We start from the raw sequence: 55,432 nt of genomic DNA, 5'->3' as shown, positions 1-55,432 counted from the left end.
GCTCGGCGCGGGCGGCAAGATGGGCCCGAGCCTGGTCCGGCTGGCCCGCCGCGCCCTGGACGCCGCGGGCCGTGGCTCGGCCCGCGTGTACGCCGTGTCCCGCTGGTCGGACGGCCGGGCGGCGCGGGCGCTGGCGGACGAGGGCGCCGACGTGGTCGCCCACGACCTGATGGGCGGCGACGACCTGGCCGGGCTGCCCGACGCGGCGAACGTCGTGTTCATGGTCGGCGCCAAGTTCGGCACGTCGGCGGCGCCGTACCAGGCGTGGGCGGTCAACGCGGCGCTGCCTGCGGCCGTCGCCCGGCGCTACCGGGGCTCCTCGATCGCGGCGTTCTCCACCGGCAACGTGTACCCGCTGGTGGACGTGGCCCGCGGCGGCAGCGCGGAGGAGGACCGGCCGGACCCGGTGGGCGAGTACGCGATGAGCTGCCTCGGCCGGGAGCGCGTCTTCGAGCACGCCGCCGCCGCGTACGGGACCAGGGTCGCGATCCTGCGCCTGAACTACGCGGTCGACCTGCGCTACGGCGTGCTGGCCGACCTCGCGGCCACGGTGTCGGCCGGCGAGCCGGTCGACCTCACCACCGGCCACGTCAACGTCGTGTGGCAGGGGTACGCGAACGAGGTCGCGCTGCGGTCGTTGCGGCACGCGCGTGCCCCGGAGGCGTTCACGCTGAACCTGACCGGGCCGGAGACCGCCTCGGTGCGGCGCACGGCGGCCCGGCTGGCCGCCGCGATGGGGACCGAGGCGTCCTTCACCGGCGCCGAGAGCGGCACCGCGCTGCTCAGCGACGCCTCCCGCTGCCACGGCCTGTTCGGCTACCCGGACGTGCCGCTGGACACCCTGATCGCGTGGCAGGCCGGCTGGCTGTCGCGCGGGCTGCCCCTGTCGGGCAAGCCGACCAAGTTCGCGGTACGCGACGGGAGGTTCTGAGATGTCGATCGGCCTGCTGCGGGAGGGGACGGTCATCCCCGCCCACCCGCTGGCGCTGACCGGCGGGCGCACCCTCGACGAACGCCGCCAGCGCGCGCTCACCCGCTACTACCTCGCCTCGGGGGCGGGTGGCGTGGCCGTCGCGGTGCACACCACGCAGTTCGAGATCCGCGAGGCGGGGCTGCTGCGGCCGGTGCTGGAGATCGCCGCCGAGGTCGTGGCGAAGGAGGCGGACCGGCCGTTCGTCATGGTCGCGGGGGCGTGCGGCGACACCGCCCAGGCCGTGGCGGAGGCGGAGCTGGCGGCCTCGCTCGGCTACCACGCCGTGCTGCTGTCGCCCAAGGTGCCCGGCGCGGGCGAGCCTGAGCTGCTGGCGCGGGCCAGGGCGGTGGGCGAGGTTCTGCCGGTGATCGGCTTCTACCTCCAGGAGGCGGTGGGCGGGCAGCGGCTGAGCCCGTCGTACTGGAGGTCGCTGAGCGAGCAGGAGTCGGTCGTGGCGATCAAGATGGCGCCCTTCGACCGGTACCGCACGGTCGACGTGGTCCGCGCGGTGGCCGCCTCGGGACGCGGTGACGACATCGCGCTCTACACCGGCAACGACGACAACATCCTGGCCGACCTGCTCGCCCCCGTCGCGGGCCGCCGTATGGTGGGCGGGCTGCTCGGCCAGTGGGCGGTGTGGACGCGGGCCGCGGTGCTGATGTTCGAGGAGGTCCGCCGGGCGTGGGCCGGGGACGACGAGGTCCTGCGTTCCCTGCTGGCCCGCGCGGCCGACCTCACGGACGCCAACGGCGCGGTGTTCGACGTGGCGGGCGGCTTCCACGGCTGCATCGCCGGGGTGCACGAGGTGCTGCGCGGCCAGGGGCTGCTGGCCGGGACGTGGTGCCTCGACCCGCGTGAGGGGTTGTCGCCGGGGCAGGCCGGGGAGATCGCGCGGGTGCGCGCGGACTATCCGTGGCTGGTGGACGACGAGTTCGTCGCCGCGCACCTGGACGACTGGCTGCGCTGACCACTGCGGAGCCCTGGCTCAACTGACCGCCGCCGGGCCGGGGCCGGGAGAAAGTCACTCCCGGCCCCGGCCCGGCGCTTGTGGCGCTTCCCGCCGCGTGGGTCAGACCGTCCAGTGGGCCGTCGCCAGGGCGTGGACGGCGTCCTCGTCCACCTCGACGCCGAGGCCGGGGCCGGTGGGCACCAGGGCCGTCCCGTCCGAGACCTCCACCGTCCGGCCGCCGACGTACGCCGAGTGCACGAACTGGCGGCCGTTGAGATCGACCGGGGTGTCCACGCCGAAGGCCGCGAACAGGTGCAGCGAGGCGGCGAACCCCAGGTCGGTGTCCGTCAGCCCCGACCCCATGACGCGCAGCCCGGCGTCCTCGGCGAGCTGGCACAACCGGCGTGACAACGTCAGGCCGCCCGACCGCTGCACCTTCGCGATGGCGATGTCGACGGCGTCGAGCTTGACGAACGTGGCCAGGTCGGAGGGGTGGCGCAGGCTCTCGTCCAGCGCGACCGGCAGCGGGCTGTGGTCGCGCAGGCGGCGCAGCCCGGTGACGTCGTTGGCGGGCAGCGGCTGCTCGAACGCCGTCACGTCCAGGTCGGCGAGCCGGCGTGCCATGCGCAGCGCGCCGTCCACGGTGTAGGCCTGGTTCGCGTCCACCCACAGGGGCGCGTCCGGGGCCGCCTCCCTGACCGCCGCGACGACGGACACGTCCGTCGCCTCGTCGTGCAGGCCCACCTTGACCTTGTACGCGCCGTACCCCTGCGCCCGGCCCTCCTCGACCGCCTGGCGTACCTCGCCGGGCGTCTGACCGGCCACGATCCAGCCGAGCGTGATCCGGTCGAGGCGGCGCTGGCCCCACAACACGCCGACGGACACCCCGAGCGCCCGGCCGAGCACGTCGTGCAGCGCGATGTCGAGCGCGGACTTGGCGATGGGCGACCCGATCGTCAGCCCGCGGTTGATCACCTTCTCGTACGCGGCGCAGGCGCCGTCCAGGTCCCAGGCGGGGCGGCCGAGCAGGGCGGGGGCCAGGTAGCCGGCGATCGTGGTCGAGATCGACTCGACGGTCTCGTACGTCCAGGCGGGTGTCGGCGTCGCCTCGCCCCAACCGGTCACCCCGCCAGCCGTCACCTTGACGAGAACCCGTTCGGCGGGCTTTCCCGCAGTGGTGACGTTTCCGCCGGAAATACTGAACGAGCGGATCGACGGCAATTCCACGACGAATATCTCAATCCGCTCCACGACCAGCGATTCCATCATTCTCCAAAGGGCAGGAATTCATGCTTCCACCGGCATTTCAGCGTCCCGAATCTAGCATGCCGAAAATGATTCACGAATCAATGGCAGGAATTCATGTGGCAAATGCCGCGACCCTTTCGCCCCGGGCCGTGGCCGCATCCGGACGTTGACCGGCCGCCCGCCCCGGCGCAGGCTACGGAGGTCCCCAACTTCCGTTCACGACGAGGTGATCGTGATGGCCGGAACCCGTCCCGCACTGCCGGACGCGACCAGCGCCAGCTTCCTGGCCGAAGCATTGAACGAGGCCAACGCCTACCGGGCCAAGCACCACGCGCCCCCCATGGAGATGGACGCCAAGCTCGTCGAGTACGCCAAGGAGCGCGCCTCCTCGCGCTCGGAGTACGCGAAGCTGTCGGCCGGCCACGACGGCCTGCGCGACACCACGGGCGAGAACATCTTCTGGGGCACGAGCACCGGCGCCACGCCGAAGGCCGCCGGTGACGCCGTCAGCGCCTGGTACAACGAGATCGCCGACTACAACTGGACGACGCCGCCGGGCGACTTCGCCAAGACCGGCCACTTCAGCCAGCTCGTCTGGAAGGACACCACGAAGGTCGGCGCGGCGCGGGTGGCCGGCCAGGGCGCCGACGGATTCGAGACCTACATCGTGTTCGTCTTCGAAACCCCCGGCAACTACGAGGGCGAGTACACCACGAACGTCCTGCCCGCCTGAGGACGCGCTCCCGTGACCGGACGGGCCGGTCCTCCCGGCCCGCCCGGCTCACCCGGTCCCGAACGGCTCAACCAGTCCCGAACGGCTCGACGCCGTGTGAGGCGACGTGGTCCTCGTCGAAGATGTCGCCCGCCGAGATCACGATGCGCGGGTCGGGCACGCCGACGACGTCGTGGTCCTTGTCGTCGTAGTCGAAGAGGCTGAGCACGTGGCGCATGGCCTCCAGCCGGGCGCGCTTCTTGTCGTTGCTCTTGATGACCGTCCACGGCGCGCACTCGGTGTCGGTGTGCAGGAACATGTCCTCCTTGGCCTCGGTGTACTCGTCCCACTTGCGCAGGGAGGCCAGGTCCATCGGGGACAACTTCCACTGCCGCACCGGGTCCACCTGGCGGATGATGAAGCGGGTGCGCTGCTCGGCCCGCGAGACCGAGAACCAGAGCTTGACCAGGTGCAGCCCCGACTGCACCAGCAGGTTCTCCAGGCGCGGCACCTGCTCCATGAACTCCAGGTACTCGCCCTCGTCGCAGAAGCCCATGACCCGCTCCACCCCGGCCCGGTTGTACCAGGAGCGGTCGAACAGCACGATCTCCCCGTTGGCCGGCAGGTGGGCGATGTAGCGCTGGAAGTACCACTGGCCGCGTTCGCGCTCGCTCGGCTTCTCCAGCGCGACGACGGTCGCCCCGCGCGGGTTGAGGTGCTCCATGAAGCGCTTGATCGTGCCGCCCTTGCCGGCCGCGTCGCGCCCCTCGAACAGCACCACCAGCCGGCGGCCGTTGCTCTTGATCCAGTACTGCAGCTTGAGCAGCTCGATCTGCAGCAGCCGCTTGTCCCGCTCGTACACCTCCCTGGACAGGCGTTCGTCGTACGGGTAGTGCTGGCGCCAGGTGTCCACCGGCCGGCCGTCGGCGCGCAGCAACACCGGATCGTCGTCGTCGGAGTCGTCCACCCACAACCCGGGAGTGGTGTCGAGCAGTTCGCTCTGCTCGGCCGCCGCCAACGGGCCGACGACGACCTTCTGCTCGTGCTCCGGACCGGTCATGCGGCCCGCGGCGGGATGTTCGCGTTCATGGCATCCTCTCTTCACCGGACGCGGCCCCGCTAATCGTGCCGGCGCCCGTGACTCCGGGAATTCTCCCGGAAGCGGCGGCCCGTTCAGCTGGTGGGTCCCAGGCGGAGGCGCACCTGGGTCAGCAGGTCGTGCGGCAGGGGGGCGTAGCCGTACAGGGCCAGGTAGGACTGGCCGGCGTCGCTGGCGGTGTAGTCGAGGAAGGTCCGTACCAGCGGGTCCGGCCGGCCGGCGCAGATGATCTCGTACGTGACCTGGACGATCGGGTACGCGCCCGGGACCTTCCGCCGATGGTCGAACGCCAGCACCAGGTCGCCGTCGCGGCCCACGACCCGGGCGCCCTGCACGGCCTTGCTGGCGCTCTCCGGCGAGAGCTCGACGAACTCCCCGGCGGCGTTGCGCACGGCCGCGGTCCGCAGGCGGGCACTGCTGGCGAAGCCGTACTCGACGTACCCGATCGAGTCGCCGGTGTGCTGGAGGACCTGGGTCATGCCGCTGGAGCTCGTCACGCCCCGGCCCGCTCCGGGCCACGTCCTGGACGGCGGGTACGGCCAGCCGCCGGTGGCCCGCAGGAAGTCGGTGAGGTTCTGGGTGGTGCCGGACTCGCCGGAGCGGTGGAAGACGTGGACGTGGGTGCCGGGCAGGCGGCGGGCGTGGTTGTCGGCGGCGATCTCGCTGGCGTTCCACTTGGTGACGCGTCCGGTGAAGATGCCGGTCAGGGTCGCGGGCGACAGCCGCAGGCCGGGCACGGAGGACAGGTTGTAGGCCACCGCGACGGGCGCGACGACCATCGGCAGGTGCTCGGCGCGCCCGCCGCAGCGCCGGTCGGCCCGCGCCTGCTCCTCCGGGGTCATCGGCACGTCCGAGCCGGCGAACGCGCTGCGTCCGGCGATGAAGTCCTCGATGCCGGCGTTGGAGCCGTTGGGCTCGTAGGTCACCCGCAGTTCGGGGTGGACGCGGCTGAACTCGCTGATCCAGGCGTCCATCGCCCCCTTCTGCGCGGTCGAGCCCGAACCGCGCAGCCACGCGACGACCGGCTCGGGCGCGGGCTCCTCCTCGCTGCTCATGCTCAGGACCACGGCCCCGGCCACGGCGGCGGCTCCGGCGACCAGAACGAGCACGACGACCAGGACCGACTTGGCCGTCCTTGTCAGCCTTGCCATTCCACAAGGCTAGGAACCGGTCGCATCCGGACAGCCCATCTGCCGATCAAGCCCCCGGACATAAACGGTTACCTTGTTGCCAAGCCCCCATGCGAAAGCACCGGCGGCCCGGCGGCGCCCGCGTTCGTGGCAGGTGGGCCGCGCGAATCGAACGGACACCCCAACACACACGTGCACGAGGTGCTCTCCCGGATCCTCACCACCCGCAACTGAGGTACGGAGGGCTCAGGGCCGCACGTCGTCGGCCGCCTCGGCCAGGATCCGGGCCAGCTCGGCCGGCCGGGTGAACATGGGCCAGTGGCCCGAGTCGATGTCGACCAGGTCGAGCCGCTTGACCCGGGCCAGCTCGGGCACGTCCCCGCCGTCGATCCACTCCCGCGCCTGGCCGGGGGTGAACTCGGGGCACACGACGACGGCCGGCACGCCGAACCGCCGCTCGTCCGTCAGCCGTACGACGCCTTTGGCCACCCCCTCGGGGACGGGGATCGCGGCGGCGGCGAACCTCCGCCTGGCCTCCTCGTCGAGGTCGGCGGAGTCCGGCCCCTCGAACGGCCCCCACCCCGGGAAGGGCACCGCGCCGTCCACGACCTCGAAGAAGTCGCCGTACGCGGCGCCGTCGTCGGCGGGGAAACCGCCGATGAAGGTGACCTTGGCGACCCGTTCCGGGCGTGCGTCGGCGGCCAGCCAGGCCAGGGTGCAGGCCGCGGAATGCCCGGCGACCAGGGTTTTGCCGGGCGCCGCGTCCACGGCGGCGAGCACGGCGGCCACCTGGTCGGCGAGCGTGGCGGAGGTGGCGCCGTCCCCCTGGCCGGGGAGGGCGATCGGCACGGGACGGTGACCGAGCGCCTCGATCGCGGGCGCCACCTCGTCCCAGGCGGAGGCGTCGAGCCAGAGGCCGCCGATGAGCAGGATGTCCATGGTCAGTCTTCCTTCTTCAGTACGTTCAGATCGCGTTCGGCGTAGAGCCGGTGCTCCCATTCCTCGTGCAGGACGATGTGCAGGCACTCCTTGAGCGGGAATCCGGCGAGCCGCGGCCAGCCCGGTTCGGTGCGGGTGACCTCGGAGGCGAGCTCCCCGGCGGTGAGCGAGGCGACGACCTGGCCGACCATCGCCCGGCGGTCGCGGCGGACCGCGAGCACCTCCTCCAGCGAGGGCCGGGCCTCACGGTCCCACGGGACGCCGTCCCAGCCGGGCGCCTCGTCCCACGGCAGGTCGAGCGGGTGCCACGGCGAGGGTTCGCCGAGGACGGCCCGGCCGACCCAGGCGGCGGAGGCGAAGTTGAGGTGCCGCAGGGTCTGGATGAAGGACCACGACGTTCCGCAGCTCGCCGCCGATCTCCACGTCGGTCAGCTCGGCGCCGCGCACCCGCAGGCCGGACAGGTCGGCCGCGCGCACCCGGGCGTCGCGCAGGCGCACACGTTCGAAGGTGGCGCCCGTGAGGTCCAGATCTCGGAACTCGGTCATGGCAGGCCAGGTTAGAGCCCATTCCGGACGTTCTACTTCCGGATTGTGCCGTGGCCGTTCTAATGTGGCCCGGGTGCCCGCCGAACTCAGCCCCACCGCCCGCGCCCTGCGCGCCATGGAGGTCCTGCGGCAGCGTCCGGGGGTGACGGCCGGGGAACTGGCCGCGTCCCTGGGCGTGACGGAACGCGCCGCCCGCCGCTACGTCGGGATCCTGCGGGAGGCCGGCATCCCCGTCGAGTCGGCCAGGGGCCCGTACGGCGGTTACCGGCTCGGCCGCGGCACGCGGCTGCCGCCGGTCGCCTTCACCGCGCCCGAGGCGCTCGGCCTGGTCATGGCCGTGCTCGACGGCCAGCCGGCCGCCGCCGACAGCGACGACCTGGTGGGTACGGCCCTGGCCAAGGTCATCCGGGCCCTGCCGGAGGGCGTCGGACGCCAGGCCGCCGCGCTGCGCGAACACGCCTCGGCCGCCCCCGACCGGTACGCGGCCCGTCCCGACATCGCCATCACCAGCGCGCTGGTCGCCGCGTCGGCGGCCCGGCGGCGCGTGATGATCGCCTACCGGAGCGAGTCGGGCCGGGAGTGGGAGGCCGAGGTCGACCCCTGGGCGGTCGTCGTCCGGCACGGGCGCTGGTACCTGTTGTGCCACTCCCACCGCGCGGACGCGATCCGCACCTACCGGGTCGACCGCGTCCGCGCCGTCCGGCAGAGCACGCACACGTTCTGCCCGCCCGACGGCCTCGACCCGGTCGCGGCGCTGGAGGAGAACCTGGGCACCGGCTGGGAGTACGCCACCCGCGTGGTCTTCGACGCGCCCCTGGCCGAGGTGGCGCCCTGGGTCCGCCCGCCCATGGGACGGCTCGAACCGTACGGAGAGGGCTGCGTGCTGGTCGGCAGCACGAGCAACCCGGCGATGTACGCCCAGGAGTGGCTGCCGGTCGTGCCGTTCGCCTTCCGCGTCGAGGGCGGGCCCGAGCTGCGCGCCGCGGTCGCCCACCTCGCCACCCGCCTCACCGCCGCCCTGACGGACCAGCCGCGGGACCCGGGGTGAACGTGATCGTCAGGTCTGGAGGAGGGTGGCCGCGAGGATCCCGGCGAGCCATTGCTCGTACTCGGCCTCGGTCCACCCGCAGACCTCGGTCAGCTTCTCGAAGTTCTCCGTCGAGGTGAGCACATAGATCTGCGCGGCCGCGCCGGCCGGGGGGAGGCCCGGCCGCAGGACGCCGAGCGCGTGCAGGTGGTGGGCCGGCCCGTGGCTGCCCTTCAGCCGCTCGTGCTCGATGTCGGCCAGGACCTCCTGGAGCCGCGTGTCGGCCGGGGAGGCGGCGGCGGCCGCGCGCAGGACGCGGTGCACGGGCTGGACGCGCCGCAGGATCCCGGTGGCCATGGCGGCGTATCGGGCCAGCTTGCGTGCGGGATCGGGTTCGTCGATGATCGCCTGGACCTCGGGGCGGTCGCTCTGCGGCAGGGGCCGGGCGTCGCCGGCCAGCGTGATGTCGTAGACGAGCTTGGCCAGGGCGGGCTTGCCGCCGGGGGCGGACGTGTACAGCGTCTGGGGCGCCACGCCGGCCGCGCGGGCGACCTCGGCCATGGTCGTGTCGGCGTAGCCCTTCCTGATCATCAGCTCCCGCGCCGCGCCCGCGATCCTCTGCCGCGTGGCCTCGGCCTGCTCCTGCCGTAGAGCGCTGGAGTAGGGGCGGCGCTTCTTCTGCTCGGTCATCGCGTCCCATGATTCCAGAAGCATATTGACTAGAGGCATATCTAATGAAAAAGTCCGCTTCTAGTCGATTCTCTCTCGTGGAAGGGAGGAGCGGTGTCCTTGCTGCTGGCCGCGTCCAGGATGGTCGCGTCGCTGCTGGTCGGCCTGTACGCGGGCGGCGTCGTCTTCGTGGTGCTCGCCCCGTCCGTGGCTCGCCTGCCGGGTCCCGCGTACGTCCGCTACTGGCAGGCGCTCAACGTCGACTACGGACGTGCCATGCCGCCGCTGCTGCTGGCCGGCGTCGCGGCGCTGATCGTCGTGACCGCCCTGTCGTGGCGCCGCGGATGGGTCGTCCTCGGCGTCAGCACGGCCGCCCTGATCATGGTCATCCTCACCGTGGTCCTCACCCTGACCGGCCTGGAGCCCCTCAACCGGGTGGCGGACGCCTGGGATCCCGACCTGCTGCCCGCCGACTGGCACGAGAGCCGCCGGCGGTGGCTGAACCTGCACCTCGTCCGGACCGCGCTCGCGCTCGCGGCGTTCGCCTGCCTGATCGCCGTCCAGACCTTCGACCGCGACTGACCACCACTTCATCGATCGAGACGGACACCGTCCCGGACCGGACGGAAGCGCCGCCGGGGGCAGGTGGTCAGGCGGCGACCCGCCGCCGGCCGCGTACGCCGAGGATCACGGCGGCCAGTACGGACGCCGCGGCCGAGGCCAGCAGGATCGCGCCCTTGGCCTGGGTCAGGTGCGTCTGGCCGGTGTAGGAGAGTTCGGCGATCAGCAGCGACACCGTGAACCCGATCCCGCCCAGGACACCGACACCGGCGATGTCGGTCCAGGCCAGCCGTGGGTTGAGATGGGCGCTGGTGAGGCGCGCGGTGAGCCAGGCGGCGCCGACGATGCCCACGGGCTTGCCGGCGAGCAGTCCGGCCAGCACCCCCCAGGTCACCGTCCCGGACCAGAAGCCGCCCGCCCCCGACAGCGGGATCCCGGCCGACAGCAGCGCGAACACCGGCAACACGATCCCGGCGCAGAACGGCCGCAGCGCGTGCTCGGCGCGCTGGGAGGGCGGCTCGGGCTCGCCGTCCCGCGGCCGGGTGCGCATGAGCAGGCCCATCGCCACGCCCGCGATCGTCGCGTGCACCCCGCAGGCGTGCGCCAGGGCCCAGATGGTCACGGCGAGCGGCCCGTACAGCAGCCAGGCGGGCAGCGCGCGGCGCACGGCGGTGACCGCGCGTCCCCGCCCGTGTTGCAGGTACGCCCACACGGCCAGCCCGGCGGCGGCCCCGGCCAGGGCGGCGAGGTTCAGTCCGGAGGTGTAGCCGACGGCGATCACGACGACCGCGCACACGTCGTCCACGGTCGCCAGCGTCAGCAGGAACGTCCGCAGCGGCGCGGGCAGGCGACGGCCCACGACGGCCAGGACCGCGAGCGCGAAGGCGATGTCGGTGGCCATCGGCACGCCCCAGCCGGCGGCCGCCTCGCCGGACGCGGCGACGTTCACCGCCAGGAACACCAGCGCGGGCACCACGACGCCGCCGATCGCGGCCACGACGGGCAACGCGGCGCGGCGCGGGTCGCGCAGCTCGCCGTGCACGAGCTCCTGCTTGAGCTCGTTGCCGACGATGAAGAAGAACACCGCCAGCAGCCCGTCGGCGGCCCACGCCTGCGCGCTCAGACGCAGGCCCATCCCCTCCGGGCCGAACGACCACGTACGCAGGGCCTCGTAGGAGGCGACGAAGGGCGAGTTGGCCCAGATCAGGGCGGTCAGGGCGGCGCCGATGAGCAGCACGCCACCGACCGCGTCCAAGCGCAGGGCGGCAACGGTCCGCGACAGGACAGACATACGAAAAGAAACTCCAGAACGGTACGAAGAGGTCGGGCCACCGGCTTGCCCCGGCCATCACGCACCTGCCCCGCACCACTTCGCTCGGCTGTGCGGGGCTGCTGGGTGGCCGCGGAGGGCTGTGGGGTGGCTGCGCTTGGCGAGGCGCGTCAGCGGTCCCGCGGCGGGCATACGGCCGCGATCGTGCCCCACGTGCTGACGTAACCGTTCGTACCGACCGGGCGGAACTCCAGCGGGCGCAGCGGGCGGGCGTGCCGCTCGCGCACGAGACGAAGGCAGGAACGGATCTCGCGCACCCTCGCCTCCCCGGTCGTCCCATCACGTCCTCCCACCACCCTACAAGCCCCCGAACTCCCCCAAATCCGACCAAGCCCCCAGTTCCAGCCATCCGATCCAGCGGGGCACCCGGCCGCCCGGGCTCCGGGCTCCGGGCTCCCGCGAAGACGCCGCATCCGCGTCTCACCCAAAAGGCGTCTCATCAAGAAAGCGGCCCACCCCAGGGCTTCTGTGCCCCGGGGTGAGCCGCTTCCGGCGTGCTTTCTCAGTCGTCCTCGTGCTCGCTGCCGCCGTGGTCGTCGTCGTGGCCGTCGTCGTCGCCGGCCTGGCCGCCCTTCTGGTCGTCCTTACGGTCGCCCGCCTGGTTCTCCGCCTTGTCGTCCGAGCGGTCCTCGGCCTTGTCGTCCGAGCGGTTCTCCGCCTTGTCGTCTGTGTGGTCCTCGGCCTTGTCGTCGTCCTGGTCGTCTGCCTCGTCGGTGAGGACCGTGCCCTTGGTGGCGTCGACGGTGATCTCGCGCTCGCCGCCGTCGGCGGTCGTGACGTCGATCTCCCAGACCTGGCCGGCGTCCTCGTCCTCCAGTTCCACGGACGTGACCTTGCCGCCCGGCACCTTCTCCAGCGCCGTCTTCTCCGCCTGCTCCCGGGGGATCGCCGGGGCCGGGGCGGAGGCCGGGGTGGCGGGGGTGGTGGGGGCGGCGGGGGTGGTCGTGGCGAGGGCCGTGCCGGCGCCTGCGGCGAGTACGGCGGCCGCGGCCAGTCCAGCGATGATCATAGGCTTGCGCATTCGGGAACCCTCCGGTGCGTTCGGGTGTCGTCCTGACGCCTCCCAGGCTGGCCCACGACTCGATAGCGATGAGCTGCGAGAACCCTAACGTGCGGTTAAGGTCCGAGCCGATGGATGATCGTCGGCGGCGCCGCCCTGCATAGTGCCCGGTCACTTCTCCACGAGGCCGGTCGCGACGGCGATCCGGCCCAGGATCTGGCGCAGGGCCGCCGCCTCGGTGGGATCGATGGCGCTCAGCAGTTCCTCGTCGTTCTACCGGGCCAGTGAGAGAGTCTGGTGTCGCAGGTCCAGGCCGGTCGAGGTCAGTTCGATGAGCTGACGCCGGCGGTCCGCGGTCGTGTCCGATGAGTTGGTCCAGTTGCCGCGGTTCGGCTGCTGGAGTATTCGTGCAGCTCAAGCAGATCGCCCTGGAAACCTAAGGCCCGAGCCGCCGGTTCCGGGGGCTCACGAACGCCACGCCCTGCGGAAGCTCTCCCGTGCGCGGTGCAGGCGTGACTTGACGGTGCCCGACGGCACCCGCAGCAACCGCGCCACCGCCTCCTCCGGCAGCCCCTCCAGATCGCGCAGGACCAGCACCGCGCGGTGCTCGGGCGACAGGCGTCCGAGCACGTCCCGGATGTCGACGGCGTGCTCGACGTCGTACGGCGACGGCAGGTCGGCGAGCTCCGCCGGACGGGCACGGCCGGCCCGCCTGGCCACCCTGACCGCCTCCCGTACGGCGATCGCCCGCGCCCACCCGTGCAACGCCTCGGGATCGCGCAACTCCCGCAGGTGCCGGAAGATCGCGATCAGCGACTCCTGGACGGCGTCGGCCCCGGCGTCCAGCGCGATGGGCCCGCAGATCTTCCCCAGGTACGGCGTCAGCTCCCCGAGCAGCTCGTTCAGCGCCATCGTGTCCCCACGCTGCGCCGCCCGTACCAGCGCGGCCGTCATGACGTGCGCTCGGCGAACCTGGCCGCCAGCCTGGCCAGCGCCTTCTCCCCGGCCGTACGCACCCCCCAGGGCACCAGCGCCGCCCGTCCCGGGACACGCACTCCCCCGGTCTGCGCGACCAGCGTGCCCCCCGGTACGGCGGTCGCGGCCAGCCCCACGAGCAGGAACCGGCTCTGCATCCAGCACCAGCCCGGCCGCAGGTCGACGTCGAACCTGGCACGCATGCCGTACCGGCTGCGGGCCCTGGCCACCAGGCGCCCGTCCGTACCGGCCGGTTCGAGGGTCAGGCGACGCATGTCGGGCTCGAAGGTCCCGAACTCTCCCTCCAGATCGCCCGCCACGGCCCAGACGGCGGCGAAGGGGGCGGGGATGACACGTTCGGCGACGTACGCCCCGGGGATGGCGGCGGCGAGCACGCGCAGCCTCCGTACGGGGTCCAATTCGGCAACAGGCCAGCTCATGTCCATCCAGAGGCGGTCGGAACGCGAAAGGTTCCATGGAACCATCTCGGGATCCGCCGCCTCTTGCAGGGCATGAACACCTCACGTCTCGGCGCCCTGACCGGCGCGATCCTGCTCACCGACGCCGCCGCGCACCTGTACTGGCTCACCGGCCGCACCTGGCCCGCCTCCGGGACACGCACGCTGTCGCTGGCCGTGCTGAACTTCGAGGTACCGTTCACCTTCCGTGTCCTCGCGCCGCTCGTCCTGCTGCTGAGCGTGGCGGCGGGGGCGGTGATCGCGTGTTCCCGGGGCCGGGGCGGCCGGCTCGCGCTGCTGGTCACGGGGGCCGTGGCGGCGGGCACGTCCGTACGCGCGGCAGCCGGTCTGGTGTGGGTCCTCGGCGTGGGGGCCGACACCGGCACCCCGTTCTACTGGCTCAACCTGTTCCTCTACACGCCGCTCTGCGCGATCATGACCGTCTCGACCTGGATCGTCCTGGTACGGGGGTTCGCCCGCGCCAAAACGGTCCAGCCCGCATGACGGCGTCCGGCGGGCTCACTCGTAGCGGGCCCGGCGGGCTCACTCGTAGCGGGCCCGGCGGGCGATCAGCTCGAACCCGAGGCCGCGGAAGAGGGCGGCCGAGGCCGGGTTGTTGACGTTGACGTCCAGGAAGACCTGCGTCGCGCCGGCGGCGGGCGTACGGCCGAGCGCGGCGACGGCCAGCGCCCGCGCCAGGCCGCGCCGCCGCCAGGCGGGTACGGCGCCCACCTGCACCAGGAACTCCTCCACGCACGTCACGAAGCCGACGGCCGTCTCCCCGTCCCGCGCCACCAGCGAGCAACCGGGCTGGAACTCGTCGTCGACCAGCCAGTCGATCCACTCCTCCCGCGACCACCCGGGAAAGCCGGGACGGTCGGCGAAGGACGCAGAGTACGCCTGGTAGAATGCCTCTTCGGTGTCCGGCGACCATTCCTCGACCGTCACCTCCGGCGGCAGCGGTACGGCCGGGAGCGGCGCGGTCAGGTCGCGGCGGAAGACGTCCTCGGCGAACGTCTGGCGGTAGCCGCGTGCGAGGAAGAGCTCGTGCGCCTGCGGGGTCACCGACTCGACCTCCACGCGGACGCTCCCCGCCGTGCCCGTCGTGTCCGCCGTCAGCCGGTCGAGCAGGCCGGAGCCCAGCCCCCGCCCTCGGTGGTCGGGCGCGACCAGGCCGGTCGCCGCCGACGCCGCGCCCACGGGCCGCACCGCTCCGCAGGCCACCAGCCGGCCCTCCGAGAACGCGCCCACCGCCGGACCGGCGGTGTACCTGCGTCCGAGGAAGGACTCCGACGTGGTCGCCGGGAGCCCGCCGTCGTACGCCGCGCACCGGCGGGCCAGAGCGGCGATCGCCGGCAGATCCGCGGCGGACAGCGCGGCCCATTCGATGGTCACCATGATCTCCTTCGCGTACAGGTGACCGAGTATGGCACCGCGTTTCAGGGGGCCGTCGAATGGTTTTCCCGGGGTGTCAGGCGTTCCGCGGGGTGCAGTCGAGGATGACGTTGCCGAGCGGGGTGTCGTGCACGCCGGCCACGTCGAGCCCGGCGCCGGTGGCGATGGCGGCGTAGTCGCCGACGGTGCGCTCGCGGCCGCCGCTGAGCACGAGCATGCGCAGGTTCATCTCGGCGAACATGGCCGGGTCGTCGCCGGAGCCGCCACGCGACTCGATCATGACGACCCGTCCGCGCGGCCCGGCGGCGTCGGCGCAGCGCCGCAGGATGCGCTCGGCGTCCTTGTCACCCCAGTCGTGGATCACCCGCCTGAGCACATAGACGTCGCCGCCCGCGGGCAGCGGCTCGAAGAAGCTCTGCCCGGCGAACTCGCACCGCCCGTCCAGCCCGCGTCCGGCCAGGAAGCCGCGGCCCCGCTCCAGCGTGTCGGGCAGGTCGACGAGCGTGGCCCGCATCCCGGGACGGGCACTCAGCACCTCGGCGATCAGCGCGCCGGTGCCGCCTCCGACGTCGACCACGTGGCCCACGCCGGACCAGTCGTACCCCTCGACGACGTCGCTGAGGTCCTCGGCGCCGCCGGCCATCAGGCCGTCGAACGACTCGCCCAGCTTGCGGTGCTCGGCCAGATGGCTCCAGATGGGGACGCCGAAGACCGCCTCCCACGCCGGGCCCCCGGTGCGTACGGTGTGCAGCAGGCCGGTGAACGCGACGTCCATCTGCCCGCCGAAGCCCTCGAGGTCGAGCCGTTCGCGCATCATGGACGGGTGGCCGGAGGCCAGCTGCTCGGCGGGCCCGTTGACCGCGAACACGCCGGGCCCGGGTTCGGTGTAGACGCCGTGGCAGACCAGGTGGCGCAGCACGCGGCCCAGCGCGTCGGCGTCGGAGCCGGTACGGCGGGCCAGCTCCTCGACGGGCAGCGCGTCACCTGCCAGCAGATCGGTCAGGCGCAGGGTGGCCGCCACGCGCACGGCCATCGGGGTGACCATGTCGGTCACGGGGGCGAGCACCGCCCATGCCGCCTCCCACGCCGTCGGACGAGCGCTTTCTTCGCCGGTGCCTGTCACGGCCGCAGCCCCCTCTTCCCACGGGATCAAGGCTTGCCCGCCCGCAAGCTACCACGCGGAGGGCCGCCGCAGGAGCCCTCCGGGCAAGCCCTTCCCGGGATCGCGGCCGGACCGGCTTCTCAGCCCAGGAGCCCGTCGAGCAGGCCCCTGATCCCGAGCGCGTCCAGAACCGAGCGCCGCTCCTGCGGAGCGATCGCCGACATGGGCTGGTACGAGGACATCGGCATGTCGGCGGACAGAGGCACACCGGCCGACCCTGTGCCGTTGAAAGACGCGGTGCCGTTCAAGGACGTGGTGCCGTACGGGGACGTGGTGTCGTACAGAGACATGGTCCCGTCGGCCGCGCAGACCACCGACGGCCTGCCGATCAGCATGTCCAGGGTCCTCCTGACGCCGATCGCGTCGAGCAGCGACATCCGCGACGCGCTGACGTCGCCCGCCGTCCCGTCGGCGGAGGCCCCAGCGGTGGCGGCCGCGGTGCCGTCGGCGGTGCACATCGCGGGCCGGTTCACCAGCGCTTCGAGGACCGCCGCGGCACCCGCGGCATCCAGCAGGGACGCCGGCTCCGCCCCGGTCGGCTCCGCCCCGGTCGGCTCCGCCCCGGCCTCCGAGGTGTCCTCGGCCTGGCCGCATCCCAGGGCAGTGATGACGAGCGGTTCGAGAACCTGCTCGGCGTCCGTGCCGGCCGCCGTGTCAGCCGCCGTGCCGGTGTCCGTTCCGGTGTCCGTGCCGGCCGCCGTACCTGCCGCCGTGCCGGGGGCGTCATCGTCGAGCAGGAAATCGTCGAGCAGGAAGTCGTCGAGCAGGCCGGGGAACTCGGCGGCCGCGGCGAACGACGTCTCCGCCGTGAGGAACGGCTGGCCGGTGGCCTCCGTCGCACCGAATGCGTCCGTCGGACCGGTTTCCTCCGCCGGGCGGACGAGTCCCTGAAGGAGCGCCCGTACGATCGGGGTGTCGAGCAGCGTGATCGACTGCCCTCCGGCGACCTGGACCCTGGCGGCGACGCACGGCGCGGCGCTCCGGTCGCCCTCCTCGGCCGTCGCCGGGCCGGCCGCCGCCAGCAGGCCCATGGTGGCCAGACCGGCGACGGCGATCGTTCTTCTGCACATGGGTGCCTCCCTGTGGCATTACGTGATCATCCGCAGCGATCATTACCCATAGCAGTGGATCAACTACTCTATGATTGTTTCCAGTCCTCTTTACCCAAGACAACCGGCCTGCTCCGACGTGCGGCGATTCAGCCCGTGATCATCCCGGCCACGAGGTTGATGGCGGTGGCGAGGATGCCGGTGCCGAAGACGTACGACAGGAGGGTGTGCCGCAGGACCACCGCGCGGATCGCCGAGCTCGAAACGGACGTGTCCGACACCTGGTACGTCATGCCGAGGTTGTAACTGAAGTAGAAGAAGTCCCGGTACGCGGGCGGCTGCTCGGAGTTGAAGTCGATGCCGCCGGCCCCCGCGTAGTAGGCGTAGGCGTAGCGGGTCGCGTACATGAGGTGGAGGGCGGCCCAGGCCATGAACACGCCGCAGAGCGCGGTGGCGGCGGCGACGTGGCCGGTGTCGGGCCCGCCGCGCAGGAGCAGCAGCACGATGGCGACCAGCCCGCACGACGCGACCCCGACGACCACCAGTTCCTCGGCGACGGGCCGGAAGTCCTCGCGCCGGACGTTGCGGTGGGTGGCGTCGGCGTCCATCGGCCACATCACCGCCCAGCCCGCCACGACGAACACCAGCTCGGTCACGGCGATGGCGGTCAGCGCGCCCAGCGGGGCGTCGGCCGGCAGCCCGACGGCCACGCCGGCCGCGATCCCGACGGCCACCGCGCCCGCGAGGCGGGGTACGGCGTCGAGCGGCAACCAGATGCTCATGCACTTGGATGGTAGCCGCGTCTCCGCAGTTCAAACCGGATGAAACGGGCCGAGCGCGGGCTCGCGGCACCCGCATGCTCTACCGTCTGCTGGGTGACCGTCGAGCGAAAGGACCCCCTCAGCCCATGAACACCCCTTACGTCCCCGGCCCGGCGGGCGGCCGGTCGTGAGCGCCGAGGAGCTGACCGAGCGGGTGCACGCCCTGCTGGCGGCCCCCAGGCCGTGGTCCGTCACCCAGATCGGCGACCCCGTGCTGCGCCGGACGGCCGAGCCGTACGACGGCCAGCTCTCCGACGGCCTCCTGCGCGAGCTGCTCGACGCGATGTTCAGGCACCTGCCGGGCGTCGGCGTGGGCCTCGCCGCGCCGCAGGTCGGCATCCCGCTGGCGCTCGCGGTCATCGAGGATCCCGCCGAACTGCCGCCCGGCCTCGCCGCCGAGCGCGAACGTGTGCCGCAACCGCCGCTGGAGCTCGTCAACCCGGTCGTCACGCCGGTCGGCACCGGCTACCGCGCCTTCCACGAGGGCTGCCTCAGCGTGGAGGGGCTGACCGCGGTCGTCTCCCGCCACGCCCGGGTACGGTTGTCGGCCCTCGACGGCGGCGGGCGCGCGTACGAGACGGAGTTGTCCGGCTGGCCGGCGCGGATCGCCCAGCACGAGACCGACCACCTGAACGGCACCCTCTACCTCGACCGCGCCGATCCCCGCTCGCTGTCGACCACCGCCAACCACGAACGCTTCTGGACCCCCGCGGCCGGCTGACCGCTACACGCTGCGCAGGACCGAGACCACGATGCCCAGCACCACGGCCTCGTCGCCGTCGATGACGTCGTAGCGGGGGTTGCGCGGTTCGAGCAGGACGTGCCCGCCGCGCCGGCGGAACACCTTGACCGTGGCCTCGCCGTCGATCATCGCGGCGACGATCTGGCCTGAGTGGGCCTCGGGCTGCTGGCGCACCACGACGATGTCTCCGTCGCAGATCGCCGCGTCGACCATCGAGTCGCCGCGCACCCGCAGTCCGAAGACGGTGCCGCGGCCGGTGAGGTCGCGGGGCAGGGTCAGGGTGTCGTCGAGGTGCTCGTCGGCCAGGATGGGCGCGCCCGCGGCGATGTCGCCGACCACGGGGACGCTCACCATGTCTCCCCCGGACCCGGACGACAGGGGCCGCAGGAACAGACGTACGTCGATCGGGCGGGTCGCCGCCCGGCCGCGGCTGAGGAAACCCTTCTCCTCCAGGCTTCTCAGGTGCCGGGAGACCGACGAGGGCGAGCGCAGCCCGACCGCCTGGCCGATCTCGCGCGCGCTCGGCGCGTAGCCGTGTCCGACCACCCAGTCGCGGATCGCGGCCAGGATCCGCTGCTGGCGCTGAGGCAGGGCCGAGACGTTCAGGTGCTCGAACACGTCATGGTCGTCGTAGGTGGTCACAGGGAAATGCTAGAGGTCACCCGCCCGGCGCGGTGGCGACCACCGGCGGAACGGGCGATCCCGGCCGCGAGGGCACCGGCCGCCGCCTGCGGGGGGGAAGCGGAGGGAGGGGAAATCGCGTTGCCGCGGCGACGCCCGGCGTGCCAGGGTCGGGGCTTCCTGGCGGCGGCGACTGTGGTGGTGGGAATGAGGCGTGCGGGGCTGGTGCTCGCGCTCGGGTCCTCGTCGTGTTTCGCGTTCTCGGGGCCGATGGCCAAGTACCTCATCGCGGCGGGGCTGACGCCGATCGAGGCCGTGTGGGCGCGGATGGCGGCGGCGGGGTTGCTGCTGCTGGCCGTGCTGGCCGCCGTCAGGCCGGGGGCGTTGCGGGTCCCGCGGTCCAGGTGGCCGTTCGTGGCGCTGTACGCGGTCATGGCGGTGGCCGGGGTGCAGTCGCTGTACTTCGCCGCGATCACCCGCCTGCCGGTGGGGATCGCGCTGCTGCTGGTGTACCTGGCGCCGGTGATGGTGGCGGCGTGGGTGCGGCTCGTACGCGGGATCCGGCTCCCCCGGGCCGCCTACGCCGGGGCGGTCCTCGCGGTGGCCGGGCTCGGGGTCGTCGCCGAGGTGTGGCACGACCTGCGGCTGGACGGGCTGGGCCTGGGCCTGGGATTGCTGGCCGGAGCCTGCTCCGCCGGCTATTTCCTGATGAACGATAGCTTCGGGGACGAGGTGCACCCGCTCGGGCTCATCGCCTGGGGGATGGCGGGCGCGGCCGTGGCGCTGATCCCGTTCGCGCGTCCGTGGGACCTGCGGTGGGAGGCGTTCACGGTGTCCGTCACGCCCGCCGCCGGCGCCCGGACGCTGCCCGTACTGGCCGCCTTCCTGTGGATGGTGGTGATCGCGAGCGTGGTGGCGTACGTGCTGGGGGTGAACGCCGTACGGCGGCTGTCGGCGGCGGTGGGGGCGACCGTGGCGTCGCTGGAGGTCGTCGGCGGGGCGGTGGCGGCCTGGGGGCTGGTCGGAGAGGGGATGGGCGGGTTCCAGGTCGCGGGCGGCGCGGTCATGTTGTCCGGCGCGCTGCTCGCCCAGACCGCGACCCGGCGGCGTCCGTCCCGGCAGGGCGGCGACAAAGAGGTGATCTCTCCGGCAAGGTAGTGCTATCGCTACCATAAGTAGTTGATTCACTACAGTGGGTATTTACAAGGAGAAGGCAACGAGTCTCCCATCCCGTCCAGAGAAAGGAGTGGAGCCTTGCGTGTCCTGATCCAGCTCCGCCCCGCCCGCGAAACCGTCGAAGCCGTCCTCGACCCCGGCGTCACCGCCACGGTCGCCGACGTGGCAGGTGACCTGCCGGGAATCGTCCTGGACCAGGCGTTCTCCCCCCTGGCCCTGGCGCGCGCGATGCCCAGCTCGCCCTCTGGCGGCCTGCTGTCGGCGCTGAGCCGGCCGCGCGGCTTCTCCCTGTCGGCCGAGCACGCCAGCGTGCTGGTGCGCGGCGAGCCCGGCGACGACGACCTGGCGTCCAGGCTGGCGCTGCTGTCGTCGTCCGTACGCGAGATCGTCGGCGTGTTCGCCGACCCGGTCATCCGCCCGCACCTCACCTGCGCCGACACCGGCCCCGTCGGCGACTGGCACGACGTCGAACGGCTGCTGCGCGTCAACGACCTGCGCGCGGCCGGCTACGACGGCCACGGCGTCACCCTGGCCGTCGTGGACGGCGGCGTCAACGCCGACCACGTGAGCGGCAAGCTCGGCCGCCAGGTCACCCTGGACGCCGCGCGCAGCTGGGCCCCGCCGGGCGTCACCCCGACCCCCGGCGCCTACCCGGTCGAGCACGGCAGCCTGTGCGCGTTCAACACCCAGCTCGCCGCGCCGCGCTCGACGCTGTTCGACATCGCCGTCCTGCGGAGCAGGAAGGGCTCGGTCGAGGGCATGCTGTCCGACGCCGTGGCCGCCTACTCCGGCGCACCCGTTCAACGTCATGATCTCCAACCTGGAGCACGCCGGGGCCGACATCGTGTTCGCGGCGGGCAACTGCGGCCGTGACTGCCCGGCGGCGGACTGCGGGTTCACCGACATCGTCGGCGGCAAGGGCCATCCCAAGGTGGTCACGGTGGCCGGGGTCGACACCCACGGCGAGCGTGTCGGCTACTCCTCGCAGGGCCCGGCCCGGCTCGGCGACCACAAGCCCGACCTGGCCGCGTACACCCACTACACCGGCTCGGAGATCAGCGGGCCCGGCACGCCCGACACCGGCACCTCCACCTCCTGCCCGGTCGTCGCCGGCGTCATCGCCGCCCTGCGCACCCGCCACACCTCGGCCAAGCTGTCCCCCGCGCAGCTCCGCACGCTGCTCGACCGCACCGCCGAGGACCGCAGCACGGTCGGCTTCGACCATGACTACGGCTACGGCATCGTCAACCCGCCCGCCGTCCTGGCCGCGCTCCGCTCGCACCGCGTCCAGGCCGCCTGAAGGCGCGGCGGCGCCGCGTGCCCGCGCGCGACACGGGTACGCGGCGCCGCCGCCCGCCGGGGAGAGGGCCCTGCGCGGGCCGGCGGGTCAGGGGTCAGCCGTGGTTCCAGACCGAGGAGATGCGGTCGTTCCAGCCGCTGGGGACGAGGGTCGGGATGTCGGAGTAGGGGGAGACGATGATGGAGCTGCCGGCGAAGTTGATGTGCTCGTAGTAGCGGACCGTGCAGTTCGTGGCGCCGATGGAGCTGATGACGTCGTTCCAGTCGTGCAGGTGCAGCGGGCCGTGGTAGACGTCGGTCAGGTCGTTGTGGGCCAGGCGCGCGCCGCACCAGAACCAGTCGCCGCCGTACTCCACGTGCTCGAACATCTGCACCTGGCCCTGCGTGGCCGGGCGCGGGTCGCGCAGTTGCGCCGAGGCCCACAGGGCGCCGTTGATCGCGGTGTCGTCGGTGAGCGCGGTCAGGCGCTCGGGGTGGTACAGGTACGTCAGCGGACGGCCGTCGTAGCGCGTCAGGTCCGCCGGGTCGTGCTCGACGCCGTCCACGACCACCGCCATGGCGGGCGCGGGGTGCGTGACGGGCTGCACGGGCGCGATCTTGGCCCGGACGGCCCGGGCCGGCGTACGGGCGGGGTCCATCGGCGTGGGCGGCGCCGAGCGGGGTGCCCGGACCGCCTTGCCGACGAGCGCCTCCAGCGTGGTGATGCCCTGGTCGCGCAGGAGTGCCAGTACGTCGGCCTCCTCCAGGCCCCCGACTTGGTCGGAGAACTCCAGGAAACGCTCGACCTGGCGGCGGGCGGGGGTTGAGATCTGGGTCATGGGTGCCTCCCCTGGTAGTGCTGTGTGCTCCTTCATGGTCGGGCGGGGCGGCGGCCCGGACAGCCCCCCAGTGTTGGGGATGGCGTTCAGGTGGTGAAGGCGGCCATGAGCTCGTCCCGGCCGCTCGCGCCGGTCTTGCGGAAGACCGCTTTGAGGTGGTCGTGCACGGTGTGCCCGGACAGGTCGAGCAGCACCGTGATCTGCTTCGGCGCGGCTCCCCGGCACAGCAGGTCCAGTACGCCGCGTTCGCGGGGGGTGAGGGCGTACCAGTCGCAGAACGAGGGCAACATCAGCGCGCCGGAGGCCGACTGGATCACCACGGCCACGTCGCCCGTGCCGTCCTGGTCCAGGGCCTGGCCCTCGACGGCGAGCCAGCGGCCGTAGCGGGCCGCCGGGGCGCAGATGATCGGCCGGTCGGCGGCGGCACCGCGTACGTGCTCGACGGCGTCGGCCGCCAGCGCCGCGCCGAACGTGTCGGCCAGCCAGGCGTGCACGCCGTGCCGGTCGGGGCAGCGCAGCCGGTCGAGCCACGCCTGGGCCTGCGGGGTCACCGCGCGGATCCCCTGGTCGGGGCCGACGACGATCACCCCGGCGGGCAGGGCGGGCATGGTGGGGGCCAGCGGGGCGGCGGTGACGTACCCGCGCAGCACGGTCATCAGGGCGGGGGCGAGCAGTGCCGCCCTGCGCAGGTCGTCGTCGGTGAAGGGCGGCTCGTCGCAGGCGCGTACCAGCCCGAGCAGGCCCCAGACGCCGCCGCGCGGGTCGCGCAGCAGCAGCCGCAACTCGCCGGAGGCCCCGCAGGCCACGAACGCCCGCCGCGCCCTCCCCCCGGCGGCGCCGGCCACCGCGACCGGCACCCGCAGCCGGGCCAGGGACGCGGGCCGGCAGGGATCGCCGTGGGCGCGGCGGTGGGCGAGCAGGGACAGGGCCAGCTCGCGTTCGTACCGGTGCCAGAAGCTGAACGAGCCCTGGCCGAGCCCGGTCGCCGGGCTGGTGCCGACCAGGCGCAGGGCGTCGTGCCGCAGCAGCGGGGCGATGGCCGCGGACACGGCGGCCCCGACGTGCTCGGCGTCGACGCCCCGGCCCATGAGCGCGCGCAACTCGCGGACCGCACGGTCCAGGCATGAACTCACGGGCCCACGTCAGCACGTCCGGCCCTCCCATGGCAAGCGGATAGTGGTCGGTCAACTACCGAAGGTGTCCAGTCGGCGTAGTTCCTCCCGGGTCAGGGGCAGGGACGTCGCCTGGGCCGAGGCGCGGACCGACTCGCGGCGGGTGGCGCCCGGGATGGGGATGACGTGCTCGGACTGGGCCAGGTGCCAGGCCAGGCAGACCTGCTGCGGCGTCGTGCCGCGTTCCTCGGCCACCTCGTGGAACGGGGTGCGCGGCGGGGCCGAGCCGGGGCCGTCCAGGGCGCTGCGGGCGATGCCGCCCAGGGGGCTCCACGGGAGGAAGGCGATGCCGAGACGGTCGCAGAGCCGCAGTTCGGGCAGGCTGTCGCGGTGCTGGGGGCTGAAGCGGTTCTGGACCGAGACGAGGGAGTCGCCGAGGATGTCCCTGGCCTCGCGGATCTGGTCGGAGGTCACGTTGGAGACGCCGGCCGCGACGACGAGCCCGGCGTCGAGGAGGTCGCGCAGCGCGCCCACCGACTCGGCCCACGGGACCGCCGGGTCGGGCTTGTGCAGCTGGTAGAGGCCGATCTCCGGCACGCGCAGGCGGCGCAGCGAGCCCTCGCAGGCGGCCCTGATGTGGGCGGGACGGCCGTCGACCGTCCAGGTGCCGTCGCCGGGACGGCCGCGCCCGCCCTTGGTGGCGACCAGCACGCCGTCGCCGGGCCGGGCGGCCAGGGCCTCGGCCAGCAGTTCCTCGTTGTGGCCGAGCTCGCCGGCGTGCCAGTGGTAGGAGTCGGCCGTGTCGATCAGGGTGATGCCGGCGTCGAGGGCGGCGTGCACGGTGGCGATCGCGCGGGCGCGGTCGATGCGGTCCTCGATGGACAGCGGCATGGCGCCGAGGCCGACGGCGCTGACGTCGGCGGTGCCGAGGCGACGGGTGATCATGATGGCTCAGCTCTCCTGGAGGAGGTCGGCGACGGCCCGCGGGAGCCAGCCGGCGACCTCGGTGAACGGGAAGCCGAGCGCTGTGGCCCGGCCGTTGTCGATGGCGTACGGGCGGTCGAAGGAGAACGGCGAGGCCGGCTCGCCGCCGGTCACGACGCGGTAGGCGGGAGCGGGCGCGTCCGTCGCGGCGGCGATCGCTGTGCACAGGCCGGTGACGGTGAGCGCGCCGTGGGAGGCGGCGTTGAGCGCGCCGGTTGCCACGGACCGGGTGGCCGTCCAGTGCAGGAACGCGGCGATCTCCTCGTGGTGCACGAACGACGTGGGGGCCGGGTCGCGGTGCACGGCGACCGGCAGCCCGGCGCGTACGCGGTCCACGTAGTGCCGCAGGCGGCCGGTGAAGTCGGCCGCCCCGCCGCCCAGGACGTGGGCGCTGCGTACGGCGACGAACGGGAAGACCGGGTCCCGGGCGAACACCGCCTCGGCCTGCCGCTTGCCCTCCGCGTACGAGCCCGCCTCGCCCAGCAGGCGGGACAGGGCCTCCGGCGACCGCCACGGCAGGTCCGGGTCCACCGGCCAGGACGCGGCCTCGACGGTCTCCTCCCGGACCGGCGTAGCGGCCGGGGGCAGCAGGAAAGGCGAGGTGGCCGGGTCGTAGACCTCCATGGTGGAGGTCATCACGTAGCGGGCGGTGCGGCCGGCGAAGACGCGGCGGGCGACGTCGGCGTGCAGCGGTGTGTAGCAGACCTGGTCCACGACGGCGTCGAAGGTCCGGCCGGCCAGGGCGCGGGTGAGGGCCGCCGCGTCCGCCCGGTCGGCGACGACGTGGTCGGCCCCGGCGGGGGGCGCCGCCGAGCCGCGGTTGACCACGGTCACGTGGTGTCCGTCGTCCTGGAGCAGGCGGATCAGGTGGCGGCCGAAGTAGCGGCTGCCGCCGATGACGCAGATCTGGGGCATGCGGCCAAGACTGGCCCGAACGGGGTCCACAGTGGTAGTGGTGACTTGCTGGCCCCGTATTAAGGAGAACTGTTGATCGACGCCCACCGGCTCAGGGTGCTGCGGGAGGTGGCCGCGCACGGCAGCTTCAACCGGGCGGCGGCCGCGCTGCTGCTCACGCCGTCCGCCGTCTCCCAGCAGATCGCCGCGCTGGAACGGCAGCTCGGCACGCCCGTCGTCACCCGCAGCACGCGCGGCGTGGCCCTCACCGAGCCGGGCCGGCTGCTCGTGGAGACGGCCGAGACGATCGCGGCCGAGCTGCGGCACGCCCGGGAGCGCATCGACGAGCTGGCCTCCGGCCGGAGGCGGCTGACCGTCGCCACCTTCACCAGCGGGGGCCGCGCGCTGCTGCCCGGCGTGCTGTCGCGGTTCGTGGCCGCCCATCCCCAGGTGGAGACGAACGTGGTCGAGCGGGAGCCGGAGGACAGCCTGCCCCTGGTCCGGCGGGGCGAGGCCGACCTGGCCGTCGCCTACCACTTCGACGGGCCGCTGCCGGTGCTGCCCGGGGACCGTACGGGCCTGAGCTGGACGCCGCTGGCCGAGGACCCGATGTCGGTGGCGCTGCCCGCCGCCCATCCGCTGGCGGGCCGGGCGTCGGTGGACCTGACCGAGCTGGCCGAGCAGCCGTGGGTGATCGGCTGCTCGAAGACGGAGGCGTTCCTGCGCGGTTACGCCGCCGCGGCCGGGTTCGGGCTGCGGGTCAGCGGCTCCACCAGCGACTACCACCTCGCCCAGGCGCTCACGGCGGCCGGGCTCGGGGTCAGCCTGGTGCCGTCCATCTGCCTGGCGCGCGAGACGCCCGGACTGGCCTTCGTGCCGCTGAACCCGCCGCGGCCGGCCCGCTACATCGGGATCGCCACCCGCCGGCGGCGGCAGGAGCACCCGCTGGTGCCGATCCTCGTGGAGTGGCTGCGCGAGGCGGCGGAAGCCCTGCCCGGCCGCTGATGGCGGACCCGACCTGTCCGCCGCCGGTGTCAGAGTGGCGGAAGGGGTACGCAGCCCCGTAACCCTTTGTCACGAGACGGAGAACCAGATGAGCCGCGACGTCCAGGTCACCTTCGACGCCCACGACCCCAAGGCCCTGTCGTCGTTCTGGCGCGACGTGCTGGGCTACGTGCACCCCGGCCCGCCCGGGGTCGAGCTGCCCGAGGGCGCCGACCCGCTGCCCGCCCTGGACGACTTCCTCGCCGGGATCGGCGTCCCCGCCGGTGAACGCGACACACGCTCGGCCATCGAGGACCCCGACGGGCGCGGCCCCCGGCTGTTCTTCCAGCGGGTGCCGGAGGGCAAGTCCGCCAAGAACCGCGTGCACCTCGACGTACGGGCGGCTCCCGGGCTGCGGGGGGAGGAGCGGATGGCGGCGCTGGAGGCCGAATGCGAACGGCTCGTCAAGCTGGGGGCGACGCGGGTGGCCCGCCACGAGCCCGCTCCCCCGATGAGCGCCGGCCACATCGTGATGACCGACCCGGAGGGCAACGAGTTCTGCCTCGACTGAGGCTGCCGCCGGCCGGGACGGGCGCCTGCGAGAATGAGCCATGGCCAAGCTGACCGGACCGCAGATCGCACAGGAGGGGCTGACCGGGTGGGCTCACCTGCTCCGCGGCCTCCAGACCCGCATCCACACCGAGACGTTCGCCGCCGGGCTCGCGCTCGTCGACGCCGTCGGGGCCGTGGCCGAGGAGATGAACCACCATCCCGACCTCGACCTGCGTTACACGCATGTGGACGTCCGGCTGACCAGCCACGACGCGGGCGGGGTCACCGGCCGCGACGTCCGGCTGGCGCGCGCGATCTCCACCCTGGCCGCCGACGCGGGCGTACGGCTCGACTCCTCGGCCGTCTCGCTGCTCGAACTCGGCCTCGACACGCCCGACCGGGCCTCGGTGCGGCCGTTCTGGGCGGCGATGACGGGGATGGAGCCCGACGCGGGCGGCGACCTGCACGACCCCGCCGGGACGCTGCCGAACGTGTGGTTCCAGGCGTCCGGCGACGAGGAGCCCCGCCAGCGCTGGCATCTCGACGTGTGGGTGGAGCCCGCGCAGGTTCGCTCCCGGATCGAGGCGGCGGTGGCCGCGGGCGGCAGGCTGGTGAGCGACAGCGAGGCGCCGAGCTACTGGGTGCTGGCCGACCCCGAGGGCAACCACGCCTGCCTGTGCACGTGGGAGGAGCGCGGCTGATCCGCGACGGCGATCAGCGCAGCCCGGCGCGGGCCAGGGCGACGATCTCGCGGGTGCGCGGCAGGCCGGCGAGCCGGGCGTCCAGCGCGTCGAGCATGACGGCCGGCAGGCGCGCGGGCGCGTCCCGCGTGGCGAGCATGCGCGCCGTCCAGCCGGTGAAGGAGGCGAACAGGGCGGGGTCGTCGACGTACACGGCGGCTCTGAGGAAGTCGACGGCGTAGGCGACCTCCTCGGCGGTGTGCCCGGCCGGTTCCGTGCCCTCGGCGACCGGCACACGTTCGTCCAGGTCGGCCATGACGCCCCTGACCAGCTCCGGCGCCCGTTCGGTGAGCAGGGTGTACTCGTGGCCGGCCAGATGCGGCGGCCGGTCGGCGCTCAGCCCGGCCGCGGACCGGCGCGGCAGCGGCCCGGCGTCGAGCAGGTCGGCGGCGGCCCGCGCGTCGGGCGCCCAGGCGTCGGCCCCGAGCAGCCGGGCGTAGCGTCCGTCCGGGCCGAAGGCGGCGCCGCCGACGAGCACGGGCACGCCCGCCGCCTGGCAGGCGGTGATGGCCGCGTGCGCGGCGGGCAGCCGGGTCGCGATCGACCCCGACAGCGCGACCGTGCCGGGAGCGGTCCTGTGCACGTGCACGACCAGGTGCGCGGTGGGCACGTGCGCGCCCAGGTAGTCGACCTGCCAGCCGCGCAGCCGCAGCACCTCGGCCAGCAGCCGGGCGGGGAAGGTGTGCCACTCGCCGTCCACGCACGCCACGCTCACCCGTCCCTTGGACGGCCCGGCCCGGTGGCCGTGCACGGCCGGTTCGTGCGCCATGACGGCCAGCACCCGCTCGTGGACGGCGGTCGCCGTGTGCTCCTGCGCGACGGTGAGCCGGTTGGCCACCCAGTCCAGGCCCACGCGGGCCTGCGCGACGGCGACGACGTCGAGGAGCATGGTCTCCAGGGGCACCCCGGCGTCGAGGGCGGCCCGCGCGGCGTCGATCGCGGCGTACTCGTCGCCGGCCGTCGCCGCCGCCCACAGCGCCTCCGCGCAGCGCTCGGCCTCGTCGTTCACGTCCCCGCACCTTCGGACGGGCCGGGCGCCTCGCGCGGCGCGCCGACGGCGACGATGGCGATGTCGTCGCGCTCCCGCTCGCCGGCCCACTGCGAGGCGAGCATCTGCACGCGTTCGGCCAGGGCGTCGGCCGGCATGCCGGCGCACCGCCGCAGTTCCTCCCGCAGCCGGTCCTCGCCGAACATCTCGTCGCCGAGCGGCCCGCCCCTGGCCTCGATGACGCCGTCGCTGTAGAGCAGGCACGTCTCGCCGGGGTCCAGGAACACCGTCTCGGTCACGCTGGTGACCTGTTCGAGCAGGCCGATCAGGGTGCCGCGGGTACGGGCGTCCTCCACCTCGCCGTCGTTGCGCACGATCATCGGCGGCGGATGCCCGGCGCTGGTCAGCCGCAGCGCCAGCCGCGTGCCCCGGCGCTCGACCCCGGCCAGCACGAGCGTGACGTAGCGCGGGCTGGGCCCGGCGAGCAGCACGTCGTTGAGCCGTTCCAGGACGCGCTGGTGGTCGTCGGCCAGCGGCAGCAGGGCCCGCAGCGTGTTGCGGATCTTGCCGGTGAGCACCGCGGCCTCCAGGCCCTTGCCGGAGACGTCGCCGAGCACCACGAGCGCCGCCCCGCCCGTTCCGGCGACGGGGTGCACGTCGTAGAAGTCGCCGCCGACCTGCGCGCCGTGGCCCGCCGCACGGTAGCGGGCCGCCACGTCGGCGACCTCCAGGTACGGCGTCATCGGCGGCAGCAGGTCGGCCATCAGCGTCTCGGTGATGGCTCCCTGCTCGGCGTACAGGCGGGCGATGGCGATCGCCGTGCCGGCGCGGGCGGCGAACAGGCGGGCGAACACGTCCTCGGCCGGGGAGAAGGCGGCCGTGTCGCGCAGCAGGATCAGGGCGCCCGCGGGCAGTCCGTAGCCGGGCAGCGAGATCACCACGACGGCCCGCGCCTCGCCCTGGTTCTCGCCCCGTACCCAGGCGGGGGTCAGCGCGGGGTCCACCCAGCGGGCGGGCACCGGCGGGTAGGCGCGCAGCGCCTCGGCGAGCCCCGGCATCTCCTGCGGGTCGATGTCCAGGTCCCTGCGCACCCCCTCGCCGCCGGCGTCGTGGCAGGCCATCGTGTACCGGCGTCGGCCCAGCGGAATGACGACCCGCGCGGCGTGGGCGAGATGCCGTACGGCCAGGCGGGCGGCCACCTCCAGGCAGCGGTCCAGGTTGAGCGAGGACAGCAGCTCGGTGGCGGCCTCCACCATGGACGCGGCCGAGTCCCGTTCGGCTCGCAGCACCTCCATGTCGCGTTCGCGGGCGGTGACGTCGACCAGCCACCAGGTGACGCGGTCGCGGCCGGCGCGTACGGCGTGAGCCTCGAACACCCGCCCGCCGACCGGCCCGCGAACCGGCTCGGGCGTCCCGCCCCCGGTGGCGGGCAGGCGGGCGAGGAGGTCGTGGTGGGCCCGGGCGAGCCAGTCGGGGGTGAGGCGGGTCGCGCCGCCCAGCAGCGACCGGGCGGCCGCGTTCGCCTGCTCGACGGTCCCCGAGGCGTCGGCGACCAGCATCGCGTACGGCGTGTCCTCCCCCAGCATGCCGATCGCGCCCCGTTCGTGATCGCCTACGAGACTGTCACTCTACTGACGCGACCTACGGGGCTTTGTCGACGCCGAATCGTCTTTGTCGCATTTTTAGCGTGGGCGGCCACGCGGGACGCGGGCGTAGCCTTTGCCCCATGGTGCGCTTCGCTGTCGGGCTGCCCAACGTCGGCGAGTTCGGTGACCCCGCCCTGCTGACCGACCTCGCCGTCGGCGCGGAGGAGCACGGCTGGGACGGCGTCTTCGTCTGGGACCATCTGCTCTACCACCAGCCCGGCTGGCCGGTGGTGAGCCCGACGGTGGTGGTGTCGGCGATCGCGGCCCGCACCCGGCGGATCAGGCTCGGGGTGCTGATGACGGCCCTGCCGCGACGGCGCGTCCAGACGGTGGCCAAGGAGACCGCGACGCTCGACGTGCTGTCCGGGGGTCGGCTGGTCTTCGGCGCGGGGCTCGGCTCGCTCGACGCCGAGTACGCCGACTTCGGCGAGGACCCCGACCTCAAGGCCCGCGCCGCCCGGCTGGACCAGGGGCTGGAAGAGCTGACGCGGCTGTGGGAACGGCTGCCGCCGGGGCCCGTCCAGAAGCCGCGCATCCCGGTGTGGTGCCCGGGGCGCAGGCCGATCCGGGCGGGCTTCCGGCGGGCGGCCCGGTGGGACGGCGCGATGCCGACCTTCCGGGACTTCGGACGGGAGCGGCCGGTGCCGGTCGGGGAGTTCGCCCGGGTGGCCGACTTCCTGGCCGCTCAGCGGGGGCCGCTGGAGGGTTTCGACCTCGCCCTTGAGGGCCGCGCCGCCGACGGCCTGGTGAAGGGGTACGCGGCGGCGGGCATGACGTGGTGGGTGGAGGCCATGGGGTGGTGGCGCGGCGGCGTCGCCGACGCCCGCAGAACCATCGAAACCGGCCCACCCCGCTGACCCCGTCCCCTGAGCCGATGGGGGGTAGGTGGGGGCATCGTGTGACGGTGCGGTCGGTGGGTGGTCTACCGTCTGATCGTGCTCGCCTCACATCATGTCCCCCGCCCGCCGACCCACGCCGTCGCGCCGCCGCGCGGCCTGCCGTCCCGGTCCGGTGTCCGGGGCCACGAGAACGGCCGGACTGTGCCATGAAGCACCAACTGCGGCTGACGAGCGTCTTCCTGTCCCGGTTCCACCACCCGGCGCAGGTCATCGCGACCGGGTTCGCCGCCCTCATCCTGGTCGGGACGGCCCTGCTGACCTCGCCCATGGCCACGAACTCCGGCGAGTCGGCCGGCTGGCTGACCGCGCTGTTCACGGCGACGTCCGCGGTCTGCGTGACAGGCCTGGTCGTGGTGGACACCGCCACGCACTGGTCGGTGTTCGGCGAGGTGGTGATCGCCGGGCTGGTGCAGGTGGGCGGCCTGGGCATCATGACGATGGCCACGCTGTTCACCGTCCTGGTCGCGGGCCGGCTGGGCCTGCGCGCCCGGATGTTCGCCCAGGCCGAGACCAAGACGCTGAGCATGTCCGACGTGCGGCGCGTGGTGCGCAACGTGGTCATCTTCAGCCTCGTCTCCGAGCTGATCGTCGCCGCCGTGCTCACCGGGCGCTTCATGACCGGCTACGGCGAGCCGCCGGGCCGCGCGATGTACCTGGGCTGGTTCCACGCGGTGTCGGCGTTCAACAACGCCGGGTTCGCGTTGTGGCCGGACAACCTGATGCGCTTCGTCACCGACGCCTGGATCTGCCTGCCGATCGCCCTCGCGGTGATCGTGGGCGGGCTGGGCTTCCCCGTGGTGTTCGAGCTGGCCCGCGCCTGGCGCCGGCCCAGCCGCTGGTCGGTGCTCACCCGGGTGACCGTCGGGGTGACGCTCGTGCTGCTCGCGGTGGGTACGCTGATCTTCCTGGTGACCGAGTGGCGCAACCCCAGGACGCTGGGCGGGCTCGACGACTCCGGCAAGCTGCTGGCCTCGTTCTTCACCGGGGTCATGCCGCGTTCGGGCGGCTTCAACAGCCTGGACATCGGCCAGCTCTACCCGAGCAGCCTGCTGGCCACCGACCTGCTGATGTTCATCGGCGGCGGCAGCGCCGGCACCGCGGGCGGCATCAAGGTCACCACGTTCGGGTTGCTGGCGTTCATCATCTGGGCCGAGCTGCGGGGCGAGCCGCGGGTGAACATCGGCCACCGGCGCCTGGCCGAGTCCGCGCAGCGCCAGGTCATCTCGATCACGATGATCGGCGTCGTCCTGGTCGCCGTCTCCACCTACCTGCTGCTCGCCATCACCCCGCACAGCCTGGACCAGGTGCTGTTCGAGGTCGTCTCGGCGTTCGGCACGAACGGGCTGTCCACCGGGATCACCGCCCACACCACGCCGGCCGGGCACCTGCTGCTGGCGGCGCTGATGTTCATCGGGCGCATCGGCCCGCTCACGCTGGGTTCCGCGCTCGCCCTGAAGGAGCGCACCCGCCGCTACGAACTACCCGAGGAACGTGTCATCGTTGGTTGACAAGAAGACGGATCCCGTCGTGGTCATCGGCCTGGGCCGGTTCGGCACCTCGCTCGCCCTGGGGCTCACCCGGCGCGGCACCGAGGTCCTGGCCATCGACAACCGGCCCAAGGTGGCCCAGAGCCTGGCCGGGCAGATCACCCACATCGCCACCGCCGACTCCACCGACCTGGAGACGCTGCGCCAGCTCGGCGTGCCCGACTTCTACCGGGCGGTCGTCGCCATCGGCGGCGACCTGGAGGCCAGCATCCTGACCACGTCGCTGCTGATCGAGCTGGAGATCGACGACATCTGGGCCAAGGCCGTCAGCCGCCAGCACGGCCGCATCCTGCGCCGCATCGGCGCCCATCACGTCGTCTTCCCCGAGCACGACATGGGCGAGCGGGTGGCCCACCTGGTCAGCGGCCGGATGCTGGACTTCATGCAGGTGGACGAGAACTTCGCGATGGCCAAGACCCATCCGCCGAAGGACTACATCGGCGTCCCGCTCGGCCGTTCCAATCTGCGGCGCAAGTACGGCGTCACGGTGGTGGCCGTGAAGAGCCGGGAGGAGGAGTTCACCTACGCCAGCGCCGACACCGAGCTGGCCTACGGCGACGTGATCATCGTCTCCGGCCGTACGGAGGACGTCGAACGGTTCGCCGAGCTGCCGTAGCCGCCGGGCGCGGTCGTCGTGGCGGCCCAACCCGGGCGGGCGATGTTGGCCGGTCCGACAGGCCCGTCCTGGTCGTGGTTCACGATGATGGGCGGTCCGTCGACCGGAGGCAGCCATCATGACAGCACGCCGTACCACGCCGGGGCCGGGCCAGGAGGCCGCGCTGATCGCCGGCATCGAGCGGCTCGTACGCTGCGAGTCGCCCTCGGACGACCTGGCCGCGGTGGCCCGCAGCGCCACGGCCGTCGCCGAGGTGGGCGCCGCCCTCCTGGGGGCCGGGCCCGAGCGGATCGTCCTGGACGGGCGTACCCATCTGCGCTGGCGCTTCGGCCGCGAGCCCCGGGTGTTGCTGCTCGGCCACCACGACACGGTGTGGCCGGTCGGCTCGCTGGAGCGGCTCCCGTTCGAGGTGCGGGACGGGGTGCTGCGCGGGCCGGGCTGCTTCGACATGAAGGCCGGGCTGGTGATGGCCTTCCACGCGCTGGCGGCCCTGGACGACCTGGACGGCGTGACCCTCCTCGTCACCGGCGACGAGGAGCCGGGCTCCCCCACGTCCAGGGAGCTGGTCGAGGACGAGGCGCGCGGGTGCGCGGCGGCTCTGGTGCTGGAGGCCGCCGGTCCCGGAGGCGCGCTGAAGACCGAGCGCAAGGGCGTCTCCCGCTACGAGGTCCTCGTACGGGGACGGGCCGCGCACGCCGGGCTGGAGCCGGAGCGCGGCGTGAACGCGACGGTCGAGGTGGGCCACCAGATCGCGGCCGTGGCGGCGCTGGCCGACCCCGCGCTGGGCACGACCGTCACCCCGACCCGCCTGGAGGCGGGCACCACCGTGAACACCGTCCCGGCGCGGGCCCGCTTCGAGGTGGACGTGCGCGTACGGGACGCCGCCGAGCAGCGGCGCGTGGACGCGGCGATGCGGGCGCTGCGGCCGGTGCTGCCCGGCGCGGGTGTGGCGGTCGGCGGCGGCCCGAACCGGCCGCCGCTCCCGGCCTCGGCGTCGCGGGAGCTGTTCGACCGGGCCCGCCGGCTCGCCGACGCGCTCGGGATCGGCCCGCTCGCCTCGGTCGCCGTAGGCGGCGCCTCCGACGGCAACCTCACCGCCGGTACCGGCACGCCCACCCTGGACGGCCTCGGCGCGGTCGGCGGCGGCGCCCACGCCGACGACGAACACGTGCTGGTCGCGGAGCTGCCGGGACGGACCCGGCTGCTCGCCGCGCTGGTCGCCGAGCTGCTGGCGGCGGAGAGGGCCCGGCCGGGCGGCGGCGCCACCGGTTGTCCGCCCGGACGAAACCGGCGCCACCGCCCGGTGCTCGCCGACCAGCTACGGGACGGAAGCGGCTGCGACCATGACCGGCGTGACTGATCTCATCCGTGACCGCCGCGAGTCCCGGCTCGTCGAGGCCGCCTGGGAAGCGGCGCGGGCCGCCGCGGACGGCGCGGGCATCGACATCCGCCCCTTGGACAGCGTCGGCGAGCTGGAGGCCGTCCGCCGCCTGTACGAGCACATCTGGCGTACGGGCGAGAACAACCCGCCGGTGACAGCCGACCTGCTGCGCGCGATGGCGAAGGCGGGCAGCTACGTGAGCGGCGCCTTCGACGGGGACCGGATGGTGGGCGCCTGCTTCGGCTTCTTCTCCCCGCCGGCGCGCGGGGCGCTGCACAGTCACATCGCCGGTGTGCTGGCGAGCACGCAGGGCCGCAATGTCGGCTTCGCGATGAAGCTGCACCAGCGCGCCTGGGCGATGTCGCGCGGCGTCGGCGAGATCTGCTGGACCTACGATCCGCTGGTACGCCGCAACGCGTACTTCAACCTGGCCAAGCTGGGCGCCGATCCGGCCGAGTACCTGCCGAACTTCTACGGCCCCATGGACGACGACATCAACCGCGCCGACGACACCGACCGCGTCCTGGTCCGGTGGCGGCTGGAGACGCCCGGCGTCGAGGCGGCCTGCGCGGGCCGGCCGAGGCAGGCGGACGTGGCGGCGGCCCGCGCGGCGGGCGCGGCCGTGGCGCTGGAGGTCTCGGCGGCGGGCGGCCCGCTGGTCCGGTACGCCGGCACGCCCACGGTGCTGGTCGGCATCCCCGGCGACGTGGAGGCCATGCGCGAGAGCGACCCGGCCCGCGCCGCGGACTGGCGCGGCGCGCTGCGGGACGTGCTGGGCGATCTGCTCGCCGGAGGCGCGCGGGTACGCGGATTCGACCGGACAGGCTGGTACATCGTGGACAGACAGGAGTCGGAGTGAAGATCACCGGAGTCGAGATCCGTACGGTCGAGATGCCCCTTGTGACGCCCTTCCGCACGTCGTTCGGCACCGAGACGGTACGGGAGGCGCTGCTGGTGCGCGTGGTCACCGGCGAGGCCGAGGGCTGGGGCGAGTGCGGCGCGGGCACGGCGCCCCTGTACTCCTCGGAGTACACGCACGCCGCCGCCGACGTCCTGGCCCGCTACCTGATCCCGGCGCTGGCCGGGGTGCCGGACCTGGACGCGCACCGGGTCGCCCCGGCGCTGGCGCCGTTCAAGGGGCACCGCATGGCCAAGGCCGCGCTGGAGACGGCCGTCCTGGACGCGGACCTGCGGGCCCGCGGCGTCCCGTTCGGCCAGGCGCTCGGCGCCGTACGCGACACCGTGCCGTGCGGGGTGTCGGTGGGGATCACCGAGTCGATCCCGGCGCTGCTCGACGCCGTCGCCGAGTACCTGGACGCGGGTTACCTGCGGATCAAGCTGAAGATCGAGCCCGGCTGGGACATCGAGCCGGTCCGGGCCGTACGCGAGCGGTTCGGCGACATCCCGCTCCAGGTGGACGCCAACACCGCGTACGGGCGCGCCGACCTGCGGCACCTGACCGGCCTGGACCCGTTCGGGCTGCTGCTGATCGAGCAGCCGTTCGCGCAGGACGACCTCATCGGGCACGCCAGGCTCGCCGAGCGGATCAGCACGCCGGTCTGCCTGGACGAGTCGATCGTCTCGGCCCGCGCCGCCCCCGGCGCGATCGCGCTCGGGGCCTGCCAGGTGGTGAACATCAAGCCGGGCCGCGTGGGCGGTCACCTGGAGGCCAGGCGCATCCATGACGTGTGCGCGGCGCACGGCGTGCCGGTGTGGTGCGGCGGCATGCTGGAGACCGGGGTGGGCCGGGCCGCCAACGTCGCGCTGGCCGCGCTGCCCGGGTTCCTGCTGCCGGGCGACACCTCGGCCTCCGACCGCTACTACCGGACCGACCTCACGCCGCCGTTCCGCCTGGTGGACGGGCACCTCGCCGTACCGGAGGGGCCGGGGATCGGCGTCACCCCGATCCCGGAGGTCCTGGACGACGTCACGGTCCGGACGACCTGGGTCCCGCTGCCGTCCTGATGCTTCGTCCGTCCGTCCGTCCGGACGGACGGACGGACGGAGGCGCGGGGGGGCAGTTCGTCATGGTTCGTCCGTTTGGACGGAGGTGCGGGTAGCATTTCGTCATGCCGGACGAACGACGCCCCACCATGGCGGCGCTAGCTTCGGGAGCGTGCTTGTCCCCATGACCGGCCTCCCGCGCGCCAGCCTGGGCCGCGTCCTGGAGGAGCTCGGTACCACCCTGCTCGACGTCGTCTGCGGCGACGCCCGGCTGGCCCAGGACGTCGGCGGCGTCGTCATCCACGACCCGCTCGACGAGCCCGAGCTGCCCCGCGACGCGCTGGTGCTCGGCGTCGGCCTGCACGACCCGGCCGACATCACCCGGGTCGTGACCCGGCTCGGCCGCCACGGCGCCGCCGCGCTGATCGTCCGCGCCCCCGTCGTCGCCGACGACGAGCTGGCCGCGGCGGCGCGCGAGGCGGGCGTGACGGTGCTGGCCTTCGCCCGCGGCGCGTCCTGGACGCACCTTGCGGGCATGTTGCGCACGCTGACGTCCGAGAGCGGCCGGAACGACGCCGACGCCCCCACCGTCGGCCGGATCCGGTCCGGCGACCTGTTCGCCGTCGCCAACGCCATCGCCGCGCTGCTCGACGCGCCCGTCACCATCGAGGACCGCAACTCGCGGCTGCTGGCCTTCTCCAGCCGCCAGGAGGACACCGACACCTCCCGCGTACGGACGATCCTCGGCCGACAGGTCCCGGAGCAGTACACCCGCATCCTGGAGGAACGCGGCGTGTTCCAGGCGATCTACCGCAGCGACCGGCCCGTCTTCGTGGCGCCCCTGCCCGACCCGGACGGCACGATGCAACCGCCGGCCCTGCCCCGGACGGCGAGCTCGGTGCGCGCCGGCGACGAGATCCTCGGCACGATCTGGGTCGTCGTCCCCGCGCCCCTGGACGAGGAGCGCGGCCAGGCGCTCTACGAGGCGTCCAAGCTGGTCGCCATGCACATGGTGTGGCAGCGCGCCGTCGCCGACATGGAACGCCGGCTGCGCGCGGAGCTGCTGGGCACGGCGCTGGAGAGCGGGCCAGGAGCCCTGGAGGCCGCGCGCCGCCTCGGCCTGAAGGACGAGCCCGCGGTCGTCCTCGCGCTCACCGTGGTCGGCCCGTCGGGCGAGAACCCGCTGCCCGCGCAGCTCGCCACCGAGCGCAAGCGGCTCGCCGACGCCTTCGCCATGCACCTGTCGGCCGTGCACCCCCGGGCCGCCGCCGCGCTGGTCGGCGACGTCGCGTACGGCATCCTGCCCCTCCCGCAGAACCGGCAGGACGCCGAGGAACGCGCGGTCTGGGTCGCCGCCGAGTTCCTGGCCCGCGTCGGCTCCCGCCTGCGCCCGCTGATCGGGGTGGGCCGCCCGGCCGGCGACTGCTCGGCGCTCGCCCGGTCGCGCTCGGGCGCCGATCGGGCGCTGCGTGTCCTGCGTTCCGGGGCCGCCGGGCGGCAGGTGGCCCGCCTGGACGACGTGCACGTGGACGCGCTGCTGCTGGAGCTCGCCGACCTCGTCCCCCGGGACGACGTGCCGAGCGGGTCGATCGCCCGGATCGTCGCCTACGACAGGGAGCACCAGAGCAGCCTGGTCGAGACGCTGGGCGCCTGGCTCGACGCGTTCGGCGACGTCTCCGTGGCCGCCGCCGCGATGTTCGTGCACCCCAACACGTTCCGCTACCGGCTGCGGCGGGCCGCCGAGGTCGGCCGCCTCGACCTCGGCGCCCCGGACGCGCGCCTGTCGGCCATGTTGCAACTGCGCCTGATGTCGATCAGGTCGGCCCCGGACGACTGACCGCGCCGCGCAGGCCGAGCGTGCCGATCAGGAACGCCAGCCATTCGGCGTCCTGCTCGACCGCCACGTCATGGGGGGTGGCCGCGCCGTGCCCGGCGTCGTCGAAGACGTGCAGCAGGACGGGCTCCGTCCCCCGCTGGGCCGCCTGGAGGCGGGCGGCGAACTTGCGCGCGTGCCAGGGACGGCACCGCGGGTCGGCCGCCCCCGCCTGGAGGTAGACCGCGGGGAAGACACCGGGACGGACCAGCTCGTACGGGGACATCCGCAGCAACCGCCGGACCTCCTCGGGGTCGTCCGGGTCGGCCCACGCCTTGCGGATGACGAAGTCGAGGTACGGGTCGCGGGTGCCGCCGATCAGGTCCAGCAGCGGCGCCCGTGGCAGGACGGCGCGCCACAACTCGGGCCGCGTGGTGACGGCGATCCCGCACATGAGCCCGCCGTCGGAGCCGCCGGTCAGCGCGAGCCGGTCGGGGGCCGTCACGCCCTGCGCGATCAGGTGCTCGGCGACCGCGACGAGGTCGGAGTCGCGTACGTGCCGCCGCTCCCGGTGCGCGGCCCGGTACCAGTCGCCGCCGAACTCGCCGCCCCCGCGCAGGTACGCCTGGACCAGCACGCCCCCGGCGGCCACGAAGGCGGCCAGGTCGGGCTGGTACTGGGGAAGGAGGGGCACGTTGGCCGCCCCGTACGCGGAGATCAGCGTGGGCGCGGGCCGCGCCGGGTCGACTCCGGCCGGCCGCACCACGTGGTACGGCACCTCGACGCCGTCGGCGGCGAGCGCGCGGCCTTCCACCACCTCGGCGTCGAGGGTGACGGCCGGGGCCGTCAGCGTCTGCGGCCCGCTCTCGCCGGGGCGGTGCCGGTAGACGCCCCAGGAGCTGGTCAGGGTGGAGAAGGCGAAGACGAAGTCGTCGGCGGGGAGGCCGGTGGCCAGCGCGGTCAGGGCGAAGAAGGGGGCGGCCAGCGCGCCCCGGCCGGGCAGGGGCACCTCGCCGGTGACGGCGCCCGCGCGGTCGATGATCCGGACCCTGGCGAACGTGCGGTCGAACTCGCTGAGGTACAGGTGCTCGCCGACCGGGGTGAGGGAGCGCAACACCGTGTCGCCCTCGGGGACCAGCTCGGTCCATCCCGACGGGTCGTCCGGGTCGGCGGCGTCGAGCGGGATGGCGACCACCCGGCCACGCGGGGCGCCGACGTCGGTCACGGCCACGTAGCGGTCGCCGACGACGTGCCCGGCGACCGTGCCGGCGCACCGGGTGACGAAGGGACGCCAGGCCGCCCCGGGCTCGGACAGGTCGCGGACCGCGACGGGGATCGGGCTGCCCACGCGGTGGGCGGCGACGGCCCACCGGCCGTCCGGCGAGAACTGCACGAGCGTGTACTCCCGGGAGCCCGCCGGGACCGGGACCGGCTCCACGACGGTCTCCCCCGGCGGCCCGAGCCGGTGGGTGAACACCGCCTGCTCGAACTCCTCCGGCGGCCCGGTGAGCGCGAAGAAGGAGAAGCCGCCGCTGTCGGGCCGCCACGACACGCCGCCGGTCCATGCGCTGTGCAGGACCTGCTCCGGCGCGCCGCCGAGCGGCCGGCCGGTGTCCACCTCGACGAGCCGGATCGTGTTGTGCTCGCTGCCGTCGGTGCACACGCCCAGGGCCAGGACGCGGCCGTCCGGCGAGGGCGCGAGCCAGGACAACACCGCCGGGCCCCGCCCGGTCCCGAGCACGGCGAGATCGGCGACGGTCCGGCCCTCGCCGTACGGCCGGTCGGCGACGACCACGACCGGCGCCGTCCCGCCCGGCGGGGTGACCGCGCGGAACCAGCGCCCGGCCGCGTATCTGGGCAGGGCCGGGCGGGACCCGCTGTCGTAGGCCCGGATCAGGTCCCGGACGGCCTCCGGGTCCTGCCCGTCGTAGACGACGGAGGCGGCCAGCTCGGCCTGCCGCCGCTGCCATCGCCGCACCTCGGGCGTCTCGGGCTCCAGCCAGCGGTACGGATCGGGCACGCGGACACCCGCGACGTCCTCGACGACCTCGACGGTGCGCGCGGGCGGGTAGGGAAGGGTCACGGTGACTCCGGCTGTTCGGGGTGCGGGGGCTGGTGGGCGTCCGGCGGCGCGGCGGACCCGAACTCCGCGCGGAGCCGTTCGAACGCGCCGGGGACCCGGCCGACCCGGCGGACGTGGATCAGGGCGTCGTAGGCCGCCGGGAAGTCGTCCACGGAGTCGAGGCCGCCACTGGCGAGCGTGCCGTCGATCCCGTCGAACAGCTCGCCCGGCGCGCGGCGGAGGTCGACGACGGTCACGGGCGGGCCGAGGCGGTCCAGCGGCGTCTCGACGCAGTTGGGCGGCAGGGTCCGCGTGACGAGGGAGACGTCGCAGTCGTACGGGCGCGGCGAGCGCTGCGTGAAGCGGACCTCCGGGCCGTGGCCGTAGGTGCTGCCGATGACGACCAGGCCCGCGCCCAGGGACGGGGCGAGCAGCCCGCCCAGCGTGGGACGGCCGTGGAAGGGCGTACGCCGGACGTGGGAGTTGTGGGCGCTCACCACGATCCGCTCCTCGCGTTCGAGCACCCAGGCGACGGTCTCGGCCATGAACCGTTCCCGGGGGTAGGGCCCGTCCGGCGGCACGCCCGCCACGCCCTCCTCCGCGAAGGCCAGGAGGGAGGCCGCGCAGCGGCGCAGCACCGGGTCGCCGAGCGGGAACGCGCGTCCGGCCAGGTCGCGCAGCCCCGCGAGCAGGCGGGCGCGGGCGTCGGCGGGCATGGCCGCGTAGCGGACCGCCGCCTCCGTCCGGCCGCCCAGGTCGCTCAGCCGCAGCAGCTCCTCGTCGCCCGGCCGGGCCGGCATCCGCGCCAGGCAGGCGCGCACCGCCGGGCCGGGCGAGGTGGACGATCCGGGCAGGTCCATGCCGTAGAAGGACACCTTCGCCGGTTCGCCGGAGTTGCGGCGGCGCATCCAGTCCAGTTGCCGCCGCATCGGCTCGCACTCGCCGAACCGGTAGGTGATGCCGTCGCGGGCGACCGTCTCGACCTGCCCCGGTCCGCCGTGGACCCAGGCGTCCACGGCCAGCCCCTCGGCGAAGCCGGACTCCATCACGAAGGCCGTGAACCCCAGCTCGCGGACGAGGATGCGGAACAGCCGGTCCTTGAGCCGGTAGAACTCCGGCACGTTGTGCGCCCCCTCGCCGACGGCCACCACCCGCGCGTCCCCGACCAGATCCCGCACCGTACGGGCGTCGTCGAGGTCGGCGGCCTCCGGGTCGAGGTGGCGCAGCGGCCGGGCGAACGCTTCCCGGATCATGCGTGGTAGTACCAGAGCTCGGGCGTGTACAGGTAGCTGAGCAGGGCCCGGAACGACGACTGCGGGCCGGACAGCGTGTCCTTCCACACGACCAGGGTGTGGGGGGTCGGGAAGAACAACACGGGCAGGTCCTCGGCGATCCGGGTCACCTCGGCCGACAGGGCCTTGGTGTCGGCCCCGAACGTGGAGGCGTCGATCAGCCGGTCCACCTCGGCGTTGCCGTAGCTGCCCAGGTTGAAGCTGCCCTTGGTGTTGAACACGGTGTTGCTGCTGGGGTAACCGGCCGCCAGGTAGAGCGGCCCGTAGTCCTGCATCGCCCACTCGTTCTTGCTCGCGGGCGCGAAGGTGTTGCCGTAGTTGCTGTACATGTAGGTGAGGGACTTGGTCACGATCTTGACCTCGATGCCGAGCTTCTTGGCCGCCGAGGCGAAGGCGACGTCCCGGGCGCCGACGTAGGCGGGGGTGTTCGCGGAGGCCAGGGTGAAGCTGATCTTCTGGCCGCGCGGGATGCCGGCGCCGCACTCGCCCGGCCCGTCGCCGGGGCGTACGCAGGTGGTGGCGCCGTTCGGCGTGACCTGCCAGCCGTTGGCGGTGAGCAGCTTCTCCGCCGCCGCCGGGTCGTGCGGGTACGGCGGCGTCCCGCCGAACGCGGGCGGGTACGGCGAGCCGCTGCCCGCCGTGCTGTAGTTCGGCGACCCGGCGCCGTTGTAGATGCCCCGGCCGGCGATGTAGCCCGGCTGGTCGATGAGCTGTTGGAGGGCCTGCCGGACGTACGGCTGGGCGATGATCTTGTCGAAGCCGTTCACCGTGTTGCCGAAGTTGATGGTCAACGCGTCGAACCGGGCGGGCGCGGGCGCGCCGTAGACGTTGAACCCCTTCGCCTTCAGCGCGCCGATCTGGGCGATGAAGCTGGAGTCCAGCGTGCCGACGGTGAGGTTACCGGCCTTGAACTGGTTGAGCACCGCCGAGGCGGAGGTGAACGCCTTGAAGTCGACCTGGTCGAGCCGCGACTCGCCGGGCCCGCTGTAGGACTCGTTGGGCGCAAGCGAGAACGACCCCGTCGTCGGGTCGAAGCTCTTGAGCCGGAACGGCCCGTTGACCACCTGCCACAGCGGGTTCGTGGCGAACGTGGACTGGGACTCCGACTCCTTCGTGAGGTACTTGTAGATCGCCTTGGCGTTCTTCGGCTCGGTGTAGTCCAGGTGCGGCCCGCCGGCGCGGTCGACGTTCCACGCCTTGGACGGCATCACGTACAGCAGCGTGAGCATGGACATCAGGTACGACGGGTTGTACGCGGTCTCCAGCGCGAGGGTCAGCGTGTCCGGCTTGGCGGCCTTGGCGGTGACCCCGTCGGGGAACTGGCCGGGCGTGTAGAAGCTCCAGTTGGCCGGGCTCTCCGCGAGCGCCGCCTTGAGCAGGGTGAGGGAGAAGACGACGTCCTCGGCCGTGACCGGGGTGCCGTCGGACCACTTGTAGTCCTTCATCTTGATCGTCACGGTCTTGCGGTCGGGGCTGTAGGCGGGGGGCTCGGCCAGGCTCAGCTCGGCGTCGGCGACCTGGTCACCCTCGCCGCTGGGCCGGTAGAGGGAGCGCCACATCAGGCCGCGGGCGATGACCGTCCCGTTGGCCGAGGCCGGCGGGTAGGGGTAGATGTAGTTCGGGCTGAGTCCGGGGGTGAGCGCGACCGTGACCGCGCCGCCGTCCTTGGGCTTGCCCGACTGCGCCGGCTGGCTGGCGTAGCCGGCGGCGGCGTCCTTCGCGGCGCCCCCGCCGCCGGTGCACGCGGTGGCGGCCGTCACCACCGCGACGGCGAGCACCACCGCCAGGCGTGCTCGCTGCTTTCCGGACACGTGCGTCATGACAGGCTCCCTACATGTGGGGTGGAAGTGCGCGAAGAGGGCAGAGGGGCGGGCTCAGTCGGCCCGCCGCCCGACGGCGTCGCGCAGGGCGTCGGCGAGCAGGTTGAGCGCCAGCACCGTGAGGACGATGCAGCCGCCGACCGGGTAGATCAGCCACCAGTAGTCGGCCGAGATGTAGGCGACGCCGCCGGCGAGCTGGCTCCCCCAGTCCTCGGTCGGGTACGTCAGCCCGAACCCCAGGAATCCCAGGGCGGCGACGACGAGGATCGCGTCGGCGACCTGGAAGGTGATGTTGACGATGATCACGCCGAGCGCGTTCGGGATCAGGTGGGTGAGGATGAGCCGCCGCCGGGAGGCGCCCATGACCCGCGCGGCCAGCACGAACTCCCGCACCCGCAGGGTCAGCACCTCGCCGCGCACCAGCCGGGCGGAGACCAGCCAGGAGAACCCGCCGATGACCAGGCTCAGCGACAGCGCGTCGGCGTGGAAGCGGGCCGACAGGATCAGGACGAAGAACAGGAACGGCACCGAGAGCATGACGTCGACCAGGCGCATCAGGAACCCGTCCACCACTCCCCCGGCCAGCCCGGCGACGGCGCCGTAGAGGGTGCCGATCGTGGTGGCGAACAGGGCGGCGAGCAGCCCGATCTGCAGGGACAGCCGGCCGCCGGCCATCAGCCGCCCGAGCACGTCGAACCCGTTGGCGTCCGTGCCGAGGGGGTGCCCGGGGCCGGGGGGCAGGGCCGCGTTGACCAGGTCCACGTCGACCTGGTTGGTGGGGTGGAGCAGCGGCCCGAGGAAGCAGAACCCGAAGATCAGCAGCAGGAGCAGGCCGCCCGCCAGCCCGAGCGGGCTGCGCCGGAGCATGCGCGGCGACGGGAAGCGGTTGCGCGCCGGAGCGGTCCCGGCCCTCTCGTCACCGGGCCGTGCGTGCAGGTTCTGTGCGGTCATTTCCTCAGCTCGATTCGGCGGTCGGCGGTCGCGACCACGAGGTCGGCGACGAAGTTGCCGGCCACGGTCAGGACACCGCCGATGAGGGTGTAGGCGAGCAGCACGGGATAGTCCTCGCGTTGCAGGCTGTTGAGGAACAGCAGGCCGAGGCCGGGATAGTTGAACAGCGACTCGACGATCAGGTTGCCCGCCAGCAGCGTGGGGATGAGCGTGCCGACCAGCGTGACCAGCGGCAGGCAGGCGTTGCGCAGCAGGTGGCGGAGCAGGATCAGCCGCTCCGGCAGGCCCTTGGCCCGCGCCACCCTGATGTAGTCCTGGCCGAGCTGGTCCAGGGCCGAGGAACGCTGGTACTGCGCGAAGACGGCGACACTGGCCGCGGCGAGCGTGATGACCGGCAGCGCCATGGCCCGCGGATCGGTGAAGACCACCCACGGCGAGTGCGACTGGGACGCCTCTGCCGGGAAGACGGGCAGCGCCTGGCTGAAGACGGCGATCAGGATCAGCCCGAGCAGGAACGACGGCGTCGCGTAGAGCACGTACGAAGCGGCCGTGAGCAACCGGTCGGCCAGGCTGTTGCGCCGGACGGCCTGGAGGATGCCGAGCGGCACGGCGATCACCAGCGCCACCGCCAGTCCGGCCGCCGACAACATCGCGCTGCGGCCGGCGGTCTGCCCGAGCAGGGTCGCCACGTTCTCGTTCAGCTTGTACGACCTGCCCAGGTCCGCGTGGGCGAGCTGGCCCAGGTAGCTGACGTACTGGGCGAGGACCGGGCGGTCGAAGCCGTGCCGGGTGTTGAAGTCGGCGACCGCCTCCGGCGAGGCGCGCTGTCCCAGGACGACCCGGCCTGGGCTGTCCGAGACGAGGTTCAGCATGAGGAACACCACGGCGGAGATCCCGAGCAGGACGACGGCCGAGATCAACAGCCGCCGGACCACGTACCAGGTCATGACTGGGAGACCCCCTTCGGTGAGATGCCCGCGGGTTCGAGCGGCCGCAGCGGGTGGTGGCAGGCGACCTGGTGGGTGCCGGTGACCGGCCGCGGGAGGGGTTCGGTCCGGGCGCACAGCTCGTCGGCGAGGGCGCAGCGGGTGCGGAACCGGCATCCGCTGGGCGGGTCGATCGGGCTCGGCAGCTCGCCGCGTACCCGGGCGCCGCGCGGGAGCCGGGCCTGCGGGTCCACGTCGGGGACGGCCGCGAGCAGCCCGGCGGTGTAGGGGTGGGCGGGGGTGCCGTACACCTCCTCGGTGGTGCCGGTCTCGACAAGTTTGCCCAGGTACATGACCCCGACCCGATCGGCCAGGTACCGGACGACGGCGAGGTCGTGCGAGATCACCACGCTGGAGAGCCCGCGTTCGGCCTGGATGCCGCGCATCAGGTTGAGCACCTGGGAGCGGATGGACACGTCCAGCGCGCTGACCGGCTCGTCGGCGACCAGCACCGCCGGGTCGAGGGCGAGCGCGCGGGCCAGGTTCACCCGCTGCCGCTGCCCGCCGGACAGCTCGTGGGGGTAACGTTCCAAGACGCTCTCGGGCAGGCCGACGTCCCGCAGCAGCTCGCGGGCGCGGGCGGTCCGGTGGGCGCGACCGCCGGCGCCCTGGATCGCGAGGGGTTCGCGCAGGATCGTGCCGATGCGCATCCGGGGGTCGAGGGCGGCGCCGGAGTCCTGGAACATCATCTGGAGCCGGCTGCGGCGCTCCCCGAGCGCCCGCGCGCTCATGCGGCTGACCGGCTCGCCGTCGAAGATCACCTCACCGGACGTGGGCCGGTCGAGCGCCACGAGCATCCTGCCCAGGGAGGACTTGCCGCAGCCCGACTCGCCCACCAGCCCGAACGTCTCCCCTGCCGCCACCTCGAAGCTCACGCCCGAGACCGCCTTGAGGGTACGGCGTCCGCCGAACAGGCCCCTGCCGCCCACCGGGTACTCGCGCCTGAGGTCCACGACGCGCAACCGCGGCTCGGCGGGACGCTCGGCGGGCGCGGCCGGGCGGGCCGTGAACCAGCTCCTGACCAGGTCGGCCGGGCCGGAGGCCGGATGGTGGCAGGCGTGGACGTGCCCGCCGTCCTCCGCCGAGGCGGCCGGGCGCTCCTTCCGGCACCGGTCCGTGGCGGCCTCGCAGCGCGGCGCGAACGGGCAGCCGGGCGTGGCCACGGTCAGGTCGGGCGGCGCGCCGGGGATGCTGAACAGCCGCTCGTCCCTGTCGTGGGTGAGCGAGGGGATCGAGGAGAGCAGGGCGTGCGTGTAGCGGTGGCGGGTCCGGCCGAACAGCACGGGCGTGGGGGCGGTCTCGGCGACGCGACCGGCGTACATGACGGCGACGCGGTCGGCGTGCCGGGCGATCACCCCCATGTCGTGCGTGATGAGGATCATCGACATGCCGAGCCGGGACCGCAGGTCGTCGAGGAGGTCGAGGATCTCGGCCTGGATGGTCACGTCGAGGGCCGTGGTCGGCTCGTCGGCGATGACCACCCGCGGCTCGCAGGCCAGGGCCATCGCGATCATCACGCGCTGCCGCATGCCGCCCGAGAGCTGGTGGGGGTAGTCGTCCATCCGCTCGGCCGGGCGCGGCAGCCCGACCAGGGCCAGCACCTCCGCGGCGCGCTCGCGGGCGGCCCGCCTGGACGCGCCGTGGTGCAGCCGTACCGGCTCGGCGACCTGCTCGCCGATGCGCCGGGTCGGGTTCAGCGCCGTCATCGAGTCCTGGAACACCATCGCGATCTCGTTGCCGCGCAGGGCCCGGTAGCGGGCGGCGGGCAGCCCGACCAGTTCCTCGCCGCCGAAGTCGATCGAGCCGCCGGTCACCCGGCCGCCGGCCGGGAGCATGCCCATGATCGCCAGACCGGTCATGGACTTGCCGGACCCGGTCTCGCCGACGACCCCCAGGGTCTCGCCGCGGTTCAGCACCAGACCGACGTCCGAGACCGGGCGGACGACCCTGTCCCCGCGCCGGATCTCGACCGACAGATCCCGGATCGCCAGCACGCGATCGCTCTCCAAATCCATCCGACGATAGTGGGACCCGGGCCACCTGCGGTGTTCGTCGCGGTCATCGAACGTTCGGGCCCGCGTTCGTCCGGGCGTACCAACTGATCGGCGGGGGTCGGGGGCGGGGGCCGGACATGGGAACGACCCGCCCGGCGCGCTGACCGGGCGGGTCGTCCCCGGTGCGGATGGTCCTGGTGCTTGGGCTCAGTCGGGGGTGCGGCGGTCGGCGCGGCCGTCGTGCAGGTATTGGGCGCGGCCGGTCCCGTCGTCGCCGAGGAAGGCGATCGGCGCGCGCACGCCGCGCTCGGGTTCGAGCGGGAGCAGCACGTCGCCGCGCCAGCCGACCAGCTCCGTGCGGTACGGCACCTCGTCCAGCTCGGCGGTGATCCCGACGGGCGTGCGCAGCAACCACACCCGGCCCGTCTCGTCCCTGGTCACGGCCGTCTCGCAGGTGCTCGACGTGTACGTGCCGACGTACCGGGAGGCGTCCGCGGGCGACACGGCGGGGCCGGGCGCCGGCGGCGCGGGCAGCTCGATCCCGGCCAGCTCGCCCAGCACGCGGCCGGCGATCTCGGCGAACACCGGCCGCGACCGGCCGCCGTTGGCGACGATCACCACGGCCACGTCGTGTCCCGGCACCGCGCGCAGGCACGCCGACTGGCCGATCGTGCTGCCGTCGTGGCCGACGACCATGCCTCCGGGCAGGTCGAACAGCTCCCATCCCAGGCCCCACGCGGTGCCCTGGGCGATGTCGGGCAGCCTGACCTGCGGCCGCCGCATCGCGCTGACGCCCTCCTCGCTCAGCACGCGGACGCCGTCCGGGCCGGTGCCGCCGGCGAGGTGCATGCGGGCGAAGGCCAGCAGGTCGCGCGGGCGCATCGCCAGCATCGACCCGGCGGGCGCGTTCGAGCGGGCCAGCGCCCACACCGGGGTCGGCTCGTACGGGCCGTCCGGCGTCCGCTGCACGTGCCCGACCGCCGTGCGGTGGACGATCGCCTCGTACGGGTCGCAGGCGGCGTGGGTCATGCCGAGGGGCGTGAACAGGTGATCCCGCATGCAGTCGTCGAACGGCCGCCCGCGCACGACCTCGACGATCCGGCCCAGTACGCAGTAGCCGGCGTTGTTGTAGGAGAACATCTCCCCCGGCTCGAACAGCTGCGGCACCTCGCGCAGGACGTCCACGTACTTCTCGACGCAGTCGTCGCCCTTGCCGGTGTCGGTGAAGACGTCCCCCTCGAAGCCCGCGACGTGGCACATGAGCTGCCGGGTGGTGATCCGCCGCGCGGCCCGGTCGTCGCCGATCCGGAACCGCGGGAGATAGGTCCGTACGGGCGCGTCGAGGTCGAGCCTGCCCTCCTCGGCCAGTTGCACGGCCAGCGTGGCGGTGAGCACCTTGGTGATCGAGCCGATCTGGAAGAGGGAGTCGGGGGTGGCCTCGACGCCCGTGGCCGTGCTCAGCGTCCCGGCGGCGACCTCGACCGTCTCCCCGCCCGCGTGGACCGCCACGGCGGCCCCGGGCACCTGGTTGTCGGCGAGCAGCCCCGCCAGCCGGCGCCGCAACCACGCGCCGATCTCGTCCAGCTCCGGCACCGGTGTCCCCCCTGGCTCGATTCGACACGACCTTAGAGCCGGCGGGGATCGTCCCGTTCGTTCGATTCCATCACGCATGCCACGTCCGTTCGTCGGGACGACCGAAGCGATGATCTATGACAGATATTTCAGTATTGCCTGACTCGCTGTCATATGCGATGTTCCGCTCACAAGCCGCATGAGCGCAGCTCATGTCACCCCCGGAGAAAGGCGTCACCATGCGTCGAATCTCAACCCTGTTAGCCCTGGCCTCCGGCGTCTGCCTGGCATTGTCCGGCTGGGCCACCGCCGCCGAGGCCACCTCCCCGGCCGCCGCCGACCAGCAGCGCTACATCGTCCAGCTCTCGGGCGTGTCGCGGGCTCAGGTGGCGAACGAGGCGCAGCAGCAGGTCACGGAGCACAAGGGTGTGCTGGTGGGTACCTACCGGTACGCCTTCCAGGGCTACACCGCGCTCCTCACCCCCGACGAGGCCGCCAAGCTCAAGGGCGAGGCGGGCGTGGTCTCCGTCGAGCCCGACCACGAGGTGCACGCCTTCGCCCAGACCGTGCCGTCCGGCATCAAGCGCATCTTCGCCGACCAGAACGCCAACCTCGACATCGACGGCACCGACGACGTCCGTGTGGACGTGGACGCGGCGGTCGTCGACACCGGTGTCGACCTCGACCACCCCGACCTGAACGTGGTGGCCAGCACCAACTGCACCAGCGGCGTCTGCTCGGGCACCGGTGACGACGACAACGGGCACGGCAGCCACGTGGCCGGCACGATCGGCGCCATCGACAACTCCATCGGCGCGGTCGGCGTCGCCCCCGGCGCCCGCATCCACGCGGTCAAGGTGCTCAACTCGGCGGGCTCCGGCACGCTGGCCGGCATCGCGGCGGGCCTGGACTGGGTCGTGGCCAGGGCGAGCACGATCGAGGTCATCAACCTGAGCCTCGGCTGCGAGGGCTGCACCAGCTCCGCGATCAGCAACGCGATCACGAACGCCACCAACGCGGGCATCGTCGTGGTCGTGGCGGCGGGCAACAGCTCGTCCGACGCCGCCACGTTCTTCCCGGCCAACCACCCCGACGTCGTCACCGTCTCGGCCGTGACCGACTTCGACGGGCAGCCGGGCGGCCTGGCCGGCACGATCACCGTCCCGTGCCGGACCGACGGGGCCGTCGACACCGACGACACGCTCGCCTGGTTCTCCAACTACGGCACCACCATCGAGGTCGCGGCCCCGGGCACCTGCATCTACTCCACGTGGATGAACGGCGGCTACAACACCATCAGCGGCACCTCGATGGCCAGCCCGCACGTCGCCGGCGCGGCGGCCGTACTGACCAGCGGCACGCACAAGACGACCAACCGGGCCGGGGCGCTGGCCGTACGGGACAAGCTGAAGGCCACGGGCAACCTCAACTGGACCGACGACGCCACCGACGGGGTCAAGGAACGGCTGCTCGACGTGCACGACGCCACGCAGTACCCGCCGACCACGGGCGGCAACCAGTCGCCGGTCGCCAGCTTCACCCAGTCGTGCGACAACACCACGCGGGTGTGCTCGTTCAACGGGTCGGGCTCCAGTGACCCGGACGGGACCATCGCCTCGTACGCGTGGACCTTCGGCGACAGCTCCTCGGGCACCGGCGCGACCGTGTCGCACACCTACGCCGCCGCCGGGACCTACACCGTGACCCTCACCGTGACGGACAACGGCGGGGCCACGAACTCCACCAGCGCGAGCATCACGGTCGGGACCACTCCGGGCAACTGCACCGGCTACACGACGCCGTTCTCCGGCAACCTGACCAGCGGGCAGAACGTGTACTACCCGAACAGCACCGGCTACACGGCGGCCGCCGGGACGCACCGAGCCTGCCTCGACGGGCCTACCGGGGTGGACTTCGACCTGTACCTGCAGAAGCAGGGCATCCTCGGCTGGAGCACGGTCGCCAGCAGCAGCGGCACCGGGCCCGACGAGTCGCTGACCTACAACGGGACGGCGGGCACCTACCGCATCCGCGTGCACGCCTACAGCGGATCCGGCGCCTACACCGGCGGCTACACCAAGCCGTGACCACCCGCTCCACCTGCACCAACGGCCACGCCAGGTCGTGACCGCCCGCCTGCACGGGCGTCGCACCAGGCCGTGACGACCCGCCTGCACGGGCGTCGCGGTAGGCCGTGACCGTGCACTCCGCGACCCCGTGCGCCCACCGCACGGGGTCGCGCCACACCCGGGCACGGGCGGGCGGACCAACCAGACACCGGGTCAGCCGGGCAGGGGGTCAGCCGGGCAGGGGGTCAGCCGGGCAGGGGGTCAGCCGGGCAGGGGCGTCCTGGTCGTGGGGCGGGGCTCGATCTCGGGGAAGGAGCCGTCGCCGAACAGGATCCGGGCCGCCAACGCCCGGCCCGCGCGACCGCGCAGCGCGGCCACCGCCGCCTCCGCCGCCAGCGGCGACCGCACCCCGGCGAACACCCGCCGCAACAACAACCGCCCCCGGAACCGGGCCCGCAACGCGGCCCCGTCGTACCGCCCCAGCATCCCTTCGTCACCGGTGCGCAGGAACCCGGCGACGACCGCCGCGGCCAGTTCGGACATGCGCAGGCAGGGGTCCAGCCCACCGGCCGTCAGCGGCGACACCGCGCCCGCCGCGTCCCCGACGAGCAGCCCGGACGGGCACGCCAGCCGCCGCAGCACCCCGCCGACCGGGATCGGACCGCCCCGCCGCTCGACCGGCCCGGCGGGCGCGGAACGGCCGGGCGCGTCGGCGGCGAAGGCGTCCAGCAGGTGGCGGACGCCCGCCCGCATCGCCGCCGGATCGCCCGCGACGCCGACGTGCGCGTGCCGCCCGTCGTCGACCACCCACCCCAGGTACCCCGGAGCCACCCGCGGATCAAGCACGCAGTGGAACGCCGGGACGCCCCCGCCCGGCGCGACCGGATGGACGATCTCCGCGCCCACCAGGAAGCGCCGGTTGACGTCGAGGCCGAGATCGCGGGCCACCCGCGACCGGGCGCCGTCCGCCCCCACGACGAACCTGGCCGCCACCGGCTCGGCGCCCTCCAGCCGTACGACGCCCGCCGATGTCCCGGCGTACCGCACGCCCAGCATGACCTGCGCCCCGGCCGACTCCGCCGCCCGGCGGGCGTGCTCGTTGACGGCCGCCATGTCGGCCACCCGGAACTCGTCCCGGTCGCTGGTGAGCCGGATCGGCGAGCGGCGCGACGGCGGGTACAGCAGCACGTCCCGGACGCCGGGCCCGAGCAGGTGGTCCGGCAGGTCGAAGTCGTCGAGGGTGCGGCGTACGAAGATGCCCGTGGTGCGGATGCCGGCCGACAACGACCTGCGGCGGTCGACGACCATGACGTTCAGCTCCCGCCGGGCCAGCAGGCGGGCCGTGCTCAACCCGGCCAGCCCCGCTCCCACGACCAGGACGTCCACTGTCTGCATGTTTCTGGACGTTAGGCGCGTTCCGCCGCCCGTGGCGCCGCCTGCACGGTACCCGTCCCCAACCTTCACACCACCGCCACACCCGTCCATCGAGGGGGCACGTCTCGTCAGGGCGTGCGCGCGAGCAGGCGCCCGGTCAGGCCGTCGACGTAGCCGGGGGTCAGCGGAACGGCTCCGAACAGGACGCGGACGTACATCGGGGCCAAGAGGTGATCGACCACGTCGAGGACCTCCGGAGGGTGCTCGCCCCGGTCGCGGGCCCGGTCGAGCATGACCTGGAGCTGGCGGGAGCGTTCGGCGAGGAACGCCTCGCGCGCCCGTACGCCGTCGTCGCCCGCCGACGACAGGGCGATGACCAGGCGCAGCACGGCCAGGCCGTCGGGACCGGTGACGTCTCTGGCCACGTTGGCCGCGTAGGCGCGCAGGTCGCCGTCCAGGCTGCCGGTGTCGGGGACGGGCGAGGTGGTGGTGAGCCCGGTGATCGCGACGTCCATGGTCAGGGCCTCAAGCGTGCCCCAGCGCCGGTAGACGCTGGTGTCGGCCACGCCCGCGCGGGCCGCGACCTCGCCGACGGTGTAGTTGCCGAAGCCGCGTTCGGCGATCAGGTCGGTGACGGCCCGGTGCACCGCCGTGCGGACCCGGGCGCTGCGCCCGCCGGGACGCCGGGCGGGTTGTCGCTCTTCCTCCATGCCCCAACCCTAACGCAGCCATGACTTGCGTTTGCGGTGGATCGAGCCCTAGAGTCCTCGCCGTAAACGCAGTCACGACCTGCTTTAGAGGCGGGACGAGACCCTGGGCGCCGACGCGTCCGCCGAGCCCCCTCTAAGGAGCCCCACGATGACCTCGGTGATCGACCAGATCGACCGCGCCCTCGCCATGACCGGCCACGTCGTCGAGGGCCTCACCGGCGACCGGCTCGCCGCCCCCACCCTCTGCCCGGCCTGGGACGTACGGACCGAGCTCAACCACCTGGTCGGCGGCATGCGCATCTTCGCCGCCGAGCTCACCGGCACCGACGGCGGCGCGGCGCACGAGGACGACTGGCTCGGCGACGACCCGCGGGCGGCCTTCGCCCTCGCCGACAGCCTCGACCGGGACGCCTGGCACCGCCCCGGAGCCCTGGACGGGACCGTCCGCCTGGGGTTCGGCGAGCTGCCGGGGCCGATGGCCGCGCTCGTGCACCTCACCGAAGTGCTCGTCCACGGCGCCGGCCTGGCCCTGGCCACCGGCCAGGAAGCCCTCGCGGACGACGCCGCGTGCGACGAGCTCCTCACGATCATGCTCGCCATGGATTTCGCCGCCTTCCGGCGGCCCGGCATGTTCGGCCCCGAGGTACCGGCCGACCCCGCCGACCCCGCGCACCGCCGCCTTTTGGCCTTCACCGGCCGCCGCCTCCCGTCCCGCTGAAAGCCGGACGGGAGGCGGGCCCGCCGGACGCGGGCCCCAAAGGCCGGGGCCCGCGTCGCGGCTCAGTCCTTCACGGTGACCGTCAGAGCCCCCTGCACCGGCGCGAGGCCGGTCGGGCGCACGGTCAGGGTGCCGGTGTACCGGCCGGGCCCGGCGAACGTGCGGTCCGACCGCGCGGTGAAGGCGTCGTTGACCCGCATGTCCGGGATGCTCGCCGCGCGCGGCGTGGTCAGCGTGACCTCCTCCGTCACTCCGTCGCTCCAGGCGATCGACGCCTTGAGCCCGTCCGCGGCGTGGCCGGGCGCGGTGACCGTCCACGTGGCCCCGGTCGCCTGGCCGGTGCGGACGGTGACCGGCAGGCCGAGGACCTGCAACCGCCACGGGACGTCGGCGGTGGGGAAGAAGTTGACGCCCGCGACCGTCAGCCGCCCGCCGATCACCGACAACCTGGTGCTGAATCCGGCGTAGTCACGCTGGTTCTGCGGGGTCCAGCCGACCTCGGCGGTCGCGATCAGGCGCGGGAAGGAGTAGTACTGCGCCTGGCCGATCCGCCTGATGAACTCGCCCCACAACGCCGACTCCACGCCCAGCACGGACGACTCCGCGACGCCGGGCACGTACGTGCCGGGGTCCCAGTTGTAGTGGCGGTCCAGCCCGCAGACGCCGCCGCAGGCCCAGGTGCCACCCTGCGGCTGCCGGGAATCCTGCTTCTGCGGGACGTAGGTGTTGGCCGCCGGGGACAGGATCGCCTTGGCCCCGCGCTCGTTGACCGCCTTGGCGACGGCGGCCAGGCTGCCGTTCCAGAACTGCACGACGGCGTCGCCCTGGGGCAGGGCGGAGCCGGCGTACTCGTTCCAGCCGACGACGGTCTTGCCGAGGCCCTTCACCGCGGCCGTGAACGCGTCGACCATCTTGACGTAGTCGGCGTGCGGCGTGACGTGCGCCTCGTCGCCGCCGATGTGCAGGTACGGGCCGGGCGTCATCGCGGCGATCTCGGCGAGCACGTGCTGGGCGAACTCGTAGGTGACCGGGGCGGCGGCGTCCAGCGAGGAGTAGCCGACCGAGCCGGTGCCGTTGTGCGGGAC

General features: G+C 73.5%; 55 protein-coding genes and 1 pseudogene (2 of these 56 cut by a window edge). 23 read left to right on the top strand and 33 right to left on the bottom strand.

Annotated elements, in window-relative coordinates; genetic code table 11:
* Both DMB42_RS29515 and DMB42_RS29510 read left to right on the top strand, forming a co-directional pair.
* A protein-coding gene (locus tag DMB42_RS29515; protein ID WP_125638587.1) for an NAD(P)-dependent oxidoreductase crosses the window boundary here: on the top strand, positions 1–931 show its 3' portion. 95 nt of this gene lie to the left of the window's left edge; the window shows 931 of its 1,026 coding nt (coding positions 96–1,026); its start codon lies off the left edge, out of view; it ends in the stop codon at positions 929–931.
* Position 932: 1 nt separating this feature from the next.
* Positions 933–1,940, top strand: a complete 1,008-nt coding sequence (locus DMB42_RS29510; RefSeq protein WP_125638584.1) for a dihydrodipicolinate synthase family protein — start codon at positions 933–935, stop codon at positions 1,938–1,940.
* Positions 1,941–2,042: 102 nt separating this feature from the next.
* Here DMB42_RS29510 and DMB42_RS29505 read toward each other — a convergent pair whose 3' ends face one another.
* Positions 2,043–3,191, bottom strand: coding sequence for a mandelate racemase/muconate lactonizing enzyme family protein (locus DMB42_RS29505; protein WP_125638581.1), 1,149 nt, complete (start codon positions 3,189–3,191; stop codon positions 2,043–2,045).
* A gap of 214 nt (positions 3,192–3,405) precedes the next feature.
* Here DMB42_RS29505 and DMB42_RS29500 point away from each other — a divergent pair, with 214 nt between their 5' ends.
* On the top strand, positions 3,406–3,903 hold the full coding sequence (locus DMB42_RS29500; protein WP_125638578.1) for a CAP family protein: 498 nt from the start codon (positions 3,406–3,408) through the stop codon (positions 3,901–3,903).
* Between the two features lie 67 nt (positions 3,904–3,970).
* On the opposite strand, the gene ppk2 is transcribed toward DMB42_RS29500, so the two are convergent.
* From ppk2 to DMB42_RS55245, 5 genes and pseudogenes are all read right to left on the bottom strand, one after another.
* Positions 3,971–4,942 (bottom strand): polyphosphate kinase 2, encoded by a 972-nt coding sequence (gene ppk2, locus DMB42_RS29495; RefSeq protein ID WP_125638575.1) that lies wholly within the window; start codon positions 4,940–4,942, stop codon positions 3,971–3,973.
* A 113-nt stretch (positions 4,943–5,055) separates the two neighbouring features.
* Positions 5,056–6,132: a phosphate ABC transporter substrate-binding protein PstS gene (gene pstS, locus DMB42_RS29490; protein WP_125638572.1), complete on the bottom strand. Its 1,077-nt coding sequence runs from the start codon at positions 6,130–6,132 to the stop codon at positions 5,056–5,058.
* A gap of 225 nt (positions 6,133–6,357) precedes the next feature.
* Entirely contained in the window at positions 6,358–7,050 is a 693-nt protein-coding gene (locus tag DMB42_RS29485) for an alpha/beta fold hydrolase (protein ID WP_125638569.1), read from the bottom strand.
* A gap of 2 nt (positions 7,051–7,052) precedes the next feature.
* Positions 7,053–7,424 carry a DinB family protein gene (locus tag DMB42_RS54380; protein ID WP_260478041.1) on the bottom strand — a complete coding sequence of 124 codons (372 nt, stop codon included), beginning with the start codon at positions 7,422–7,424 and terminating at the stop codon, positions 7,053–7,055.
* Positions 7,425–7,527: 103 nt separating this feature from the next.
* A pseudogene (locus tag DMB42_RS55245) lies at positions 7,528–7,596 on the bottom strand (hypothetical protein); the annotation flags it as partial.
* 73 nt (positions 7,597–7,669) lie between these two features.
* On the opposite strand from DMB42_RS55245, the gene DMB42_RS29475 reads away from it, so the two are divergent.
* Positions 7,670–8,644: a YafY family protein gene (locus tag DMB42_RS29475; RefSeq protein WP_125638566.1), complete on the top strand. Its 975-nt coding sequence runs from the start codon at positions 7,670–7,672 to the stop codon at positions 8,642–8,644.
* Positions 8,645–8,653: 9 nt separating this feature from the next.
* Here DMB42_RS29475 and DMB42_RS29470 read toward each other — a convergent pair whose 3' ends face one another.
* Complete coding sequence (locus DMB42_RS29470) at positions 8,654–9,313, bottom strand: TetR/AcrR family transcriptional regulator (RefSeq protein WP_125638562.1); 660 nt, start codon at positions 9,311–9,313, stop codon at positions 8,654–8,656.
* 93 nt (positions 9,314–9,406) lie between these two features.
* On the opposite strand from DMB42_RS29470, the gene DMB42_RS29465 reads away from it, so the two are divergent.
* Positions 9,407–9,874, top strand: coding sequence for a DUF1772 domain-containing protein (locus DMB42_RS29465; protein ID WP_260478019.1), 468 nt, complete (start codon positions 9,407–9,409; stop codon positions 9,872–9,874).
* Between the two features lie 67 nt (positions 9,875–9,941).
* On the opposite strand, the gene nhaA is transcribed toward DMB42_RS29465, so the two are convergent.
* The 3 genes from nhaA to DMB42_RS29455 form a co-directional block, all read right to left on the bottom strand.
* Entirely contained in the window at positions 9,942–11,144 is a 1,203-nt protein-coding gene (nhaA, locus tag DMB42_RS29460; RefSeq protein ID WP_125638559.1) for a Na+/H+ antiporter NhaA, read from the bottom strand.
* Between the two features lie 149 nt (positions 11,145–11,293).
* On the bottom strand, positions 11,294–11,440 hold the full coding sequence (locus DMB42_RS53470; protein WP_185844923.1) for a hypothetical protein: 147 nt from the start codon (positions 11,438–11,440) through the stop codon (positions 11,294–11,296).
* Positions 11,441–11,685: 245 nt separating this feature from the next.
* Positions 11,686–12,204, bottom strand: a complete 519-nt coding sequence (locus tag DMB42_RS29455) for a PepSY domain-containing protein (protein ID WP_125638556.1) — start codon at positions 12,202–12,204, stop codon at positions 11,686–11,688.
* A 114-nt stretch (positions 12,205–12,318) separates the two neighbouring features.
* On the opposite strand from DMB42_RS29455, the gene DMB42_RS53465 reads away from it, so the two are divergent.
* Entirely contained in the window at positions 12,319–12,471 is a 153-nt protein-coding gene (locus DMB42_RS53465; RefSeq protein ID WP_185844922.1) for a hypothetical protein, read from the top strand.
* A 177-nt stretch (positions 12,472–12,648) separates the two neighbouring features.
* On the opposite strand, the gene DMB42_RS29450 is transcribed toward DMB42_RS53465, so the two are convergent.
* On the bottom strand, positions 12,649–13,137 hold the full coding sequence (locus DMB42_RS29450; protein WP_125638553.1) for an RNA polymerase sigma factor: 489 nt from the start codon (positions 13,135–13,137) through the stop codon (positions 12,649–12,651).
* Positions 13,134–13,598: a hypothetical protein gene (locus tag DMB42_RS29445; protein ID WP_221762403.1), complete on the bottom strand. Its 465-nt coding sequence runs from the start codon at positions 13,596–13,598 to the stop codon at positions 13,134–13,136. The genes DMB42_RS29450 and DMB42_RS29445 overlap by 4 nt, the downstream gene beginning before the upstream one ends.
* A gap of 72 nt (positions 13,599–13,670) precedes the next feature.
* On the opposite strand from DMB42_RS29445, the gene DMB42_RS29440 reads away from it, so the two are divergent.
* Positions 13,671–14,120, top strand: coding sequence for a DUF3995 domain-containing protein (locus DMB42_RS29440; protein ID WP_125638547.1), 450 nt, complete (start codon positions 13,671–13,673; stop codon positions 14,118–14,120).
* A gap of 39 nt (positions 14,121–14,159) precedes the next feature.
* On the opposite strand, the gene DMB42_RS29435 is transcribed toward DMB42_RS29440, so the two are convergent.
* From DMB42_RS29435 to DMB42_RS29420, 4 genes are all read right to left on the bottom strand, one after another.
* Positions 14,160–15,014, bottom strand: a complete 855-nt coding sequence (locus DMB42_RS29435) for a GNAT family N-acetyltransferase (RefSeq protein WP_125638544.1) — start codon at positions 15,012–15,014, stop codon at positions 14,160–14,162.
* Positions 15,015–15,087: 73 nt separating this feature from the next.
* A complete protein-coding gene (locus tag DMB42_RS29430) occupies positions 15,088–16,077 on the bottom strand; it encodes a methyltransferase (protein ID WP_125638541.1) in 990 nt (329 codons plus the stop codon).
* Between the two features lie 176 nt (positions 16,078–16,253).
* Complete coding sequence (locus tag DMB42_RS29425; protein WP_125638538.1) at positions 16,254–17,243, bottom strand: hypothetical protein; 990 nt, start codon at positions 17,241–17,243, stop codon at positions 16,254–16,256.
* Positions 17,244–17,371: 128 nt separating this feature from the next.
* The gene (locus tag DMB42_RS29420) at positions 17,372–18,004 is read right to left on the bottom strand and encodes a DUF1345 domain-containing protein (protein WP_125638536.1); all 633 of its coding nucleotides are present in this window, start codon (positions 18,002–18,004) and stop codon (positions 17,372–17,374) included.
* A gap of 166 nt (positions 18,005–18,170) precedes the next feature.
* Between DMB42_RS29420 and DMB42_RS29415 the strand changes: the two genes are divergently transcribed.
* Positions 18,171–18,764 (top strand): peptide deformylase, encoded by a 594-nt coding sequence (locus DMB42_RS29415; RefSeq protein ID WP_125638533.1) that lies wholly within the window; start codon positions 18,171–18,173, stop codon positions 18,762–18,764.
* Positions 18,765–18,767: 3 nt separating this feature from the next.
* Here DMB42_RS29415 and lexA read toward each other — a convergent pair whose 3' ends face one another.
* Positions 18,768–19,427: a transcriptional repressor LexA gene (gene lexA, locus DMB42_RS29410; RefSeq protein ID WP_125638530.1), complete on the bottom strand. Its 660-nt coding sequence runs from the start codon at positions 19,425–19,427 to the stop codon at positions 18,768–18,770.
* Between the two features lie 186 nt (positions 19,428–19,613).
* Between lexA and DMB42_RS29405 the strand changes: the two genes are divergently transcribed.
* The 3 genes from DMB42_RS29405 (at position 19,614) to DMB42_RS55240 (ending at position 21,882) form a co-directional block, all read left to right on the top strand.
* A complete protein-coding gene (locus DMB42_RS29405) occupies positions 19,614–20,564 on the top strand; it encodes a DMT family transporter (protein ID WP_125638527.1) in 951 nt (316 codons plus the stop codon).
* A 96-nt stretch (positions 20,565–20,660) separates the two neighbouring features.
* Positions 20,661–21,455, top strand: a complete 795-nt coding sequence (locus tag DMB42_RS29400) for a hypothetical protein (protein ID WP_260478018.1) — start codon at positions 20,661–20,663, stop codon at positions 21,453–21,455.
* Entirely contained in the window at positions 21,391–21,882 is a 492-nt protein-coding gene (locus DMB42_RS55240; RefSeq protein WP_260478017.1) for a S8 family serine peptidase, read from the top strand. The genes DMB42_RS29400 and DMB42_RS55240 overlap by 65 nt, the downstream gene beginning before the upstream one ends.
* Before the next feature lie 94 nt (positions 21,883–21,976).
* Here the strand turns inward: DMB42_RS55240 and DMB42_RS29395 are convergent, their stop codons facing one another.
* The 4 genes from DMB42_RS29395 to DMB42_RS29380 form a co-directional block, all read right to left on the bottom strand.
* Positions 21,977–22,699, bottom strand: coding sequence for a peptidase inhibitor family I36 protein (locus DMB42_RS29395; RefSeq protein WP_125638524.1), 723 nt, complete (start codon positions 22,697–22,699; stop codon positions 21,977–21,979).
* Positions 22,700–22,785: 86 nt separating this feature from the next.
* Positions 22,786–23,832 (bottom strand): helix-turn-helix transcriptional regulator, encoded by a 1,047-nt coding sequence (locus DMB42_RS29390; protein WP_221762402.1) that lies wholly within the window; start codon positions 23,830–23,832, stop codon positions 22,786–22,788.
* Positions 23,833–23,883: 51 nt separating this feature from the next.
* A complete protein-coding gene (locus tag DMB42_RS29385; protein ID WP_125638521.1) occupies positions 23,884–24,756 on the bottom strand; it encodes an aldo/keto reductase in 873 nt (290 codons plus the stop codon).
* 6 nt (positions 24,757–24,762) lie between these two features.
* The gene (locus DMB42_RS29380; RefSeq protein ID WP_125638519.1) at positions 24,763–25,710 is read right to left on the bottom strand and encodes an NAD-dependent epimerase/dehydratase family protein; all 948 of its coding nucleotides are present in this window, start codon (positions 25,708–25,710) and stop codon (positions 24,763–24,765) included.
* Between the two features lie 72 nt (positions 25,711–25,782).
* On the opposite strand from DMB42_RS29380, the gene DMB42_RS29375 reads away from it, so the two are divergent.
* The 3 genes from DMB42_RS29375 (at position 25,783) to DMB42_RS29365 (ending at position 27,926) form a co-directional block, all read left to right on the top strand.
* Complete coding sequence (locus tag DMB42_RS29375; protein WP_125638516.1) at positions 25,783–26,694, top strand: LysR family transcriptional regulator; 912 nt, start codon at positions 25,783–25,785, stop codon at positions 26,692–26,694.
* A gap of 88 nt (positions 26,695–26,782) precedes the next feature.
* Complete coding sequence (locus DMB42_RS29370; protein ID WP_125638513.1) at positions 26,783–27,244, top strand: VOC family protein; 462 nt, start codon at positions 26,783–26,785, stop codon at positions 27,242–27,244.
* A 40-nt stretch (positions 27,245–27,284) separates the two neighbouring features.
* Positions 27,285–27,926 carry a 4a-hydroxytetrahydrobiopterin dehydratase gene (locus tag DMB42_RS29365; RefSeq protein ID WP_125638510.1) on the top strand — a complete coding sequence of 214 codons (642 nt, stop codon included), beginning with the start codon at positions 27,285–27,287 and terminating at the stop codon, positions 27,924–27,926.
* Positions 27,927–27,939: 13 nt separating this feature from the next.
* Here DMB42_RS29365 and DMB42_RS29360 read toward each other — a convergent pair whose 3' ends face one another.
* Both DMB42_RS29360 and DMB42_RS29355 read right to left on the bottom strand, forming a co-directional pair.
* Positions 27,940–28,974: a B12-binding domain-containing protein gene (locus DMB42_RS29360; protein WP_125638507.1), complete on the bottom strand. Its 1,035-nt coding sequence runs from the start codon at positions 28,972–28,974 to the stop codon at positions 27,940–27,942.
* Positions 28,971–30,539, bottom strand: coding sequence for a PP2C family protein-serine/threonine phosphatase (locus tag DMB42_RS29355; RefSeq protein WP_125638504.1), 1,569 nt, complete (start codon positions 30,537–30,539; stop codon positions 28,971–28,973). Before DMB42_RS29355 ends, DMB42_RS29360 begins: the two co-directional genes overlap by 4 nt.
* Before the next feature lie 140 nt (positions 30,540–30,679).
* Here DMB42_RS29355 and DMB42_RS29350 point away from each other — a divergent pair, with 140 nt between their 5' ends.
* The 7 genes from DMB42_RS29350 to DMB42_RS29320 all read left to right on the top strand — a co-directional run bounded on the left by DMB42_RS29350 (position 30,680) and on the right by DMB42_RS29320 (position 38,823).
* Positions 30,680–31,456, top strand: coding sequence for an LLM class flavin-dependent oxidoreductase (locus DMB42_RS29350; RefSeq protein ID WP_125638501.1), 777 nt, complete (start codon positions 30,680–30,682; stop codon positions 31,454–31,456).
* Between the two features lie 188 nt (positions 31,457–31,644).
* Positions 31,645–33,006, top strand: a complete 1,362-nt coding sequence (locus DMB42_RS29345) for a TrkH family potassium uptake protein (protein WP_125638498.1) — start codon at positions 31,645–31,647, stop codon at positions 33,004–33,006.
* Positions 32,999–33,661 carry a TrkA family potassium uptake protein gene (locus DMB42_RS29340; protein WP_185844937.1) on the top strand — a complete coding sequence of 221 codons (663 nt, stop codon included), beginning with the start codon at positions 32,999–33,001 and terminating at the stop codon, positions 33,659–33,661. Before DMB42_RS29345 ends, DMB42_RS29340 begins: the two co-directional genes overlap by 8 nt.
* Before the next feature lie 118 nt (positions 33,662–33,779).
* Complete coding sequence (locus DMB42_RS29335) at positions 33,780–35,021, top strand: M20 family metallopeptidase (RefSeq protein WP_125638495.1); 1,242 nt, start codon at positions 33,780–33,782, stop codon at positions 35,019–35,021.
* Positions 35,014–35,901 carry a GNAT family N-acetyltransferase gene (locus tag DMB42_RS29330; protein ID WP_125638492.1) on the top strand — a complete coding sequence of 296 codons (888 nt, stop codon included), beginning with the start codon at positions 35,014–35,016 and terminating at the stop codon, positions 35,899–35,901. Before DMB42_RS29335 ends, DMB42_RS29330 begins: the two co-directional genes overlap by 8 nt.
* Positions 35,898–37,007 carry an o-succinylbenzoate synthase gene (gene menC / locus DMB42_RS29325; protein ID WP_125638489.1) on the top strand — a complete coding sequence of 370 codons (1,110 nt, stop codon included), beginning with the start codon at positions 35,898–35,900 and terminating at the stop codon, positions 37,005–37,007. Before DMB42_RS29330 ends, menC begins: the two co-directional genes overlap by 4 nt.
* Before the next feature lie 151 nt (positions 37,008–37,158).
* Complete coding sequence (locus tag DMB42_RS29320) at positions 37,159–38,823, top strand: helix-turn-helix domain-containing protein (RefSeq protein WP_260478016.1); 1,665 nt, start codon at positions 37,159–37,161, stop codon at positions 38,821–38,823.
* Here the strand turns inward: DMB42_RS29320 and DMB42_RS29315 are convergent.
* The 7 genes from DMB42_RS29315 to DMB42_RS29285 form a co-directional block, all read right to left on the bottom strand.
* Entirely contained in the window at positions 38,801–40,882 is a 2,082-nt protein-coding gene (locus DMB42_RS29315; RefSeq protein ID WP_125638486.1) for a prolyl oligopeptidase family serine peptidase, read from the bottom strand. The two genes, DMB42_RS29320 and DMB42_RS29315, sit on opposite strands and share 23 nt — an antisense overlap.
* On the bottom strand, positions 40,879–42,114 hold the full coding sequence (locus tag DMB42_RS29310; RefSeq protein WP_125638483.1) for an erythromycin esterase family protein: 1,236 nt from the start codon (positions 42,112–42,114) through the stop codon (positions 40,879–40,881). Before DMB42_RS29310 ends, DMB42_RS29315 begins: the two co-directional genes overlap by 4 nt.
* Complete coding sequence (locus DMB42_RS29305) at positions 42,111–43,973, bottom strand: ABC transporter substrate-binding protein (protein WP_125638480.1); 1,863 nt, start codon at positions 43,971–43,973, stop codon at positions 42,111–42,113. The genes DMB42_RS29310 and DMB42_RS29305 overlap by 4 nt, the downstream gene beginning before the upstream one ends.
* A 54-nt stretch (positions 43,974–44,027) precedes the next feature.
* Positions 44,028–44,924 carry an ABC transporter permease gene (locus DMB42_RS29300; RefSeq protein WP_221762401.1) on the bottom strand — a complete coding sequence of 299 codons (897 nt, stop codon included), beginning with the start codon at positions 44,922–44,924 and terminating at the stop codon, positions 44,028–44,030.
* Positions 44,921–45,871 (bottom strand): ABC transporter permease, encoded by a 951-nt coding sequence (locus DMB42_RS29295; RefSeq protein WP_125638477.1) that lies wholly within the window; start codon positions 45,869–45,871, stop codon positions 44,921–44,923. Before DMB42_RS29295 ends, DMB42_RS29300 begins: the two co-directional genes overlap by 4 nt.
* The gene (locus DMB42_RS29290; protein ID WP_125638474.1) at positions 45,868–47,925 is read right to left on the bottom strand and encodes an ABC transporter ATP-binding protein; all 2,058 of its coding nucleotides are present in this window, start codon (positions 47,923–47,925) and stop codon (positions 45,868–45,870) included. Before DMB42_RS29290 ends, DMB42_RS29295 begins: the two co-directional genes overlap by 4 nt.
* A gap of 186 nt (positions 47,926–48,111) precedes the next feature.
* Positions 48,112–49,497, bottom strand: a complete 1,386-nt coding sequence (locus DMB42_RS29285; protein ID WP_125638471.1) for a serine hydrolase — start codon at positions 49,495–49,497, stop codon at positions 48,112–48,114.
* Between the two features lie 218 nt (positions 49,498–49,715).
* On the opposite strand from DMB42_RS29285, the gene DMB42_RS29280 reads away from it, so the two are divergent.
* Positions 49,716–51,563, top strand: coding sequence for a S8 family serine peptidase (locus DMB42_RS29280; RefSeq protein ID WP_125638468.1), 1,848 nt, complete (start codon positions 49,716–49,718; stop codon positions 51,561–51,563).
* A 243-nt stretch (positions 51,564–51,806) separates the two neighbouring features.
* On the opposite strand, the gene DMB42_RS29275 is transcribed toward DMB42_RS29280, so the two are convergent.
* On the bottom strand, positions 51,807–52,940 hold the full coding sequence (locus DMB42_RS29275) for an NAD(P)/FAD-dependent oxidoreductase (protein ID WP_125638465.1): 1,134 nt from the start codon (positions 52,938–52,940) through the stop codon (positions 51,807–51,809).
* Between the two features lie 107 nt (positions 52,941–53,047).
* Positions 53,048–53,629, bottom strand: a complete 582-nt coding sequence (locus tag DMB42_RS29270) for a TetR/AcrR family transcriptional regulator (RefSeq protein ID WP_125638462.1) — start codon at positions 53,627–53,629, stop codon at positions 53,048–53,050.
* Between the two features lie 148 nt (positions 53,630–53,777).
* Here DMB42_RS29270 and DMB42_RS29265 point away from each other — a divergent pair, with 148 nt between their 5' ends.
* Positions 53,778–54,347 carry a TIGR03086 family metal-binding protein gene (locus DMB42_RS29265; RefSeq protein WP_125638459.1) on the top strand — a complete coding sequence of 190 codons (570 nt, stop codon included), beginning with the start codon at positions 53,778–53,780 and terminating at the stop codon, positions 54,345–54,347.
* A 62-nt stretch (positions 54,348–54,409) separates the two neighbouring features.
* Here the strand turns inward: DMB42_RS29265 and DMB42_RS29260 are convergent, their stop codons facing one another.
* Positions 54,410–55,432: the end of a family 20 glycosylhydrolase gene (locus tag DMB42_RS29260; protein ID WP_125638456.1), read on the bottom strand. 1,344 nt of this gene lie beyond the right edge of the window; 1,023 of the gene's 2,367 nt are visible here — the last part of the coding sequence; its start codon lies beyond the right edge, outside the window; it ends in the stop codon at positions 54,410–54,412.

This window comes from Nonomuraea sp. WAC 01424 (assembly GCF_003947315.1).
GTDB lineage: Bacteria > Actinomycetota > Actinomycetes > Streptosporangiales > Streptosporangiaceae > Nonomuraea > Nonomuraea spiralis.
This window is presented reverse-complemented; position numbering and strand designations above follow the sequence as displayed.

Bases quoted from the DNA above. Each gene is read 5' to 3' on its own strand.
- DMB42_RS29510 (WP_125638584.1), top strand. From the start codon at position 933: ATGTCGATCGGCCTGCTGCGGGAGGGGACGGTCATCCCCGCCCACCCG.
- DMB42_RS29505 (WP_125638581.1), bottom strand. From the start codon at position 3,191: ATGATGGAATCGCTGGTCGTGGAGCGGATTGAGATATTCGTCGTGGAA.
- DMB42_RS29500 (WP_125638578.1), top strand. From the start codon at position 3,406: ATGGCCGGAACCCGTCCCGCACTGCCGGACGCGACCAGCGCCAGCTTC.
- ppk2 (WP_125638575.1), bottom strand. From the start codon at position 4,942: ATGACCGGTCCGGAGCACGAGCAGAAGGTCGTCGTCGGCCCGTTGGCG.
- pstS (WP_125638572.1), bottom strand. From the start codon at position 6,132: ATGGCAAGGCTGACAAGGACGGCCAAGTCGGTCCTGGTCGTCGTGCTC.
- DMB42_RS29485 (WP_125638569.1), bottom strand. From the start codon at position 7,050: ATGGACATCCTGCTCATCGGCGGCCTCTGGCTCGACGCCTCCGCCTGG.
- DMB42_RS29470 (WP_125638562.1), bottom strand. From the start codon at position 9,313: ATGACCGAGCAGAAGAAGCGCCGCCCCTACTCCAGCGCTCTACGGCAG.
- nhaA (WP_125638559.1), bottom strand. From the start codon at position 11,144: ATGTCTGTCCTGTCGCGGACCGTTGCCGCCCTGCGCTTGGACGCGGTC.
- DMB42_RS29455 (WP_125638556.1), bottom strand. From the start codon at position 12,204: ATGCGCAAGCCTATGATCATCGCTGGACTGGCCGCGGCCGCCGTACTC.
- DMB42_RS53465 (WP_185844922.1), top strand. From the start codon at position 12,319: ATGATCGTCGGCGGCGCCGCCCTGCATAGTGCCCGGTCACTTCTCCAC.
- DMB42_RS29450 (WP_125638553.1), bottom strand. From the start codon at position 13,137: ATGACGGCCGCGCTGGTACGGGCGGCGCAGCGTGGGGACACGATGGCG.
- DMB42_RS29445 (WP_221762403.1), bottom strand. From the start codon at position 13,598: ATGAGCTGGCCTGTTGCCGAATTGGACCCCGTACGGAGGCTGCGCGTG.
- DMB42_RS29440 (WP_125638547.1), top strand. From the start codon at position 13,671: ATGAACACCTCACGTCTCGGCGCCCTGACCGGCGCGATCCTGCTCACC.
- DMB42_RS29435 (WP_125638544.1), bottom strand. From the start codon at position 15,014: ATGGTGACCATCGAATGGGCCGCGCTGTCCGCCGCGGATCTGCCGGCG.
- DMB42_RS29425 (WP_125638538.1), bottom strand. From the start codon at position 17,243: ATGTGCAGAAGAACGATCGCCGTCGCCGGTCTGGCCACCATGGGCCTG.
- DMB42_RS29420 (WP_125638536.1), bottom strand. From the start codon at position 18,004: ATGAGCATCTGGTTGCCGCTCGACGCCGTACCCCGCCTCGCGGGCGCG.
- DMB42_RS29405 (WP_125638527.1), top strand. From the start codon at position 19,614: ATGAGGCGTGCGGGGCTGGTGCTCGCGCTCGGGTCCTCGTCGTGTTTC.
- DMB42_RS55240 (WP_260478017.1), top strand. From the start codon at position 21,391: ATGATCTCCAACCTGGAGCACGCCGGGGCCGACATCGTGTTCGCGGCG.
- DMB42_RS29395 (WP_125638524.1), bottom strand. From the start codon at position 22,699: ATGACCCAGATCTCAACCCCCGCCCGCCGCCAGGTCGAGCGTTTCCTG.
- DMB42_RS29385 (WP_125638521.1), bottom strand. From the start codon at position 24,756: ATGATCACCCGTCGCCTCGGCACCGCCGACGTCAGCGCCGTCGGCCTC.
- DMB42_RS29380 (WP_125638519.1), bottom strand. From the start codon at position 25,710: ATGCCCCAGATCTGCGTCATCGGCGGCAGCCGCTACTTCGGCCGCCAC.
- DMB42_RS29370 (WP_125638513.1), top strand. From the start codon at position 26,783: ATGAGCCGCGACGTCCAGGTCACCTTCGACGCCCACGACCCCAAGGCC.
- DMB42_RS29365 (WP_125638510.1), top strand. From the start codon at position 27,285: ATGGCCAAGCTGACCGGACCGCAGATCGCACAGGAGGGGCTGACCGGG.
- DMB42_RS29355 (WP_125638504.1), bottom strand. From the start codon at position 30,539: ATGCTGGGGGAGGACACGCCGTACGCGATGCTGGTCGCCGACGCCTCG.
- DMB42_RS29350 (WP_125638501.1), top strand. From the start codon at position 30,680: ATGGTGCGCTTCGCTGTCGGGCTGCCCAACGTCGGCGAGTTCGGTGAC.
- DMB42_RS29345 (WP_125638498.1), top strand. From the start codon at position 31,645: ATGAAGCACCAACTGCGGCTGACGAGCGTCTTCCTGTCCCGGTTCCAC.
- DMB42_RS29335 (WP_125638495.1), top strand. From the start codon at position 33,780: ATGACAGCACGCCGTACCACGCCGGGGCCGGGCCAGGAGGCCGCGCTG.
- DMB42_RS29310 (WP_125638483.1), bottom strand. From the start codon at position 42,114: ATGATCCGGGAAGCGTTCGCCCGGCCGCTGCGCCACCTCGACCCGGAG.
- DMB42_RS29305 (WP_125638480.1), bottom strand. From the start codon at position 43,973: ATGACGCACGTGTCCGGAAAGCAGCGAGCACGCCTGGCGGTGGTGCTC.
- DMB42_RS29300 (WP_221762401.1), bottom strand. From the start codon at position 44,924: ATGACCGCACAGAACCTGCACGCACGGCCCGGTGACGAGAGGGCCGGG.
- DMB42_RS29295 (WP_125638477.1), bottom strand. From the start codon at position 45,871: ATGACCTGGTACGTGGTCCGGCGGCTGTTGATCTCGGCCGTCGTCCTG.
- DMB42_RS29290 (WP_125638474.1), bottom strand. From the start codon at position 47,925: ATGGATTTGGAGAGCGATCGCGTGCTGGCGATCCGGGATCTGTCGGTC.
- DMB42_RS29280 (WP_125638468.1), top strand. From the start codon at position 49,716: ATGCGTCGAATCTCAACCCTGTTAGCCCTGGCCTCCGGCGTCTGCCTG.
- DMB42_RS29275 (WP_125638465.1), bottom strand. From the start codon at position 52,940: ATGCAGACAGTGGACGTCCTGGTCGTGGGAGCGGGGCTGGCCGGGTTG.
- DMB42_RS29270 (WP_125638462.1), bottom strand. From the start codon at position 53,629: ATGGAGGAAGAGCGACAACCCGCCCGGCGTCCCGGCGGGCGCAGCGCC.
- DMB42_RS29265 (WP_125638459.1), top strand. From the start codon at position 53,778: ATGACCTCGGTGATCGACCAGATCGACCGCGCCCTCGCCATGACCGGC.